This is a genomic window from Salmonella sp. 2020_1395, assembly GCF_043848115.1.
In the GTDB taxonomy this organism is placed as follows: domain Bacteria; phylum Pseudomonadota; class Gammaproteobacteria; order Enterobacterales; family Enterobacteriaceae; genus Salmonella; species Salmonella enterica.
In genome coordinates this window covers 340343-398013 of sequence record NZ_JBCMFH010000001.1, presented here as the reverse complement: position 1 = coordinate 398013, position 57671 = coordinate 340343, and the positions used below count along the sequence as shown (strand labels likewise).

Below are 57671 nucleotides of genomic sequence, written 5' to 3'. Positions count from 1 at the left end.
TGTACTTATATTGAATGTTTAAGAGGTATTTATGGAAATTATGCTGGCTGGCATTTGCCCTTGTAACGCGCGGGGAAAGCATGAAAAAAATATATCTCGTTGTTATCGTACTGTTTTTTATTTCTACAAAAGTTTATACACTACTTCATAACAACATCTTCTTTTGTCGAAACAGCCCGGAGTGTGATTTGTCTCATGTTCTCCCCGACTACCGGGAGCAGATTTCAGGCACACCGCTAAAATATACCTTGATTAGTACAGCTCCATTAGCACAGGTGGTAGTCAGACACTATGAATTATTATCGCAACACTGGTCGCCAGATGACATGGTAACCCCTGCGCAATGGCGACATAACGTTGATATTTATATCCCTGAAACGGCAAAAGAGCACCATGCTTTGGTGGTTGTAAACAACGGAATTAATTATGAAAAAGGCGTACAAATCTCCAGTAAACCCGGTGATTTCTCCCAGGAAACACTGGCAAGCATCGCCCGTGATACGAATACCATCGTAATATCAGTGAGTGATATACCTAACCAATATTTAACCTTTCAGGATGATAAAAAACCATTGAAAGAGGACGAGAGCGTTTCCCGAAGCTGGGCATTATTTATGGAAGCGCCGGAGCAACGTGAGTTAATGCCTTTAAATATTCCTATGGTCACTGCCATATCGCAAGCGATGAGATTAGCAAAAAAGGAGTTAACGCAATGGAATATAAATTCCTTTATCATTACAGGTATTTCAAAGCGTGGGTGGACCACCTGGTTGTCAGCTATTGCCGATCCTGATGTTGAAGCAATTGTTCCCTTCGCCATTGATCTACTTGATATTGATGCTTCACTTGAGCATATTTATCAATCATACGGTGGAAATTGGCCCATTACATTCTACCCCTACTACCAGCAAGGCATAGATGAGAAAATAAAATCCCCCACATTTACCCAGCTAAGGCAAATAATAGATCCGCTAAGATATCTCAACACTATTTATCAACCCCGCCTTGCAATACCGAAATATATTATTAATGCAAGTGGCGATGATTTTTTCGTACCAGACAATACTCGCTTTTATTATAGCAAACTTCCTGGCGTAAAATCATTACGTATAGTGCCTAATATGAACCACTACTCAATTAACCAGTTCGCTGAAGAAAGCCTCGTTCCATTTATTAATAGGTTTCAAAGTAAAAAAACATTACCACAGTTGATCGGCCTTATTCACCACCATCTTCTTACGGTCTATTTCTCAGAAGCGCCGGTAAAAGTCGTTCGCTGGACAGCCAACAATCCAAATGCGCGTGATTTCCGTTATGCCTGTGGCATCCGCTATCAGCCGCTTACAATAGATATTCCCGCCAACAATAAGATCAGTATTACGTTAAATGAACCGAAGACAGGTTGGGAAGCTACCTATATCGAAGCCACTTTTAATGATGGCTATGTCGCCACGAGTCAGGTTTATATTACGCCCGATGAAAAATACCCACAGACAGCGCCACCTTCCGTTAACGCCGCATGTCAAACGTTACCGGGGCGTGGATTAGGGGAAAACGATAGCCCCGATTGAATTTTCTAGTAATTGTCTGATTTTAAATAATTTTATCCATCACGCTTGCGATGGATAAAAATCCTCTGCGATAAATTTTTGTTATATTGATCACGTTCTAACCACAAGAGAGGTGATTTGAAAATAACCTTAAAATATTGTGGTCAGGCCGCTAGACCACAATAAGAGGATTAATCATGAAAAGAAAAACAATGGGATGGCTTATCGTTTTTCTTCTATTTATAGTTTACATGCTCAACTATATGGATCGTTCAGCATTGTCGATAACTGCCCCCTTGATCGAAAAGGAGTTAGGATTTAACGCCGCGGAGATGGGGATGATCTTCAGCGCGTTTTTTATCGGATACGCCCTGTTTAATTTTATTGGTGGCTGGGCCAGCGATAAAGTTGGGCCAAAAACGGTTTTTCTCATCGCAGCGTTACTATGGTCTGTATTTTGTGGCTTAACTGGTTTAGTCACCGGATTGTGGACAATGCTTATCGTGCGCGTTCTTTTCGGTATGGCTGAAGGGCCGGTCAGCGCTGCCGGAAATAAAATCATCAATAACTGGATTTCCCGAAAGGAGTCTGCCACGGCGATCGGAATTTTTAGCGCCGGTTCCCCGCTCGGCGGCGCGGTGTCCGGGCCGATTGTGGGCCTGTTGGCGTTATCCTTAGGCTGGCGCCCCGCATTTGGCATTATTTTCTTATTTGGCCTGGTCTGGGTACTACTGTGGTACTTTATCGTTAGCGATAAGCCAACAATGAGTAAACGCCTGGCGCCGGAAGAACGCATTGATTTTGAAAATCATGAGGACGTTATTTTATCTGATGATGGCCGGGCTACGCCTTCACTCGGCTATTACATGAAACAACCAATGGTATGGGCAACAACTCTGGCTTTTTTCAGCTACAACTATATTCTTTTTTTCTTCCTGACCTGGTTCCCAAGTTACCTGAACCATTCGTTACATCTCGATATTAAAGAAATTAGTATCGCCACGGTAATTCCCTGGGTCATCGGCGCCATTGGTATGGTGCTCGGCGGCGTCTGTTCTGATGTAATTTATCGGATTACCGGTAATGCTCTGCTCTCACGTCGACTTATTCTGGGCGTATGTCTGGCAGGCGCGGCGGTATGTGTTGCCGTTTCCGGTACTGTTAGCACTATCGGCAGCGCAATTACGCTCATGTCAGTTTCACTCTTCCTGCTCTATTTAACGGGCCCAATTTATTGGGCGGTTATTCAGGATGTTGTTCATAAAGATAAGGTAGGGAGCGTCGGCGGAGCCATGCATGGCCTGGCTAATATATCCGGCATTATCGGCCCGCTTGTCACCGGTTTTATCGTTCAATTTAGCGGTAAATATGACTATGCGTTCTATCTGGCTGGTGCTATCGCTATCGTTTCAAGCCTGTTGGTCTTCGTGTTTGTAAAAAGTAAAGGATTCAAAGCCAATGAAAGTCAAAGCTGTGTTCATTAATAAGCCTGGTGAAGTTGAAACCCGCTGGGTGGATTATCCCCATAAGAAAGAAAATGAAGTATTAATTAAGGTTGATGCTGCAGGCATTTGCGGATCGGATATCGGGGCTTTTCGTGGAACGAACCCACTGGTTACTTACCCAAGAATTATTGGGCATGAAGTGACCGGAATTGTTCTTCAGGAAGGTACCGGAATGCCGGGCAATATTAAAAAAGGCGACCGCGTGATTGTTGACCCCTATATTTATTGTGGTCACTGCTACCCTTGCTCTGTCGGCAGAACTAATTGTTGTGAAAATTTAAACGTCATTGGCGTGCATGTCGATGGCGCAATGCAGGAGGTGGTTACTCATCCCGCACATTTAATTCATAAAATACCAGATAATGTGCCTTCTGAAATGGCGCCGCTGGCAGAACCGCTGACCATCGCTCTGCACGCGCTGCATCGGGCAAACGTTAAGGCCGGGGAATATGTTGCCATCATCGGCGCGGGGGCCATTGGTCTTATGGCGGCATTAAGCGCGCGTCATTACAAGGCAACGCCTATTCTGATCGATATTGTGGAAGAAAGGTTACGCTATGCGCAAAAGCTTGGCGTTCCTTATGTACTGAACGCCGCTGACGATCAGGTTATCGACGCTATTAAAAATATCACCCACGGCACCATGGCGCAGGTCGTGATAGAAGCCTCCGGCGCAAATAGCGCTATTCGAAATACGCTTGATTTAGCATCGTTTGCTGGTCGTATTTCGTTTACCGGATGGCCAAAACAGGAAACGTCGCTGCCGACGAACCTGATCACCTACAAAGAACTGGATTTACGCGGTTCCCGCACCAGTGCCGGTGAATTTGATGAGGCATTACGTATGCTGTCTACGCTGGAGATTAATCCGCAAGATGTTGTCAGTAAGGTCGTCAATCTTGATGAGATCCCTGATGCAGTTAAAGAACTTGATCGCTATCCGGAGCGCTACTTAAAGATTAATGCTGTTTTCCATTGAGTTACGGCAAGCTCCACCGCATGGCATGACCGCCATGCGGTGTTATTCATCGACAAAATTAGCCGCCGACAATCTTTCTCACATAGCGTAAATGTTCCAGAGATCCCTCATAGGCGCTGTCAGCATCAGACTGGCGCATCGCATCCACTATCGCTTTATGTTGTTTGTTGAGATTAAGTAAAACATTTCTGTCTCCAGACTGCTCATCAAGCCCGGCATAAGGGATATTAATCCGTTGTTCCCATAACATACGGGACATATCGAACAACACCCGGTTACGGCTGGCCTCAGAGATCGCAAGGTGAAACTCTTTATCCAGCGAGTAAAAGCCGTGGACGTTATTATCGTTAATGGCTTGATCCATACGATGATAAATCGCCTCTATTTGATTGATGACGTCAACGTTATCGTTTTGTGCGGCTAAGCGCGCACAATGGCTATCGACCAGCTCGCGAGTAGAGAGAATTTCTTCGATGGTATAGTCGCTGGCAAGGTGTTTTTTATCTGAAACGATAACCCCATTACCGGACTGAATCACGATCCATCCGGAGATCTCCAGTACAATAAGGGCTTCTCGCAAGGAGGCGCGGCTCACGCCAAGCTGTTTTGCCAGTTCGCGTTCTGGCGGTAAAAAAGTTCCCGGTGGAAAAATATTATCATTGATCAGCTTAATGATGAGGTTGGCTATCTTCTGATAGAGCCTCTCCTGCCTGACCTCAGGTATAACCATGCGCCCTCCAATCCATATCCAGGGGATTTTGAATGGATTTAGCATACCATCCTGGCGCTGGTGATCGTGATAATTAATTACCGTGCATGATAAAGAGAAGCAACCGCCGGTAGTCTCCATTACCTTCGCCGAGACTACCGGAGAAACTAAACCGAGATGAGCGGTTTATCCTTTGACGTTGATTTTCTCGAACACGGGCGCTGTCGCGTTCTTAAACTGAGAAAGAGACCAGGTTTTATAGTTGATATCATTGTAGCCGCGCACCATCATCTCACCGTGCGTTAAGTCAGATAGCGTTGTCCAGACCGTATATTCTGAGACCGGTTTGCGGGTGGCGTTGCCTTCCCCTTCACTCCCCATATAATCAACCGTAATATTTTTCGGACGATCGAAACGGCTCATAATATGCGCAAGCGTATTCATTGCATCGTGGGCAGATGTCGCTTGCGGCGCATATGTGGTGTAATAAACGCCGCGTATAAAACGGGAAACCGACGTATCGGACGATGGCAAGTCTGCAATAGCAATCCCGCTATCAGGCTGCATCACTTTTATCCCGCCCAGTGTGCCTGAAGAGCGGTCCACATTGGTTAATTGCGTATAATTATTCAGATTTGTCAGATGCCAGGGGAATGCGGGACCATTTGTCATCACGCGAGTGGGATTGTCATAGACATGGAATTTGCCATTTTCCACTTCAACGACAATGCTTCCTCCTTTCTTGTCGTAAAACGCGTAATGAAATGGCGATTTCAGATCGCCAAACCGATGCAGTTCCGGTGACCAGAATTTGCCCTCTTTTATTGCCTGTTTTACCTCGCCGACAGTAGCAAAACGGGCCAGCGCCCATTCTCCCAACGAGGTGACAGGAATTGCCTGTTTATATTCACTCGCGGGCAATGGCGGCAACTGCGCATTCATGATCATGTTTTCACTAAATGACAATCCCGCGCTATTCATGCCTTCAAGTATGTCTCTGCTATCGCCATCAGTAATGGTGGAAGTAATGGCCAGTATCGGATACTTCGCCTGATAGCTTATCCCCTGGCTGCCATCCGGCGTTTTTTTATCAAACTGTGTTCCCGCCGGATAATACGTTAACCATGAGGGTAAATCCTGCATATATTCCAGCGTACGTCCATGAAAAATATCGCCTTGTTTATCCTGAATGGCAAGGGTTGTGCAGGCCTGTGCAGCCAGGGCGTATGAAAACAGCGCCGGAGCGATAAATAACATTGTTTTACTTTTGTTCATCATGCTCTCCTTGTTTGTAAAATGGATTGGATGAATATATTAAATTAAACCTATCAATGGTTATGCGGCACGTAATTAATTGTGATCTTATTTTACAAGCTAATAAATTTAACTGACGGGTTTAAAGGAGAGTTAAACACAGCGAACTAACATGAAAACGCGTTATCCGTGTGACCATTTAAAAAAATCCCATCATGTTATAAATAAAAAACACGGTTTCTTATCAACATTAAGAGATATCTTCACAACGCTATATTTACTCCACATCACCAATAACATTAAATTAATTTATGTTTTTGAGTAATGTGAGTAGCACACATGTAATCAGTTGTTACGAATTAGAAACATAATTGCTACTAAAACACGTTGAGAAAGACAAGAAATGCAACATATGATGCCCACACTAACTATAGTGGTTTGGGATAAACGTTATGCAAACACAAGATACATTTTATCAAGTTATGCGTAGACACGGCGTGACAAGGCGTAGCTTCCTCAAGTTTTGCAGCCTTACCGCAACGTCTTTAGGCCTGAGCAGTTCGATGATTCCTCAGATAGCTTATGCCCTGGAGAATAAACCGCGTACGCCAGTGATATGGCTGCATGGTCTTGAATGTACCTGCTGTACCGAATCTTTCATTCGCTCTGCGCACCCGTTGGCAAAAGATGCCATTTTGTCGCTCATTTCCCTGGATTATGACGACACCATTATGGCCGCCGCAGGGCAACAAGCCGAGCAGGCGTTGGCGGATGTGATGCGTGAGTACAAAGGAAATTATATCGTTGCCGTGGAAGGTAACGCGCCGCTGAATGAAGATGGGATGTTTTGCATATTGGCTGGCGAGCCGTTCCTGGAGAAGTTAAAACGCGTCAGCGCGGATGCTAAAGCGATTATCGCCTGGGGGTCCTGCGCATCATGGGGCTGCGTGCAGGCAGCCCGTCCCAACCCAACTAAAGCCACGCCGGTTCACAAATTAATTACCGATAAACCCATTATTAAAGTGCCAGGCTGCCCGCCTATACCTGAAGTGATGTCCGCCGTTATCACCTATATGCTGGCATTTGATCGCATCCCTCCCCTTGATCGTCTTGGACGACCAAAAATGTTTTATGGCCAGCGAATTCATGACAAATGCTACCGACGCGCGCATTTCGATGCCGGTCAGTTTGTGGAAGCGTGGGATGACGAAGGCGCCAGAAAAGGGTATTGCCTGTACAAGATGGGCTGTAAAGGCCCGACCACCTATAACGCCTGTTCAACCGTTCGCTGGAATGATGGCGTGTCTTTTCCTATCCAGTCGGGTCATGGATGCCTCGGATGTTCGGAAGATGGATTCTGGGATTACGGTTCTTTTTACAGCCGGGCAACGGGCATTCCGCAAACCGGCATTGAGGCGACCGCCGATAAAATCGGACTGGGCGTTGCCGGCGTTGCGGGCGCTGCCGCCATCGCTCACGCCACGGTGAGCGCCATAAAACACGCCCGTAATAAAAACAACACGTCATCAGAAAACGCTCCGGAAGAGAAAAAATAATTATGGCATATCCTTATCAGACTCAGGGTTTTACGCTGGACAATAGCGGACGGCGAATTGTGGTCGATCCGGTTACTCGCATCGAAGGGCATATGCGCTGCGAAGTGAATATCGACAGTAATAATGTCATTACTAACGCTGTGTCGACCGGCACCATGTGGCGCGGCCTGGAGGTTATCCTGAAAGGTCGCGATCCGCGAGACGCCTGGGCATTCGTTGAACGCATTTGCGGCGTCTGCACCGGTACACACGCTCTGACCTCAATCTGTGCCGTAGAAAATGCGCTGGGAATCGCGATTCCGGACAACGCAAACTGTATCCGTAATATGATGCAGGCTACGCTACACGTTCACGATCACCTGGTGCATTTTTATCATCTGCACGCGCTGGACTGGGTTGATGTGGTTGCGGCCCTGAAAGCCGACCCGCATCAGACCTCCGCCATCGCGCAAAGCCTTTCCGCATGGCCGCTATCCTCGCCGGGATATTTCCGCGATTTGCAAAATCGACTGAAGCGGTTTATCGAGTCCGGTCAACTTGGCCCTTTCCGTAATGGCTACTGGGGACACCCGTCGATGAAACTTCCGCCGGAAGCCAATTTGCTGGCGGTCGCCCACTATCTTGAAGCGCTCGATTTTCAAAAAGAGATCGTAAAAATTCACACCGTTTTCGGTGGTAAAAACCCGCACCCTAACTGGCTGGTGGGCGGCGTTCCTTGCGCCATCAACCTTGACGAAACGGGCGCGGTCGGCGCAGTGAATATGGAACGCCTGAACCTTGTCAGTTCCATCATCCAAAAAGCTCGCCAGTTCTGCGAACAGGTTTATCTTCCGGACGTCTTGCTGATTGCCAGTTATTACAAAGACTGGGCAAAAATCGGCGGCGGGTTATCGAGCATGAACCTGCTGGCTTATGGCGAGTTTCCGGATAACCCTAACGATTATTCCGCCAGTAATCTTCTGCTTCCGCGTGGGGCTATCATTAACGGTCGTTTCGACGAAATTCATCCTGTCGATTTAACCGCCCCCGATGAGATTCAGGAGTTTGTCACTCACTCCTGGTATACCTATGGTAACGGCAATAACGATAAGGGCCTGCATCCCTGGGATGGTCTGACCGAACCGCAACTGGTCATGGGCGAACACTATAAAGGCACAAAAACTTTTATCGAACAGGTGGATGAGTCCGCTAAATATTCATGGATTAAATCGCCGCGCTGGAAGGGACATGCGATGGAGGTAGGTCCGCTGGCGCGTTATCTGATTGGATATCATCAAAATAAACCGGAATTTAAAGAACCCGTGGATCAACTGCTTAGTGTATTAAAGCTGCCTAAAGAAGCGCTCTTTTCTACATTAGGACGTACTGCCGCGCGTGCGCTGGAATCCGTATGGGCAGGCAATACGCTGCAATATTTCTTCGATCGTCTGATGCGTAACCTCAAGTCCGGCGATACGGCGACGGCAAACGTCACGCTCTGGGAACCCGATACCTGGCCTACATCGGCAAAAGGCGTAGGTTTCAGCGAGGCGCCGCGCGGCGCGCTGGGGCACTGGATAAAAATTGAAAATCAGAAAATCGACAGCTATCAGTGTGTGGTACCGACAACCTGGAATGCCGGACCACGTGACGATAAAGGTCAAATTGGCGCGTACGAAGCGGCGTTAATGGGGACTAAACTCGCCGTTCCCGATCAACCATTGGAGATTTTACGTACTCTGCACAGCTTCGATCCCTGCCTGGCCTGCTCCACCCATGTTATTGATAATCATGGAGGGGAGCTGGTCAGGGTTCAGGTACGATGACGACGATTCGGAGGTCTCAATGCATCTCAAAGAAATAACCAGCCAGGGGTACTATATCTATGAAGCGCCGGTCCGTTTATGGCACTGGATCACGGCGTTATCCATTGTCGTCCTGGCTGTTACAGGATATTTCATTGGCCGCCCCCTGCCATCGATTCAAGGTGAAGCGACCTTTATGTTTTGGATGGGCTGGATACGACTGATCCATTTTACCACGGCGTATATTTTTACTGTCGCGCTGCTGTTTCGTATTTACTGGGCATGTGTCGGCAATGAGTACGCCAGGGAGATGTTTCTGGTTCCGTTCTGGCGCCGCGCCTGGCGCAAAGGCGTTATCAGCGAAATCCGCTGGTATTTTTTCCTCGAAAAAGAGGCCCATCGTTACTATGGACATAATCCGGTAGCGGGACTGGCGGTAATGTTCTATTTCTGGATGTCCGTACTGATGGTGTGTAGCGGCTTTGCGCTCTATGGCGAAGGGCTTGGAACAGACAGTTGGGCGTATCAATGGTTTGGCTGGATGATTCGCCTGACTGGCAACGATAGCCTCGCGCTACATTTCTGGCACCGGCTGGGCATGTGGTTCATTATCGCCTTCGTCATTGCGCATGTTTATACCGCTATCCGTGAAGACATTATGAGCCGACAAAGCGTGATTTCCGTCATGATAAGCGGCTGGCGCTGGTTCAGGTGATAACAATGGCAGAAGTAACGATCTTAGGGCTTGGCAACCTGCTTTGGGCAGATGAAGGGTTTGGCGTCAGAGCGGCGGAAAAGCTGTTTGAACAGTATGCCGATAACGAGAAAGTTGACGTTGTTGATGGCGGTACGCAGGGGCTGGCACTGCTGCCCTGGCTGCAACAGACCGAAAAACTGTTAATCATGGATGCTATCGATTTTGGTATGGCGCCAGGTTCGCTGGCGATGTTTCGTGATGAACAGGTTCCCGCCTATCTGACGGCGAAAAAACTCAGTTTACATCAGACCAGTTTTTCTGAAGTGCTGGCATTGCTGCAATTAACCGGCGGCCAGTTATCGGAGATTGTGCTGATTGGCGTGCAGCCGGAATGTCTGGATGACTATGGCGGGAGTCTTACGCCGCAGGTAAAGGCGCAACTGATGCCTGCGGTCTGTCTCGCGCAGGAAGTGCTGGCGCAATGGGGTATCACCGCCTCTTCAGCGGCCTTGCCCACTGAAAGACTCAATCATTACAGCCTGTGTATGGAACGCTACGAAGATGAACGGCCAGATGCGCAAAGCGCTTGCCGGGTCGGCGATATTCGGGTGCTACAGAGAGAGAAATCATAATGTGTATCGGCGTTCCTGTGCAGGTTATTTCACCCGGTCAGTGGTTCGCCAAATGCCGCGACCGACACGGCGAGCTTATCGACGTTGATATTCGGCTTGTGGCTCCCCCCTTAGCAGGCGCATGGCTGCTGACATTTGGCGGCGCAGCACGACGAGAAATGGACGAAACGGAAGCCGTTGAGGTACTGGCGGCGCTGGACTCGCTGGAACAGGCCATGCTCACGCAAAGCGATCCGCTGACCGGTTTTGCCGATTTATTGTCTCGCACGCCTGAATTACCGGAGCATTTAAAAAAATGACTATCTCACCCCAAAATTCTGTTTGTCCACTGGCGGATAAAGGCTTTCTGGTTACCGATGCACAAACGCTCCCGTCGTTGATTAATGCGCATCCGACTGTGCTGGTTTTGCTGCAAAGCGACCCCAACAAACATCCGGAAGTCGCCGACAGTTGGGTCATTATCCCGGAGATCCTCAAGCAATTTCCGGCGACGTCTTATACCGCGGCATTTGCGGATAGCGAACAGAGTGAACTGATCGCCCGGGAGTATCGCATTCTGAAATATCCGGCGCTGCTTTTCTTTCGCCAGCACCGTTTTGTCGGCAGTCTGGCGGGATTATATAGCTGGCAAGAATACTCTCAGCGGGTGGCCGCATTGCTGACCACACCGGGCTATCGTCAGGATATTCCCGTTATCACGCAATAGAATGAAAGGTAACACACGTGAATCATTCCAGAACTATTCCAGTCGTTAATATTGCCGGACCAGGCTCGCAGCCAGAAGAGGAAGACTTTAACTTTCTTCCTATCCCCGCCGGCATTAATCTCCCACTGACGCCGGTTTTACCGGAACAGGCGCTGCCCGCTGAGCTTCGTGTTGCCAGACACATCCTGACTACGCTTATTCGCGATATGAATAACCCGGTGGCAACGCTCCCCTTTCCCCTGAGCTATAAGCTGAATGCCACTGAGCAACAGAATAGCGGTTTGTTGGATCAACTGCTCGGCGAAGGTGAAATATCCGCCCGGGTACTATTACCCGATGGAAAAGAACAGCGTATTCAGGAGACGGTTTTTACGGGCGTCTGGCGTGTGCGTGAATATAACGCTGACCAGCAACGGGTTGCCGATGAAATTATCATTGGCCCGATCCCGGAGAGCATCTGGCAGACGCATCCGCAGCCGCCGATTACACCAGAATTGCCGCCACAACCGGCGGGATTGATGAATGGCGCCTTTATCGCGCATGAAATAGCCGAGCGCGTAAACCAGCCGGTAAAAGAGCCGCATATCATTAACTTAACGCTGTTGCCAGTAAACGATGCCGATCGCGAGTATCTGGATCATTTTTTAGGCGAAGGCTGTAGCGCTATTTTTTCACGCGGATATGGTAAATGCCGGATTGTAAGCACGCATTTTCCCGGCGTATGGCGGGTCAATTATTTCAATGATATGAACACATTACTGCAAGATATGATTGAGATAGCGGACATTCCTGATATCGCCGTTGCAGGCATCGACGATATCGAAGATGCCTACGCGGGGCTAAAAAATACGTTGGAATGGTTGAAAGAATACCCGGCCACAGAAAATGAGCCAGTGGTGCGCATGGAGTGCAAAGTATGTTGGTGGGTTTACGACCCTGCGCTGGGCGATGATGTATGGCAAATTCCACCCGGCGTGCCCTTCAGCCAGTTACCTGATTACTGGTGCTGTCCGGTTTGCGAAACCAGTAAGTCCGGGTTTATGGTGATCGATGAAGGTAATAATTCGTGCAAAGATTGACCGTCTATTCTCACCCGCTACGGATTATCTGGCAGGAGGCGCCGATCGGTCGTTTGTTACAGGGCGCAACGCCGGTATACGCGAAGACGCTTATTTCACGTTTGTTTACGTTGTGCGCTCAGGCACACAGCGCAGCGGCGGCTTTACTGTTGTTTCCTGAAGAGAAGCCAGATATGCAGGCCGCACAACAAGAGCTGGCGCGAGAAACGCTCCGTCGCGCGTTGACCGACTGGCTCCCCCTGTTTAGCCACCGACAGGCAACCGCTGAAGAATGGGCGTTGTTACGTCGCGGAGAGTTATCCCCGCTGGCAAGCACAATCTTTTTTGACGATGATCCTCAGACCTGGCTTGCCGGTGGCGTAAAGGGCTGGGAAGCCTGGTTTTTGCAAGAGCGTTCTGAAACCGCCCGCTGGCTGGCGGCAGTACAGAATATCATTACACCAACACTACCGATGGCGTCGTCCCCGGACCATACGTTAATAACCCCTGGTCCCCTGGATGTCTCGCCTCTGGCTATCGAATATCCGCTACTGTCAGCCTGTTGTCTTAGCGGAAAAACGACTGCGCTACGTCTGCTGGCCCGCTGCATTACGCTCGCCCGAAGTTTGAGCGCCCTTCCTACCCTGCGCTGGAATCGTTTTGATGATGGCGAATGGAAAATAGCGGTAGTGGAAACCGCGCGAGGATGGTTAGTTCATCAGGCCAGACTGACGACGTCAGGCAATATTCTTGATTACCGTATTATCTCGCCTACCACACGTCACGCCCAATCTGACGGCGTCATTGCTCGCGAACTGGCCACTATTCCACTCTCATTGTGGTCGCAACAGTTACAGGTAATTGATCCTTGTGTCGCCGTAAATATTGTTGAATGAAGGAGCTGGCCCATGCATGAATTAGCCCTGGCGCAAAATATTATCGAATTGCTGGAGGAACAGGCAGTAAATCACCAGTTCAGCAAGGTAAAGCAAGTCTGGCTGGAGATTGGCGTTATGGCCTGTGTTGAGGTGCCGGCGCTGCATTTTGGCCTGGATGTCGCCGCTCGTCATACCCTTGCTGACAATGCGCGTTTCCACATTACTATCGCACCGGCGCAAGGTTGGTGTCTGTCCTGTAATCAACCCTTTACCTCTCAAACATCCACACTCTGTTGTCCCTTTTGTCATTCAGGCAAAGTGCAGATAGATGACAGTAGCAGAATGCGCATTCGGGAGATCGAAGTCGAATAGTCAACGAATAGTCAATAAAAAAGGACGCCAGAAGCGTCCTGAAATAATAAAAGAATAAATTAACAATAATAAAGGTTAAGCAGTGACACAGTTTTGGGAAAAGGAGGGTATCCCTAAACTGTCTTAATCAGCAAGTTTTATCAAAACTCGTAGACTAAGCCGAGCGCCACGGTGTTGTCTGTATTAGGATTCGATGGGTTGCCATCTTTTAGCAGATTGATTTTGTAGTCAACATACGCGGACATATTTTTATTGAAGTAGTAATAGGAACCCACATCAATATATTTCACAAGGTCGAACGAACCCAGTCCATTAACATCATTGGCTCTGGATTGCAGGAACGCCAGTGACGGGCGTAAGCCATTATCAAATTGATATTGCCCTACCATTTCCCAGTTATCGGTTTTATGTGCAAAGCCGCCCAATGTATCGCCCATATAGGTCATATCATAAGTACGGGTATAGTTTGCCGCCAGGTAAATATTATTGGCATCATACTTCACGCCGCCAGTCCAGGCTTCAGCGCGGTCACCATTGTCGTATTTATCTTGCGTCATCTGATCAAGCGTGCGTTTGGAACTGGTATAGGCTGCCCCCAGGCTCACCCCCATGCCCAAATCATATGTCGCTGATGCCCCGAAACCATCGCCATTCTGGTACGCGATACTTTTTCTGGCATTATTACTTAAAGGATCACCTTCTTTCGACAGGCCGTCATTTTTACCCTGATACTGCAACGCAATATTCAGACCATCAACCAGACCAAAGAAATCATTATTGCGATAAGTCAGAACGCCATTCGCGCGTCCGGTCATAAAATTATCGGAAGCTTCATACGAATCATTACCAAATTCAGGCAGTACGTCAGTCCATGAACCAATGTCGTATAACACGCCATAGTTACGACCATAATCAACAGACCCCATATCGGCAAATGCCAAACCAGCAAAACCGAGACGCGTCCAGCTTTGCGGGGAACCGCTGGAGTCACCATCTTCCGGACGATTGGCGTTGACCTGATACTCCCACTGTCCAAAACCGGTTAGTTGATCGGTAATTTGAGTCTCGCCTTTAATACCCATACGGATATAAGATTGATCGCCATCCGTACTATGATTACTGGAAAAATAATGCAGGCCGTCGACCTTGCCATACAAATCCAGTTTATTGCCATCCTTGTTATAGATTTCTGCTGCGTTGGCGGCTCCAGCCATCATTACGGCTGCGGCTACCGCAGATAACACCACTACTTTTTTCATTTTATATGCCTTATTTGTCTTATTTTTGGACTTTCCGCAAAACCTGCTCGCGGAACTGTCCAGGACAATATCACTAACAATTACCGCGCGTTAAGTTTCAAAGTGTAATATTAGCTTGCTATGTATTAGTGATGTTAAAATGCAAGTTAAGCATAGCTACATCAATGATATGCCCTGTTTTCTGCTGTAATAACAAGGAGATTACCAGTAGAGAACTGGCTTGCGGTCGGGGATGCCAGGGCGAGAATGGCACTGAACACTCGGCTGACATTCGTTAAGACGGAATCATAATCAAGTCAGTTGAGACCACAGCCCTTCTTATTTTTGTGTATAATTTGTTACGTTTACATTTATTTTTAAATTAGCGTTATGAAAATATCAGTACTACTGAAATAGCACTTCTTCGCTTCGTGTATTTTTACTATGGTTAATTATCACATAGCGCAAACGGTCATTTGTGTATCACTATTCATAAGATTAACTATTTACCAGTGGTAATAAATATAAAAATAAGTCAAAGGACAACAACAATACTGAAACTCTAAATGTTGATATTTTGAGTCATGCCGTTACAAACAAATACGATATTCTTAATTGCACTACTCCCTTTTCGGGGTAATTTTATAGAAGGATGTTTTTTATTGTTCGTGAGCCATGCTCCTTTAGTATAAAGGTGAACGTAACAGGAAAGATAAAGCGTCTCAAAAACAGACCATATGGGTATAACTATTATGCAAAAAACGTCACTATTGTTTTCGGCCGCCGCGATAACGTTAACTCTGATGGCGTCATCGGCATCAGCGGCAACGCCAACCGCCGCACAAAATGAAGCTACGTCGACCGTTAAACAAGAAATTACAGAAGGTATTAACCGCTACCTTTATTCAATAGATAAGGCAGACCCAACGTTAGGCAAGCAGCTCTTTTATGTTTCACCGGAAACCAGTTTTATTCATCCACGCGGTCACGAACGCGGATGGTCGCAGATCGCTGAAAATTTTTATGGCACCACTATGGGTAAAACCTTCAGCAAACGCACATTAAAACTGGACGCTCCCCCTGCTATTCATGTGTATGGCAATGCCGCCGTTGCAGAGTTCGACTGGCATTTTACCGCGGTACGCCGTGATAATGGGCAGACTCAACACACTACAGGCCGCGAAAGCCAGGTGTGGGCGAAGATACCAAACACAGGATGGCGAATCGTTCATGTCCACTACTCCGGTCCAGCCAAAACCGGCGTTGGAGAAGGCTATTAAGCTTTGCTCTTCAGGTTATGGCGCAGATGAACATTCTGCGCCAGTTAAGTCGAGCTCAGGTCAGTTGATAGCGTTTATCCGGTATCCGTTTTGCCGGAATATCCCTTTCATCATTCATTTGCAGTAAATCGATTTCTATCGCATTGCATATCGCATCCAGCGGTAAATCATTATTTTCAGTACCGAACGGATCTTCCAACTCTTCTGCTAACGCATCCAGCGCGATAAACGTATAAGAAATCAGCACCGAAATAAACGGCGTCATATAGTGCAGATCAACCACCAGTGCAAATGGCAACATAATGCAGAAAAGATAAACCGTACGATGCAAAATTAACGTATAGGCAAAAGGCACCGGCGTGTTGGCGATGCGTTCACAGCCGGCCAACACTGACGACATATCATTTAAGCGGTTGTTGAGGCTATGAAATAAAATATCGGAAAGCTTTCCGCTGCGGCGGCGAATCGCCAGCCACTCTCCCATCAGCAATAAGATACGGTTAGCGGGGGAATGGGAAGCGACAACTTTCTGTAACGTGTCCTGGTCAAGATAGTTGCCCAAAACTTGCGCCTGAGGCTGTCGACGCAATGTCATGCGCAAACAGTGGGCAAAAGCGATTTGTAACCGAACAAAATCCTCGATACCGCGTTCATCAGGCAAGGTTGTTTTCACCTCTCGCAGTATTGAGCGTGAAGCGATCATCAACTGCCCCCACAAATGTCGCGCTTCGACGTAACGCGCATAACAGGCATTATTGCGAAACCCAAGAAAAATGGCGATAGCGACGCCCAGTATGCTAAACGGCGCAAGGGTAAACTTAATACCCAGCATTGTGTACCAGGGCAGCATGATAATAACGGCGATAGAAAGAAGAAAGTTAAGGAGCAGTCGTGAAAAGATTTTAGATAACACGGAACCATGCCAGACAAATATCAGGCGAATCCAGTGCTGTTGTGGTCTAACGATCATGATTATCTTCAGCAGGTAAAAAAGCACTGTCATTAAACGTGATCCAGATCAAGGTTGCAAGCTTCTGGTGATACACGGATCCCCTGCCCTGTAGAACATTTTTTTGCACAGTGCTGACAGGCGTTGAAAAAAAACAACCAAATGCATGTTGTAACTAAAAAGACACTTCAGCACATGAGATATATGACGGTCAACGGCTGCTATCAGTGGTATAGGGTGATTTATCGGGGAAAGCGTCAGCAACGACGCACTGCCCTACCGCTGATTCATTTGTATGACCAGCCAGTAATGGATAACGCTGACAATATACTGTTGCTGCGCTTCGCTCAGCGGTTCTCCCTGAGGTATCTGGTGCCACTTCGCCAGGCACCCGCGACAGCAGGTTGCCGTCGCATGTTGCGCGATAAATACCGGATGGCCCCGCATCGGCGTTTGCTTACCATCATTCGCCGGGTGAGCTGGCGCCAGTCGCTGGGCGATAAAATCGGCGGCGTGTTTATCAATTACCTCCGCGCCTTTATCCCAGCAATATTGTCTTTCTTTTATCCCGAGACGAAAACGCGAACGAAATGTCGATCGCGCCAGGCGGGCAAAGAGCGGTTCAAGCGCATTCATCAGTATACCGAACGTCCTAACGTTTGTGTTAATTGCTCAAGTGCGGCGATGCCTGCCAGAGAGTTTCCCGCAGGATCCAGCTCCGGACTCCAGACGGCAATCGCCATTTCATGCGGCACTATGGCGACAATACCGCCGCCCACGCCGGATTTAGCGGGCAATCCCACCCGCCAGGCAAACTCTCCGGCATTCTGATACATACCGCTGGTCGCCATTAGCGCATTAATCTGCCGGGCCTGCATGGGGGTAACTACCGGCTCGTCGAGATGAAACGCCTCGCCCTGATTCGCCAGAAAGACAAACGTCCTCGCCAGTTCCATGCAACTCATTTTCAACGCACAATAGTGGAAGTAATTTTGCAACACGGTAGGCACATCATGATGAAAATTACCGAATGATTTCATCAGCCAGGCAATAGCGGCGTTACGGGCGGAATGCTCAAATTCAGAGCGCGCGACCGTAACGTCATACGTAATATCCGATACGCCGCAAAGCGCGCGCACAACTTCCAGCATTCGCTGACGCGGCGCGCTAAGCCGCCCTTGCAACATGTCGCATACCACCAGCGCGCCCGCATTAATAAATGGATTACGCGGGATGCCTTGTTCCATCTCTAACTGAACCAACGAATTGAACGGCGAGCCGGAAGGATCTTTTCCGACGCGCTGCCAGATCTCCTCTTCCGGATAATGACGCATCGCCACCACCAGACTGAGCACTTTCGAAATAGACTGAATAGAGAAGCGTTCGTGCGCATCGCCCGCCTGATAATGCTGCCCGTCCACGGTACAAATCGCTATCCCCAGCTTTGAACCTTCGACGGACGCTAATGCCGGAATATAGTCAGCGACTTTGCCCTGGCCAATGAGGGGGCGAACGCGCTGTAAAATCGTCTCTAAAATTGCATTATCCATGGCCCTGGCCACAACATGCTCCTTGCTCGCAGGTCTGAAAAGGCCTGCGAGTATAGCAGAGGGTGCCACGCGACGTCAGGGCGATTAGACGCGGTTCTTCCAGACGGTCTGCACATTACAAAATTCGTGTAAACCAAAGTGCGAAAGCTCGCGACCGAAGCCGCTTTTCTTCACCCCGCCGAATGCCACACGCGCATCGCTGGCGCTGTACCCATTAATGAATACCCCGCCGCACTCAAGACGCGCCGCCATCTCCGCGGCCAGCGTATCGTCGGCGGTAAAGATCGTCGCCGACAGGCCAAACTCACTGTCATTCGCCAGCGCGAGGGCGTGCGCCGCATCTCTTGCAACGGTAATGGCGGCAACAGGCCCAAAAAGTTCCTGACGAAATGCCGTCATGTCAGGTGTGACATCCGCCAGAACGGTCGCGGCATAATAGTTGCCCTCCCCGGCGATTTTCTCCCCGCCCAACAGTAGCCGTGCGCCTTCGGCGACGGAAGCCTGCACCTGTTGATGGAGTTCATCACGCAAATCAAAGCGCGCCATCGGCCCCTGGTCATTCTCTTCAACCAGAGGATCCCCCATCTTTAATGCTGCGGCAGCCGCCACAAAACGATCGGTAAACGCCTGCGCAATGCCCTCTTCGACAATAAAACGTTTGGCGGCGGCGCAGACTTGTCCGGTGTTTTGATAGCGTCCGGCAACCGCGGCTTTTACCGCCAGTTCGAGATCGGCGTCATTGAGTACAATAAACGGATCCGAGCCACCCAGTTCCAGTACGCACTTTTTCAGCGCCGCCCCAGCCTGAGCGCCAATCGCCGCGCCGGCGCGCACGCTACCGGTCACCGTCACCGCCGCGATTCGCGGATCGTTAATCATCTGGCTCACGCCCTCATTATTGGCGTTCACCCATCCATAGACGCCAGCGGGAGTACCGGCTTCCGTCAAGATTCGGGCTATCATCTGCGCGCAACCCGTGACATTGGGCGCATGTTTTAACAAGTAGCTATTCCCCGCCAGCAGTATCGGCACTGCCCCGCGTAACACCTGCCATAAAGGAAAATTCCACGGCATTATCGCCAGGATGACGCCCAGCGGACGGTATTCAATCACCGCCTGCTGATTTTCTACCAGCGTAGGCTCAGGATTCAGCATTGCCGGGCCATGTTCCGCATACCAGTCGCATAACGCGGCGGATTTCGTCACTTCCGCACGCGCCTGCTTTATGGGTTTCCCCATTTCACGCGTAATACATTGCGCCATCTCTTCTGCATGAGCGCGAAGCGCCTGACCAATATCACGTAATGTTTGCGCCCGTTGCTCTACCGATGTCATTTTCCACTTTTTGAAACCGCTCGCCGCCAGACTCAGCGCATGTTCAATCTCTTGCGCGTTAGCCCAGGGCATTGCCGCCAGCGTCTGGCCGGTCGCAGGATTCACGGATAACGCCTGTGTTGCAGTCATCATGGTCATGTTCTTTCTCTCGTTATCAGGGAAGTTGTACCATCATGACGCCCTTTACCCTTTCTGAAAAATGAATAATATTAACCAGACTATTCACGAATTGAGAAAACCATGGACCTGACGCAACTGGAAATGTTTAACGCTGTCGCTCTGACGGGCAGCATTACGCAGGCGGCGGCAAAAGTGCACCGCGTTCCGTCCAACCTGACCACGCGTATCCGTCAGCTTGAAGCCGACCTCGGCGTCTCTCTGTTTATTCGCGAAAACCAGCGACTCAGGCTGTCACCAGCCGGGCATAACTTTTTACGTTACAGCCAGCAGATCCTGGCGCTGGTCGATGAAGCCCGCATGGTGGTTGCCGGAGAGGAACCGCAAGGACTGTTTTCACTCGGCGCGTTAGAAAGTACTGCCGCCGTACGTATCCCCGCGCTGCTGGCGGGTTATAACCAGCGTTACCCTAAAATTCAGTTCGCGTTAACGACCGGTCCTTCCGGCGCCATGCTGGATGGCGTGCTCGAGGGAAAGCTGAACGCCGCCTTTATTGATGGCCCGCTAATGCATCCGGGGCTGGAAGGTATACCGGCTTACCAGGAAGAGATGATGATCGTCGCGCCACACGGCCATTCCGTCGTTTCGCGGGCCAGCGAGGTGAATGGTTATAACATCTATGCTTTTCGCGCCAACTGTTCTTACCGACGGCATTTCGAAAGCTGGTTTCATGCCGATGGCGCGACCCCCGGTACGATTCACGAAATGGAGTCATATCATGGAATGTTGGCGTGCGTAATTGCCGGCGCAGGTATTGCGCTGATGCCAGCAAGTATGCTCAACAGTATGCCAGGACATCATCAGGTGGAAGCCTGGCCGTTGGCGGAGAAGTGGCGCTGGCTTAACACATGGCTAATGTGGCGGCGCGGGGCGATGACGCGTCAGCTTGAGGCCTTTATCGAGTTACTTAACGCCCAACTGGCGAGCGTCGACTGAAGACGAAACGGCCTGCGAAGTAAATGAGAAGCAGGTCACAAAATGATTGTCTTTTCGCCAGTAAACGTTTTAAGATCGCGGTCTCACCTTCTCGCAACTAACCCGAAATATTTTTATGACAATCAATCCAGTTTCCCGCAAGGTCGCGTGGCTACGGGTAGTTACGCTTGCTATTGCCGCTTTTATTTTCAATACCACAGAATTTGTGCCGGTTGGTTTGCTATCAGACATTGCTGAAAGCTTTCATATGCAAACCGCGCAGGTCGGCATCATGCTAACCATTTACGCCTGGGTAGTTGCCGTCATGTCGCTGCCTTTTATGCTTCTTACCAGTCAAATGGAGCGCCGTAAGCTACTCATTTGTCTGTTTGTTTTGTTTATTGCCAGCCATGTGCTCTCCTTTCTGGCATGGAACTTTACCGTGCTGGTCATTAGCCGTATTGGTATCGCTTTCGCCCACGCTATTTTCTGGTCGATAACCGCCTCGCTGGCGATCCGCCTGGCCCCTGCCGGGAAACGCGCGCAGGCATTAAGTCTGATAGCGACCGGCACCGCGTTGGCCATGGTGCTTGGGCTGCCCATAGGTCGCGTTGTTGGTCAGTATTTTGGCTGGCGCACCACCTTTTTTGCCATCGGCATGGGCGCATTAATTACGCTGCTATGTCTGATTAAGCTTCTACCGAAATTGCCGAGCGAGCATTCCGGCTCACTAAAAAGTTTACCTTTGCTATTCCGGCGCCCGGCGCTGATGAGCCTCTATGTACTGACCGTCGTTGTGGTGACTGCGCATTACACCGCTTATAGCTATATTGAACCGTTCGTTCAGAATGTCGCCGGGCTCAGTGCGAATTTTGCTACCGTCCTGTTACTGATCCTCGGCGGTGCCGGGATCATCGGCAGCCTCGTGTTTGGTAAACTGGGTAATCGCCATGCCTCGTCGCTCGTCAGTATCGCTATTGCCCTGCTGGTTGTCTGTTTGCTTCTGCTGCTGCCTGCGGCGGATAGCGAAGCGCATCTGGCCATACTGAGCATTTTCTGGGGCATCGCGATTATGGTGATAGGGCTCGGTATGCAGGTGAAAGTACTGGCGCTGGCCCCGGACGCGACCGATGTCGCAATGGCGCTATTTTCAGGCATCTTTAATATTGGTATTGGCGCTGGCGCGCTGGTAGGTAATCAGGTGAGTTTGCACTGGTCAATGTCGGCCATCGGCTATATTGGCGCCATACCCGCCTGTGCCGCGCTGGTATGGGCTGTGCTCATATTCCGCAAATGGCCAGTGACGCTGGAAGAACAACCGCATTAAGACATTCGTCTGCCGGGAACAGGTTTCCGGCAGACGACAATGCGCCTTAGTGGTACGTTTTAATAATTTCCAACACGCCGTTGATAATAAATTGCACGCCCATACACACCAGCAGGAATCCCATTAAGCGGGAGATCGCTTCAATCCCCCCTTTACCCACCAGCCGCATAATAGCGCCAGAACTGCGTAAGCATCCCCACAGGATCACCGCCACGGCAAGAAAAATAATCGGCGGCGCGACCATAATGACCCAGTCGGGAAACTCGCCGCCATGACGCACCGTGGAAGCGGAACTGATGATCATTGCGATGGTTCCCGGTCCTGCGGTGCTTGGCATAGCCAGTGGAACAAACGCAATATTGGCCGTCGGTTCGTCTGCCAGCTCCTCCGATTTGCTTTTCGCTTCCGGCGACTCATGCGCCTTCTGCTGCGGGAAAAGCATTCTGAAGCCGATAAACGCCACGATTAACCCCCCGGCGATCCGTAGCCCTGGAATCGAAATACCGAAGGTGTTCATGACTAACTGCCCGGCATAGTACGCCACCATCATAATAGCGAAGACATAAACCGAAGCCATATAGGACTGCCGGTTGCGTTCCGCACTATTCATATTGCCCGCAAGGCCAAGAAACAGCGCCACGGTGGTTAGCGGATTGGCTAACGGGAGCAGTACGACCAGCCCCAATCCAATCGCTTTAAACAAATCCATCATAATACTATCTCTTACCCATCAGCGTTTCATGAACCGGAAGTATAAAGTGAAATTGCCCAGGCACGCCATTTCGCCAGTGTGCAAGTTAATATCCTCTACAACCTATAACCTGTAATTATCAATTAGTTACAAGTTATCACAGCACAATACCCCGGACGCCTTTTAGCAAATCGTGGCATCGGCCAATTCATTTAGTTGACTTATACTTGCCTGGGCAATAGTATCTGACGAAATTAATTACTTGCCGGGGCAACCATTTTGAAAAGCACCAGTGATCTGTTCAATGAAATCATTCCGCTGGGTCGCTTGATCTACATGGTAAATCAAAAAAAAGATCGCCTGTTAAATAACTATTTATCTCCGCTGGATATCACCGCAACACAGTTTAAAGTGCTGTGCTCGATACGCTGCGCGGGATGTATTACCCCGGTTGAACTTAAAAAAGTGCTGTCTGTCGATCTCGGCGCATTGACGCGGATGCTCGACCGCCTGCTGTGCAAAGGCTGGATCGAAAGACTGCCGAATCCTAATGACAAACGCGGCGTACTGGTGAAGCTAACGCCGGACGGCGCGGCAATTTGTGAGCAATGTCATCAACGACCAGGGCAAGACCTGCATCAGGAATTAACAAAAAACTTAACGGCGGACGAAGTGGCAACGCTTGAGTATTTGCTCAAGAAAATTCTGCCGTAGACAAAAAAGAGGTATGACGATGTCCAGACGCAACACTGACGCTATTACTATTCATAGCATTTTGGACTGGATCGAGGATAACCTGGAGTCGCCGCTCTCACTGGAAAAAGTGTCTGAGCGTTCAGGATATTCCAAATGGCACCTGCAACGGATGTTTAAAAAAGAGACCGGTCATTCATTAGGTCAATACATCCGCAGCCGTAAGATGACGGAAATCGCGCAAAAATTAAAAGAGAGCAACGAGCCCATTCTCTATCTGGCGGAACGCTATGGCTTTGAGTCACAGCAAACATTGACCCGGACGTTCAAAAACTATTTTGATGTGCCGCCACACAAATACCGGATCACCAATATGCATGGCGAATCACGGTATATGCTGCCGCTGAACCATGGCAACTACTAGTTTGTTTATGCGCCACGCGAAGAGCACCATGAAAATGCTGTTTCCCGCTCTGCCGGGTCTGTTACTTATCGCCTCCGGATATGGCATTGCAGAACAAACTTTGTTACCTGTGGCGCAAAATAGCCGCGATGTGATGCTTCTGCCCTGTGTGGGCGATCCGCCAAATGACCTTCACCCCGTGAGCGTGAACAGCGATAAGTCAGATGAATTAGGCGTGCCCTATTATAACGACCAACACCTTTAACCTCTTTGCCCCGTTTTGCGGGGCATTTTTTTAGTACTGTCTGGCGATGACAAGTCCGCCGCTATTACCTCGCGGCATGGTCTGAAATTAGCGTTTGTCTTCTTAGTAACATAATGCCTCATCCCCTGACGCGCGCAGTACGGCGCACACGAAATCCAAACACATTGATATAGAGTCCAGCCATAATCAGTACTGCGCCCGCAAGCTGCATCCCGGTCAACGTTTCCCCGAGTAACACCGCGGCACTCGCCAGCCCGACTACCGGCACCAGCAATGATAACGGCGCCACGCGCCAGGTCTCATACCGCCCCAGTAACGCGCCCCAGATGCCGTAGCCAAGTATAGTGGCGACAAAAGCCAGATAAAGCAGCGACAATATCGTCGTCATATCGATGGTAATAAGGCTTTGCGTAATGTGATCCGCCCCCTCCAGTAGCAGCGATGACAGCAGGAACGGCAGGATCGGGATCAGCGCGCTCCAGACCACCAGCGACATCACCGCCGGGCGCGGACTATGTTGCATAATTTTTTTATTAAAGATATTGCCGCAGGCCCAGCTAAATGCCGCCGCCAGAGTCAGCATAAATCCCGACATCGCTATATGCTGTCCGTTGAGACTGGCTTCAATCAATACCAGTACACCTATAATCGCCAGGGCGATCCCCGCTAACTGCTTACGTTGTAACCGCTCACTAAAAACAAACGCCCCCAAAGCCATGGTAAAAAAGGCCTGCGCCTGTAATACCAACGACGCCAGTCCTGCGGGCATACCAAACTTTATCGCGCAAAAGAGAAAGGCGAACTGCCCAAAGCTTATCGTCAGGCCATAGCCCAGCAACAGCGTAAGCGGGACTTTAGGCCGGGCGACAAAGAAAATTGCCGGAAACGCCACCAGTAAAAATCGTAATCCTGCCAGCAATAATGGCGGCATATGGTGCAGGCCTACTTTGATGACAACAAAATTGAGCCCCCATACGACAACCACCAGTAACGCCAAAAAACCGTCTTTACGCGACATCATCGGCCCCTGTCATTATTAAAATTTTGTAAAAAGGTAAGTTATCGGAAATCAGTGCGCCATAACAGGACTTTTCTTTTTACCGTGAGCATGGCATTGAACAACACACGATGGGCAAAATCCTGCGTTATGGTATGTTAAGACTACGCTATAGCGTATAGACATCATGCTTTTGCGGGCACGGTAGATTAAAACGTCCCGATACGTAACCTCCATTTCAGGCAGGAAAAATGAATCCAGGATTGAGACGTTCGACGTTGGCTCTACTCGCCTCATCGCTGTTATTGACAATTGGACGCGGCGCCACGCTCCCCTTTATGACCATCTATCTTAACCGTCAGTACGGTTTAGGCGTGGATCTGATTGGCTACGCGCTGACCAGCGCGTTAACGATTGGCGTCGTCTTTAGTCTTGGCTTTGGGATTCTGGCGGACAAGTTTGATAAAAAGCGCTACATGTTACTCGCGATTATCGCCTTCGCCTGCGGATTTATCGCCATCCCAATGGTGCATAATGTCGTACTGGTTGTCCTGCTTTTTGCGCTTATTAACTGCGCCTATTCGGTTTTTTCTACCGTCCTGAAGGCCTGGTTCGCCGATAATCTCACCGCGACAACAAAAACACGGATTTTTTCGCTCAACTATACCGTACTCAATATCGGCTGGACGGTTGGCCCGCCGCTTGGCACGCTGCTGGTGATGCAAAGCATCAATTTACCCTTCTGGCTTGCCGCCATCTGTTCCGCATTTCCGCTGGTCTTTATTCAGGTATGGGTGACACGATCGGTTGCCCCCAGCGAGGGGAAAAACGCCGCTATCTGGTCTCCCTCCGTTCTGCTGCGCGACAAAGCATTATTGTGGTTTACGCTTTCGGCATTTCTGGCCTCCTTTGTGGGGGGCGCCTTTGCGTCCTGTATTTCACAGTACGTTATGGTCGTTGCCGATAGCGGCTTCGCGGAAAAAGTGGTAGCCGTCGTCCTGCCGGTTAATGCGGTTATTGTGGTCAGTTTGCAATACGCCGTGGGCCGTCGACTTACCGCCGTCAATATTCGACCAATGATGACGACCGGCACCGTCTTTTTTATCGCCGGGCTCATCGGATTTATTTTTTCAGGCGACAATCTGTTTTTTTGGGGACTTTCAGCGGCAGTATTCACGATTGGCGAAATTATTTATGCCCCCGGCGAATATATGTTAATTGACAACATTGCGCCTGCCGGGATGAAAGCCAGCTATTTTTCAGCGCAATCGCTGGGCTGGCTGGGTGCGGCGGTAAACCCGCTGGCCAGCGGCGTCATCCTGACGACGCTTCCCGCCTGGTCGCTTTTCGTTGTCCTGATAATCGCCATTGTGTTCGCCTGGGCACTGATGTTAAAAGGAATGCGGATTACCCCTACGCAACAGGCTATCACCTGTTAATTATCTGCAGCCAGTGATGTGCGCAGTTTCTGGCGCACCGGGTTAACCCTATATATTGCAGGCTAATTATCTGCTGTCACTGCGGTAATTCAGGAATATTCCTGGGCGCTGACGAAAATATTCTAATGCTTTACCCTTCCAGTAAAATAAATACGCAATTCAGACTTTGCTTAAGTATAAATTAGTACTATAGTCTGTACGAGGTTTTTTAAAAAAGAGGATGCACGCTAAAATAAGGAGAAACGAGATGTTAGGCAGTATTAACCTTTTTATCGTTGTATTAGGAATTATTTTATTTTCCGGATTTCTGGCCGCCTGGTTCAGTCACAAATGGGATGATTAATGAACGGAGATAATCCCTCGCAGAGCCGGCCCCTTGCTGCATCGTTGCGCAAGGGGCCGCTTTTGTCTGGATGGCAGGCAAAAAAAACCGCCGGTTCACCAGCGGTAAATGCTTGCATGGATAGATTTGTGTTTTGCTTATACGCTACCGGGCAAATTCTTGCGAGGATAACGGATCGCTAACGACTGTAGCACCGTCAATATCAATGAAGCTTAAACGATACGCAACCAGACCTGAATAAGACATTATGGGACCTTTTGTCCCCCAGGCGCTTTTACAAGACCCATGGTATCAGGCCAACCGCATGCCCCGTATGGCTGACCTGGAGATTGTCGGTTAGCGCGCGTTATTTTTGCAGTCGGTTCACGCGAACAAGCGGTTCCTTCGCTTTCTTGTCCAGACTACCGTTAATGTTGATCATTTGATCCGGCTGAACTTCCCGCCCATCAAATACGGCGGAAGGAATTATCACGTTAATCTCGCCGGATTTATCACGAAATACATAGCGATCGTCGCCTTTATGATCAATAAGGTTGCCGCGCAGCGAAACGGTCGCGCCATCATGCAGGGTTTTTGCCTGTTCGATGGTCATTTTTTCTGCATCATCCGTACCGCGATAACCATCCTCAATAGCATGAGGCGGCGGCGGTGCCACGTCTTTTTTTAATCCCCCTTGATCATCCGCTAGCGCGTAAGGCATTATCAGAAAACTTAAAAATGCAGCCACCTGTAGTTTCATGCTCTCTCCTTAATAACGTCTATTTGACGTATTAAGTCTGGCCGCTATTTTTAGTTTTTACAAACATGAATTTACCCGCAGAATATTAAGCAATAAAATCAACCCATCCGGATTAATATGCAACCGATATCAGCGCCGGTGAGCGCGAAAGCGTAACGGCGTAATAGAGAACTTGCCACATAGCTGAAGTCATATGCATCAACGTTTTGATAGCAATTCAGAATAATCGTCTTTATTTTTTGAGGATAATGGCCTTACGCATAATCAATGACAGTCATCGCCGCAGGAAAATAGTCATTCACTGACAATGTCATAAAATAAATATGCCATACTTGAGAAGAACGAACATATTTCATTTGTCTCTGTAACGGAAAAATAAACGATGAGATTAGAACAGCACGATATTGTCACCCTTGATGAAGCCGAATCCGTCGATAGCCTGACAAAAAAACTTGGTGATTTACTGGTTAACCAGAAACTCCGTCTGACCACTGCAGAATCCTGCACTGGCGGGAAACTGGCTTCAGCATTGTGCGCAGCAGAAGATACGCCCTCATTTTACGGTGTGGGTTATGTCACCTTTACTGATGAAGCCAAAGCAAAAATCTTACGCGTACAACGCCACAGTCTTGCCGAACATACCGCCGTCAGCGAAGCGGTCGTTACTGAAATGGCACAGGGCGCTAAGGATCAGGCTGAGGTCAATATCAGCATAGCGATCAGCGGCTATGGCGGTCCGGAAGGCGGCGAAGATGGCACGCCGGCGGGCACAGTTTGGTTTGCCTGGAATATTAACAATACAACTTTTACAAGCCGACAACATTTCAACGGAGATTGTCAGGAAGTATTGGAAAAATGCGTACGCTTCGCCCTCGCTGAATTGCTTTTTCTGTTAACGAAGAAAGCATAAACAATAATTTCATCTGACCGGTCAGAATAACTCCCGGTCAGAATAAAAAAATGCGAGCCTATGGCCCGCATCGTATGCGCAATATTTCAGAATATATTTATGAAATATCAGCAGTAAAATTAATTGCCGGATTTCCGTCCGCCACTGTGGCTATTCTGGCCACCTTTTTTACCCGCTTCAGATGCACGCTGTGGGTCGTTTTTAAAGTTCCCACCGCTATGCTGGCCGCCTTTACGACCTGCTTCTGAGGCTTTCTCTTTATCTTCTGCAAAATTACCGGAACCGCCGCGATGTTCTGCCATAATATAATCCTCATGATGATGTTGCGTTTTAAATATGATATGTCTTCTCATATCATGTGATACAGTTCTAAATCTAGTCGCCCTGTGCGCAGTGTCAAATTCATTTCTGCATTATTTACATAATGCCAATGCATGGCGGAAAATATATTTTTTGAAAACATCAACAGCGAAGCGGTAATAAATCTTTGGCAATCAAGCCACCACGGGAAAATAAGTAGAAAAATCCGAATGCACGCCCTCTTTATATTCAGACAATTTAACCCCATAAATTTAACTGGCTGTCATCAGAAGTGCAGGATTCATTTTCAGGCGGTTGTTCGACAGTGCCGAACAACCGTATCAGCTTAGCGATCGAGCCCACGATATTGCAACATGGGGTCAATATGCGGTTCATGTCCCCGCCAGGCTGAATAAAGCGTTTCTAAATCAGTACTATTCCCCCGGGAAAGGATAGCATCACGAAAACGCTGCCCGTTTTCACGCGTCAGGCCGCCCTGCTCTACAAACCATTGATAACCGTCATCCGCTAACATTTGCGTCCACAGGTAGGCGTAGTATCCCGCTGCGTAGCCGCCGCCGAAGATATGGGCAAAATAACTGCTGCGATAGCGGGGCGGCACTGCCGGTAAATCAAGATGCTCGGCGGCCAGCGCCTGCTGCTCGAACTCAGCGACAGACTGCTCTGCTACGCTCTCCTCCAGCATATGCCAGCGCATATCCAGCAATGCGGCGCCGAGCAATTCAGTCATATCGTAACCTTTATTAAATAAACTCGCCTTGCGCATTCTTTCCTGTAAATCAGCGGGCATTTTTTCACCGCTGTCGACATGACGCGCGTAGCGTTCGAACACGCGTGGATGGCTCGCCCAATGCTCATTAATCTGGGAGGGAAACTCGACAAAGTCGCGGGGCGTATTGGTACCTGAAAGCGTGGCATAGCGCTGAACGGCAAACAAACCATGTAACGTATGACCAAACTCATGGAAGAGCGTAATAACGTCGTCCCAAAGCAGTAATGCAGGCTGCCCATCAACCGGTTTCTGATAGTTACATACATTGTATATAACGGGCCGGGTTTCATTGAGTGTGGATTGCTCGACAAAATTCCCCATCCACGCGCCGCCGCTTTTCGAGTCCCGCGCGAAGAAGTCGCCATAAAATAACGCCATGCCGACACCATCGGAGTCGAAAATCTCCCACACCCGAACATCAGGGTGATACACCGGAATGTCAAAACGCTCGACGAAGGTGATGCCGAATAGCTGGTTGGCGGTCCAGAAAACCCCCTCTTGCAACACCGTATTTAAGGCAAAATAGGGCTTCAGTTGCGCTTCATCTAACGCATATTTTTCCCGCCGTACCTGTTCGGCATAGAACATCCAGTCCCAGGCCTGAACGGTGTAGCCGCCCTGCTCACCATCAATGACGTTCTGAATTTCCGCCTGTTCATTGAGTACACGCTGACGCGCTGGCGGCACAATGCCACGCATAAAGCTCAGTGCGGCTTGCGGCGTTTTCGCCATCTGATCGGCCATTTTCCATGCGGCATAATTGGGGAAACCCAGCAGTTTTGCCTGACAGCGACGAATCTCTACCAGACGCTGAACGATAGCGCGGGTATCGTGGACATCTCCTTTTTCCGCCCGAGTCCATGACGCTGCGAATAAATTTTCGCGGGTCTGGCGATCGCGCAGTGTAGCAAGCGCAGGCTGTTGCGTCGTATTAAGGAGCGGAATGAACCAGCGCTCCTCCAGGCCTTTTTCACGCGCCGCTTCAGCAGCGACGGTCATTTCTTCCGGGCTTAATCCTGCCAGGCAATGCGCGTCATCGACCGCCAGCCCGCCCGCTTTACTTGCCGCCAGCAGACGCTGATTAAACTGACTCATTAAGGTCGCGGATTCAGTATTCAATACCTTCAGTCGCGCTTTATCCTCTTCGGCAAGCTGCGCGCCTGCCAACACAAAACGCTGATGGATAACATCGACCAACCGTAGCGACTCATCATCCAGCCCCAGTGAGTGACGCTGTTGCCAGACGGCATCCACGCGAGCGAATAACGCGCTATTCAGATAAATATCGTTGGAGAGCGCCGCCAGCTCGGCAGAAAAGGCCTCATCCAACCGCTGGAGTTCATCGTTAGTGTGCGCGGCCGTCATCGCGAAAAAAACGCTGGTGACGCGTGACAGAAGCGCCCCGCTTTGCTCCAGCGCCAGAAGCGTATTCGTAAAATCAGGGGCCGCCGGATGATTGACGATGGCCTCGATTTCCACGCGTTTTTGCCGCACGCCCTCATCAAAAGCAGGACGATAATGGCAATCTTTGATCCGATCAAAACGCGGTGCCTGATAAGGCAACATACTCTGGTCTAACAAAGGATTCGTCGACATTTTTCACTCCTGAAAATAGGTTGATCATAAGAGTAAGCTTCCCCCTATGCTGACCGCAACCGTGTTAACCAGGATTACCCTTTCATAAACGCCGCGTGCTATGGTAATACAACACAAAAAGCGTTGAGGAACTGTGTGATGATCGTTTTAGTAACTGGAGCAACCGCAGGGTTTGGCGAGTGCATTGCACGCCGTTTTGTTGAGAATGGACATAAAGTCATTGCCACGGGACGTCGTCATGAACGCCTGCAAGCGTTAAAAGATGAGCTTGGCGAGAACGTATTGACCGCCCAACTGGACGTGCGCAACCGCGCGGCCATCGAAGAGATGATGGCCTCTCTGCCTGCGCAGTGGCGCGATATTGATGTGCTGGTCAATAACGCCGGTCTGGCGCTGGGTCTTGAACCGGCGCATAAAGCCAGCGTAGAAGACTGGGAAACTATGATCGATACTAATAATAAAGGCTTAATTTATATGACCCGCGCCGTGCTGCCAGGAATGGTCGAACGTAATCGCGGTCATATCATTAACATCGGTTCAACCGCCGGCAGTTGGCCTTATGCTGGTGGCAACGTCTATGGCGCGACGAAAGCCTTTGTGCGCCAGTTTAGCCTGAATTTGCGCACGGATTTACACGGCACGGCGGTTCGCGTGACCGACATTGAACCGGGTCTGGTTGGCGGTACCGAGTTTTCCAGCGTCCGTTTCAAAGGCGACGATGAGAAAGCGGGTAAAACCTACGAAAATACCACCGCGCTCACGCCAGAAGACATTACCGAAGCGGTATGGTGGGTGGCCACACTCCCCGCGCATGTGAATATTAATACCGTTGAAATGATGCCTGTTACCCAATCCTTCGCAGGGCTCAGCGTCCACCGTAGCTAAGGGGTTATACCCGGTCTGCGGGCCGGGTAATCCCTGGCAAACGTATCTGCAACCAAGAACATGATCGGTATAGACCACCACGGAAAAGTGGTAGAGTATCCGGGTCAACCGCCTAAAAAGTAAGAATGAATGACCGTCGAAACGCAGCTTAACCCTACACAGCCTGTCAACCAGCAAATTTACCGTATTCTTCGGCGTGATATCGTGCATTGCCTGATCCCGCCTGGCACGCCGCTATCAGAAAAAGAGGTCTCAACCCGTTTTAACGTTTCGCGTCAACCGGTGCGCGAGGCTTTTATAAAGCTGGCGGAAAATGGGTTGATTCAGATCCGCCCTCAGCGCGGTAGTTATGTGAATAAGATTTCGCTTTCTCAGGTACAGAATGGCTGCTTTGTTCGGCAGGCGATCGAATGCGCGGTAGTCCGCCGTGCGGCGGCGATGATCACCGACAACCAGTGCTATCAACTGGCGCAAAACCTGCACCTGCAACATATTGCCATCGAGCGCAAACAGATTGATGATTTTTTCCAGCTTGATGACGATTTCCACCAAAAGCTGGCGCAGATCGCCGATTGCCAGTTAGCGTGGGATACCATTGAAAATATCAAAGCGACAATCGACCGGGTTCGCTATATGAGTCTGGATCATGTTTCTCCGCCGGAGATGTTGTTGCGCCAGCACCATGATATTTTCTCCGCGCTGGAAAATCGTGACGGCAATGCGGTTGAGAGCGCAATGACCCAGCATTTGCAGGAAATTAGCGAATCCGTTCAGCTTATCCGTCAGGAAAACAGCGGCTGGTTTAGCGAAGAGTAACCCCCTTTAACGTCGGGGTGAGACGCCTTCTCCGCTTTCTCACCCTGCACATTCCCGCCTAAAAAGCCGTGAGCTTGATCAAAAACAAAAAAAATTCGCAACGATAAGCGTATTTATATGTCGCCCGTCATGCGGGGAAACCTGCGGGCTTTGGCTGTAAGTTTGAAAGGAGAAAACACCATGATGACATACGATCGTAACCGTAACGCAATCACTACCGGTAGCCGGGTCATGATAAGCGGCACGGGTCATACCGGGATTATCAAAGCCATTGAGAGCGAAGGTCTGGATGCAGGTCAAATTCGCCGCGGCAAAACGGTGATTGTCGAAGGTTGTGAAGGTAAATTCGCGCCAGTCGAACTGATTCGTCTTGGCATGAACTGATACTACTGGCCGCTAAGAACCGCTCCGGCCTTCCCGGTAGCATAATGCTACCGGGTCTCTGTTGCGCTACTTCAACCGCTCGGCATATTTCGCCACGCTCGCTTTCGCGCCATATGTCAGTAAACTGTCATAGGCTTCTTGCACTTTTTGCGTAAACCGCGCCGCCTGCGGCAAATCGTTGCCGAAAATTTCTGCCATTCCCAGCAGCGCCTTAACACGACTGGCGCCTTCTTCACTGTTTGCCACGGCGCGCTGAATAACCGGCAATAGCGGATCGCTGACGTCGATCGCCTTGCCCTGCTCATCCACGCCGCCAACGTAACGCATCCACCCCGCTACGCCCAGCGCCAGCAAATCAAAATCGCTATGATTAGCAAGATGCCAGCGAACGGAGTCCAGCATACGCTGCGGAAGTTTCTGGCTGCCATCCATCGCAATCTGCCAGGTACGATGACGCAGCGCCGGATTACGGTAACGCGCAATCAACTGATCGGCATAACGCTGTAAATCTACCCCCTGGACTTTCAGCGTTGGCGCCTGCTCGCGTAACATTAACGCCTGCGCGGTCAGACGATAGTTGTCGTCAGCCATGCAGTCATTAATATGCTGATAGCCGGCAAGATACCCCAGATAAGCCAGGAATGAATGACTGCCGTTAAGCATTCGCAGTTTCATCTCTTCAAACGGAACCACGTCGGCGACCAACGTCGCGCCCGCATTTTCCCACTGCGGACGCCCCGCCACAAACGTATCTTCTATCACCCACTGACGAAACGGTTCGCAGGCGACGCCCGCCGGATCGCGCACGCCGGTCAGTTGTTCGATTTTATCCAGCGTCTCCGGCGTGACCGCAGGGACAATCCGATCAACCATGGTTGACGGAAATGTCACGTTTTGCTCGATCCATATCGCCAGTTCCGCATCCACCTCCCGGGCGTAAGCCGTCACAACCTGACGCGTCACATGCCCATTTTCCGGCATGTTATCGCAGGACATCACGGTAAATGCCGGTAAGCCTGCGGCTTTACGACGCGCTAACGCTTCGACAATAATACCCGGTGCCGTTAGCGGTTGATGCGGATTTTGCAGGTCGGCGGCAATCATGGGATGTTCCAGCAGAAGTTGGCCCGTGGCTGGCGAATGACAATACCCTTTCTCGGTAATGGTCAGAGACACAATCGCTATCTGCGGTTCGCACATCGCCGCCAGCACACGTTCCAGACCATCAACCTGGACATGCAACGCCGCTTTGACGACGCCCACCACACGCGCCGTCCAGGCATCCGCCGACATCTCCGCCACGGTATAGAGGTTATCCTGCTGCTTTAGATCGGCAATCTGCTGTTCGCCGCCAATAAGATTAACCTCATAATAGCCCCAGTCGCTATGCTGCTCCGCAGCCAGAATATCTGTGTAAACCCCCTGATGCGCGCGATGAAACGCGCCAAAACCGAGATGGACCATCCGCGCCGCCAGCGCCGCGCGATCGTAATCAGGAAGCGTCGCCTTTGCCGATAAAAGCCTGTTTTGCATTTTATAACCTCTATATTCTGAAAGCGGAGCAGTCGCAGAGTAACGCCTGCCCTGGTGCATTTGGATTTACACTGATTAAACAAAAGTGACCGGACAGCATGGCCGAAACCGCATTAGCGTTCCGGCCATACCGTCGACACGATTTAACTCGTCTGGGTTGCGGAGTGGCGTAACTTCTCTGCCGCTGTCGCTTCCGCCGCATCCTCAGGCAGACTCAGGTCGCGATCTCTGACCTCCGGCATCAACAGCGCAGAAATCAGACCAATACACGAGTAGAGCACCAGCATAATTAAGATGGGCAGCCAGGAATCGGTCATGTTACAAAAGATCCCTGCGAGGACGGGGCCAAAACCGACCGCCACCAGCCCCCCTGCCTCTTTTGAAATCGCCATCCGGGTGAAGCGATTACGCGATCCGAAAATTTCCGCCATGGTGATGTTTTCCAGCGCAAATAATCCCAGCACGGCAAAGTTATGAATAACAATGAGCGCCGCCATAATTACGCCAGGGCTATACGTTTTATCTACCACAATAGACAGCATCGGCCAGGCGAGAATAATCGCGGAGATATTCAATATTATATACGGCAGCCGACGACCGTATTTATCGGACAACCACCCCAAGAGTGGGATAGTGATAAAACCAATTACGGAACTTATCATTAACGCATCGGTTGGGATAGATTTGTTAAATAATAACGTCTGAACTAAATATCCGGCAAGGAAGGTTTGAATAAGCCCAGAATTCCCCGCCTGCCCAAAACGTAAACCGGTGGCCAGCCAGAAAGATTTGCTGGTAAACATCGCGCCCAATGTATTTTCTGACGCAGGCGTTAACGCTGGCGATTTTTCGCCTTCGCTTACTTTTTCGAATACCGGACTTTCTTTCAAATTCATTCGCAGCCAGATCGCGAATATCATGACAACGACGCTCGCCAGGAAAGGAATACGCCATCCCCAGGCGATCAGTTGTTCGCGTTCAAGCGCAAAGAACATCACCGCCCAGATCGCCGTCGCGCTCAACGTACCGCAGTTGGTGCCCATCGCGACCAGCGAGGAAATGATGCCACGCTTTCCTTTCGGCGCATACTCGGCCAGCATGGTACCCGCGCCGGAAATTTCCGCCCCGGCGCCCAGCCCCTGTATAATTCGCAATGTCACCAGTAATACTGGCGCAAAAATGCCGATTTGCGCATACGTCGGCAGTACGCCAATCAGCGTGGTGCAGATCCCCATCATGGTGATAGTAATAAACAATACTTTTTTTCGTCCGATGCGGTCGCCCATTTTACCAAAAACAAAGGCGCCGATAATTCTGGCTATATAACCTGCACCATAGGTGCCCATTGCCAGAATAAGCGCCATCGCGGCAGACTGTTCCGGGAAAAATATCTCATGGAAGACCAGAGCCGCGCCTAGTGAATATAACTGAAAATCCATAAATTCAAGCGCGGTGCCTAACCAGCCAGATACGGCAGCGCGCACTAAATCCTGAGTCGATCGTTCATGCTTTATTTGTGTCATATAGGCAATCTCTAAGAGGTAAGATGCGTACCACTTACTCGCAATTATTTATATTATTTCGCAAACGTGAGTAAGACTTTGCAGCATTGACGCTGGTCTTTCTCGAAAAGCTCAATCGCGTCGGTGACATATTGATAATCAAATGTATGCGTTATCAGCTTATCCGGATCAATAAGCCCTTTATTCAGCCAGTCAATCACGACCGGAAATTTATTAGCATTAAGACGCGATGAATAAATAGCCAGCTCTTTTCCGGTAATACCCTGCTGTACAATCTCACACGGGTCACTGGAAAATCCCATCAGGACAATGCGTGCCGCAGGCGATGCAAGTGTAATCGCCTCTTGCAGGATCGCGGGATGACAGGCGGCATCGACAATCAAGGTCGGCTTTAGCGCCTTCTGCTGTAGAAATTCCGCCAGTGAATGTTGACCATTATTGAGGGTCCAGTCAGCGCCGCTCTGCTTCGCCATCGCTAAACGCTCTTCAATGCGATCAACGGCTATGACCGTTTTAACCTGATAAACCCCCTTCAGCGCCTGTACGGTCGTCAGTCCCATCGGGCCAGCGCCATAGATAAGCGCCACGTCCTGCTCGGTTGGATTCACCTGCCCCGTCACATTTGCCGCAATGGTAAACGGCTCAACCATGACGGCATGATGATCTGCGATGTTGTCCGGTATGCGATGAGCATTACGGGCCGGCGCCACCGCATACTCGCTGAAACCGCCGTCACGATGCACGCCCAGCACCACCAGCGAGGTACACACATTGGGTTTACCGACTGAACAAGGGTAACAATGCCCGCAACTGATCACCGGATCGACGGATACCCGTTCTCCTATCCGGTCGCGATTGACGTTGTCGCCTACCGCGTCGATGACACCGAAAAATTCATGGCCTATGACACGGGGATATTTTGCAAAGGGATTATGTCCCCGATAAATATGACTGTCGGAACCGCAGATACCCGCCAGTTTCACTTTAATACGAACTTCGCCCGGCGCAGGCTGCGGAAGCGCGCGCGTTTCGATAGTTAATGTATTCGGTTTTTCGATTACGATGCTTTTCATTTTTCGCTCCTTACCAGTTCCACAGTGTGCCGTCTTCCAGGCGGGCCACCGGCAAATAGGCTGGATCGTACGGATATTTCGCCGCCAGTTTTTCATCGAACTCAATGCCCAGTCCTGGCTTGTCGCCCGGATGCATATAGCCGCCCTCGAACGTCCAGTTATGCGGGAAAACCTCCAGCATCTGTTCGGAGTAGCCCATATACTCCTGTACGCCAAAGTTAGGCACCCACAGGTCGAAATGTAATGCAGCGGCCATACAAACCGGCGACAGATCGGACGGCCCATGCGAACCGGTACGCACCTGGTAGAGCGAGGCAAAATCGGCAATGCGGCGCATCCCGGTAATACCACCGGCATGGGTAAGCGTGGTGCGGATATAGTCAATCAATTGCTCTTCAATGAGCTGTTTGCAATCCCAGATACTGTTAAAGACTTCGCCTACGGCAATCGGCGTGACCGTATGCTGGCGGATGAGGCGGAAGCACGCCTGATTTTCAGCCGGCGTCGGGTCTTCCATCCAGAACAAACGATAGTCTTCAATACTTTTGCCAAAGCGGGCAGCCTCAATAGGCGTCAGTCGGTGATGCATATCGTGCAGAAGATGTTCATTAAACCCGAACGTATTACGCACGGCGTCAAACAGCTTTGGCGTAAAATCGAGATACTTTTCCGTTGACCACAATTGTTCTTCCGGCCACTGGCCTTTTGTCGCGGGCTCATAGGCCAGCCCCTTGCCTTTCGCCATGCCGTAGGTGGTTTTCATCCCCGGAACGCCGCACTGCACGCGGATTGCTTTGAACCCTTGCTCTTTATGACGCGCGTAGTCTTCCAGCACATCGTCGATAGTGTGGCCTGTGGTATGGCAATACACCATGACGCCTTCACGCGAAGCGCCGCCGAGTAACTGATACAACGGCATATTGGCGGCTTTGGCTTTAATATCCCATAGCGCCATATCAACCGCGGAAATGGCGGACATGGTGACAGGGCCACGGCGCCAGTACGCGCCTTTGTAGAAGAACTGCCAGATATCTTCGATGCGGCGAGCATCCCGCCCGATGAGCTGTGGGCACAGGTGATCGGTAAGGTACGAGGCCACCGGGAGCTCGCGTCCGTTCAGGGTGGCATCCCCCAGACCGGTGATCCCGTCTTCCGTGGTTATCTTTAAGGTGACGAAGTTACGCCCTGGACACGTAACAAAAACTTCAGCCCCTACAATCTTCATGTTTATTCCTTACATCGCATTATGGGATGCAGGAAATTTACCCAACTGAGCTACTACCATACAAGTATATTGATGTAAAAAGCGCTGCCAGATCACAAAATGTTCTGGTCGCGCGGCAATGTTACGTACGTCCCCATCCGACGACGATAATCAGCATTCCACACAGCGCGATCAGCGCGCCGCACCAGTCATAAACCGTGAGCCGGACGCCATCGACAACACGTAACCACAGGAGCGCAGTACAGACATATACCCCACCGTAAGCCGCATAAACCCGCCCACTTGCCGCCGGATGCAAGGTCAAAAGCCAGACGAATAACGCAAGTGACGCGGCGGCGGGCAGAAGCCACCACACGCTGGCGCCGCGCTTAAGCCATAGCCAGGGAAGAAAACATCCAATGATTTCACAGAGGGCGGTGACAAAGAAAAGCAGAGTCGTCTTTAGCATGAGATTCATTTGGTTACGAAATGATAAGTGATAATACAACAGAATATCGTTACGGTTATCCGGCCATTCTTGTGTATATGCCAGGCATAAGGATTGGTGTAGAATTTACAGGTGGTTTACCGCTTTTTCCCCTCTAATGAAAGGATGTTGTGATGAACAATACGCTGAGCAAACGCCTGTGCCTGACGGCAATGCTTACGTTGGCGGCCGTTGTATATACTACTTCCGCATTCGCTGAAACCAGTAAACTGGTGATTGAATCGGGAGATAGCGCACAAAGTCGTCAGGAAGCGGCGATGGAAAAGGAACAATGGAACGACACTCGCAGTCTGCGCCAGAAAGTGAATACCCGCGCAGAAAAAGAGTGGGACAAAGCCGATGCCGCCTTTGATAACCGCGATAAATGCGAGCAAAGCGCCAACATCAACGCCTATTGGGAGCCCAATACGCTGCGGTGTCTGGATCGTCGTACAGGTCGCGTTATTACGCCCTGATGCAGGATAACTAAAAGGAAGTGTAAGGATACAGTATGACAAGTGACTACAAGGTCAGACTGCGCCCGCTTGAGCGTGAAGATTTACGATTTGTCCACCAGCTTGATAATAATGCCAGCGTTATGCGTTACTGGTTTGAAGAGCCGTATGAGGCTTTTGTCGAACTGTCGGATCTCTACGACAAACACATCCACGACCAAAGCGAACGGCGCTTTGTCGTCGAATGCGACGGTGAAAACGCCGGGCTGGTAGAACTGGTGGAAATTAACCATGTGCATCGGCGGGCGGAATTTCAGATTATTATTTCGCCGGAGTACCAGGGAAAAGGCCTGGCGTCACGCGCGGCCAAACTGGCGATGGATTACGGATTTACCGTACTCAATCTCTATAAATTGTATTTGATCGTCGATAAAGAGAATGAAAAAGCGATTCACATCTACCGTAAACTCGGCTTTAGAGTAGAAGGCGAGCTGATTCATGAGTTCTTCATTAACGGCGAATACCGTAACACCATCCGCATGTGTATCTTCCAGCAGCAGTATCTGGATGAACATAAAACGTCCGGTTCTACGCTCCTGAAACCCACCGCGCAGTAAACGTGGCGCGGCAGTCACGGAGAGTCGCACCGCGCCCGGTTTAGTAGTAATCGATACGATTTTTAATGGTGTAATGGTGGGATACTGCCGGCTTAACGCTCTCATCGACGATAACAAGCCGGCAGTCAACAGGGTTCGCATACGCATCATATTCGCAGCTCTGTGTGACGTTGCCGACCTGTCGATCATCCACCCGGCTGACTGCCGTGTAATCCAGCTTTTTACGCGGGTCCGCGGAGGGTTTTGCCGTCACAGAGAGCGTATTCTGCGAGTTTATGGTTGTCTTACCTAGCGGATAACCTTCGCTATCATAGCGATACTCGACTTTCATCTCTTTGCCCGTCGCCGATACCACAAAACCGTTGTCGTCCGTTTCCCAGGTCACGCCCGCCGAAGGCAACGCCGCCAGCTGGCACTTCCCCTGTAACTGCACCTTTTTTTCCAGCGTCTGAGCATCCCGGTAATAATTGGCATCCAGCACGAGCGCCAGCCCCGTATTATTCTCCAGATCGTGTAACTCAAGCGTATCAAAGCAGCCTTCCTGTGAAAGCGTACCGGTGACCTGCTTCGCCACTTCGCCATTCTCACTCATCAATGTCTGGCTGAAATCCTTTACCGGACCACGTAATGGATCAAAATCAAATTCGTTCGAAAAACTGGCCATTTCCGGCGTAAAAGACTCAAGGGATTTCGGGTTATCACAACCTGCCAGTATCATGCACAATAACGTCAGTAAAAGGGGTTTCTTCACACGTATCACCAGGATGAAAAGATATTTATCATCATATTAGCAAATACAGTTATTTACACGAAAAATGCTAAGCTTAGAACATCGTCATTAATCACAGGAGTTCATGATGAAAATCGCAACTGCAATAGCCGCTCTGGCGTTAGTTAGCGCCCCCTCGCTGGTGATGGCGGCACCGGGATCGTGCGAGAGAGTAAAAAGCGATATCGAACAACGTATCATCAATAACGGCGTGCCGGCGGATAATTTTACGCTCACTATCGTTCCTAACGACCAGGCCGATCAGCCGGACTCACAGGTGGTGGGCCATTGCGCGAACGACACGCATAAAATTCTTTATACCCGCACCAGCAGCGGCAATGCGCCAGCCAATACCTCTCCCGCTCAGGACGGTTCATCCGCCGAACCGCAATAACCTCCTCCTGCCCTCCGGGTCCGGAGGGTAACGCTCTTTGACATGGATTAATAACCCTTACTCCCAAAGGGGTAAACTCATTACATCATTAGCATGTTAATAATTTCGTTATAGTTATCAATATATAGCGAAATAATAACGACAATGGAGTGAGTGATGCCCGGAGAAAAGCAACAAACAGGCGTTAGCCGCAGGACGTTAGTGAAATCAGCGGCGCTTGGCTCACTGGCGCTGGCTGCCGGAGGCGTATCTTTACCGTTTGGGATGCGTACCGCGGCCGCGGCGGTGCAGCAGGCTATGCGCAACGAAGAAGATAAAATCGTCTGGGGCGCCTGTTCGGTCAACTGCGGCAGTCGCTGCGCCCTGCGTCTGCATGTAAAAGATAATGAAGTCTGGTGGGTTGAAACTGATAACACTGGCGACGATGTCTACGGCAATCATCAGGTTCGCGCCTGTCTGCGGGGCCGTTCAATCCGTCGGCGCATTAACCATCCGGATCGCCTTAACTATCCCATGAAACGCGTTGGCCGCCGCGGCGAAGGCAAATTTGAACGCATTAGCTGGCAGGAAGCGCTGGACACCATTAGCGCCAGCCTGAAAAAGACCGTAGAGACCTACGGCAATGAAGCCGTTTATATCCACTATTCATCCGGCATCGTAGGCGGCAACATAACCCGCTCGTCGCCTGCCGCCTCGCCGGTGAAGCGTTTGATGAACTGCTACGGCGGTTCGTTGAATCAATACGGCTCATACAGTACCGCGCAAATTTCTTGCGCCATGCCCTACACCTATGGTTCCAACGACGGCAACAGCACATCTGATATCGAAAACAGTAAACTGGTGGTCATGTTCGGCAATAATCCGGCTGAAACACGCATGAGCGGCGGCGGCATTACCTGGTTTCTGGAGCAAGCGCGTGAACGCTCAAATGCGCGCATGATCGTAATAGATCCGCGCTATACCGATACCGCTGCCGGACGTGAAGACGAGTGGATACCGATTCGCCCCGGCACCGATGCCGCGCTGGTGGCGGGAATTGCCTGGGTATTGATTAACGAAAATCTCGTTGACCAGCCTTTTCTCGATAACTATTGCATCGGCTACGATGAAAAGACCCTTCCGGCTGACGCGCCCCCCAATGGCCATTATAAGGCTTATATTTTGGGCCAGGGCGAGGACGGTATCGCCAAAACGCCGCAGTGGGCATCGCATATTACCGGCATCCCCGCCGATCGGATTATCAAACTGGCGCGCGAGATAGGCAGCGTCAAGCCGGCCTACATCTGTCAGGGTTGGGGCCCGCAGCGTCAGGCGAACGGCGAACAAACCGCTCGCGCCATCGCCATGTTACCGATTCTGACCGGCAACGTCGGCATTCATGGCGGTAATAGCGGCGCACGCGAATCCACTTACACCATTACCATTGAACGTCTGCCGGTCCTGGAGAATCCCGTTAAAACCGCCATCTCCTGCTTTAGCTGGACGGACGCCATTGCGCGCGGCCCGGAAATGACCGCCCTGCGCGACGGCGTACGCGGCAAAGATAAGCTGGATGTCCCGATCAAATTTCTATGGAACTACGCTGGCAACACCCTGATTAATCAGCATTCGGATATTAATAAAACCCATGAAATTCTTCAGGATGAAGCAAAATGCGAAATGATTGTGGTCATCGACAATTTTATGACCTCTTCCGCGAAGTACGCCGATATTTTACTGCCGGATCTCATGACCGTCGAACAGGAAGATATCATCCCCAATGATTACGCCGGCAATATGGGATATCTGATTTTTATCCAACCGGCGACGACGCCTAAGTTTGAACGCAAGCCCATCTACTGGGTACTCAGCGAAATCGCCAGACGCCTCGGCGACGATGTGTATCAGCGGTTTACCGAAGGCCGTACCCAGGCGCAATGGCTGCAATATCTGTACGCCAAAATGCAGGCAAGAGATCCGGCATTGCCCGCGTATGACGATCTGAAAAAAATGGGCATCTATAAACGCAAAGATCCCAACGGCCACTTTGTCGCCTATAAAAAATTTCGTGAAGATCCGCAGGCCAATCCGTTAAAAACGCCGTCCGGTAAAATCGAAATCTACTCGAGCAAACTCGCTCACATCGCCAGTACCTGGGAGCTGGCGGAAGGCGACGTGATAAGCCCACTGCCGATTTATACCCCTACTTTTGAAGGATGGGACGATCCGAAGCGGAGCACCTTCCCGCTACAGCTGTTTGGCTTTCACTATAAATCCCGTACCCATTCAAGCTACGGCAATATTGATGTTCTGCAGGCCGCCTGTCGCCAGGAGGTGTGGATAAATCCGCTCGATGCGCAAAAACGCGGTATCGCGAATGGCGATAAGGTTCGCGTCTTTAACGATCGTGGAGAGGTGCGTCTACCCGCCAAAGTCACGCCGCGTATTCTGCCGGGCGTCAGCGCGATGGGTCAGGGCGCATGGCATAATGCGGATATGGCTGGCGATAAAATTGACCACGGCGCCTGCATCAATACGCTCACGACGCTGCGTCCTTCCCCCCTGGCAAAAGGGAATCCTCAACATACAAATCTGGTGGAAATCGAAAAAATCTAAGCCGCCTGCTCCGGGACGTTTTTACGCGCCCGGAGCTCCCCGTTTTGCGAACACAACGACATTTAAAACTCTTTTTTGGATGAGCATAGTGAGCTGTTATGAAAATCACCAACCCTGAGGCATTAATGGCGGCCAGTATCAGCCGACGAAGCCTGGTGAAAACCTCCGCTATCGGTAGCCTTGCGCTTGCCAGTAGCGCTTTCACCCTTCCGTTCTCCCGCATCGCCCACGCCGCAGCAGACCTCGCATCTGGCAATGTGGCAGAAAAAGCGGTCTGGAGTTCATGTACCGTTAACTGCGGCAGCCGCTGCCTGCTGCGCCTGCACGTAAAAGATGACACCGTATATTGGGTTGAATCAGATACCACGGGCAACGATGAATATGGCAACCATCAGGTACGCGCCTGCCTGCGCGGTCGTTCTATTCGTCGCCGGATGAATCATCCCGATCGCCTGAAATATCCGATGAAACGCGTTGGTAAACGAGGAGAAGGCAAATTCGAACGTATCAGTTGGGATGAAGCGTTGGATACTATCGGCGATAACCTGAAACGTATCCTCAAGGACTACGGCAACGAAGCGGTACATGTCCTTTACGGTACCGGCGTGGACGGCGGCAATATTACCAATTCTAACGTACCGTATCGCCTGATGAACGCCTGCGGCGGCTATCTCAGCCGTTACGGTAGCTACAGCACCGCCCAAATCAGCGCGGCCATGAGCTATATGTTCGGCGGCAACGACGGCAATAGTCCGGATGATATCGCCAATACAAAACTGGTGGTGATGTTTGGCAATAACCCCGCGGAAACACGTATGAGCGGCGGCGGCGTGACATACTATGTCGAACAAGCGCGCGAGCGCTCCAACGCCCGGATGATCGTCATTGACCCGCGTTATAACGACACTGCCGCCGGCCGCGAAGACGAGTGGCTGCCGATTCGCCCTGGTACCGATGGCGCGCTGGCGGCGGCAATCGCCTGGGTGCTGATTACCGAAGATCTTATTGATAAACCGTTTCTGGATAAATACTGCATCGGCTACGACGAAACCACTCTGCCCGCCTCGGCCCCGCGTAACGCGCACTATAAAGCCTATATTTTGGGTCAGGGCGACGACGGTATTGCTAAAACGCCGCAATGGGCCGCGCAGATTACCAGTATTCCGGCGGAAAAAATCATTCAACTGGCGCGGGAAATCGGCTCGGCGAAACCGGCTTACATTTGCCAGGGCTGGGGACCGCAACGCCACTCTAACGGGGAGCAGACCGCACGCGCAATCGCCATGCTGTCTGTACTCACCGGTAACGTCGGCATAAATGGCGGTAATTCCGGCGTGCGCGAAGGCACCTGGGATCTGGGCGTCGAATGGTTTTCTATGCTGGAGAACCCGGTAAAAACCCAGATTTCGGTCTTTACCTGGACCGACGCTATCGATCATGGCGCGGAAATGACCGCCACACGCGACGGCGTGCGGGGAAAAGACAAGCTCGACGTGCCGATCAAATTTTTGTGGTGCTACGCCAGTAATACGCTGATCAATCAGCATGGCGACATCGCCCACACCCACGAGGTGCTTCAGGACGACAGTAAATGTGAAATGATCGTCGGCATCGAGCACTTTATGACCGCGTCGGCAAAATATTGCGACATTCTGCTGCCTGATTTAATGCCGACCGAGCAGGAAGATCTGATTTCCCACGAATCCGCAGGCAATATGGGCTATGTCATTCTTGGTCAGCCCGCCACCTCGCCGAAATTTGAAAGAAAGCCCATTTACTGGACGCTCAGTGAAGTGGCTAAACGGCTTGGTCCGGACGTATACCAGACCTTCACAGAAGGCCGCACGCAGCATGAGTGGGTCAAATACCTGCACGCAAAAACCAAAGCGCGTAACCCGGAAATGCCGGATTACGAAGAGATGAAACAGACAGGCATTTTCAAGAAAAAATGCCCGGAGGAACACTACGTCGCTTTCCGCGCCTTCCGCGAAGACCCTGCCGCCAACCCACTGAAAACGCCGTCCGGTAAAATCGAAATCTATTCCGAGCGTCTGGCAACCCTCGCCAACACGTGGGAGCTGAAGAAAGATGAGATTATCCATCCTTTACCCGCCTATACGCCAGGCTTTGACGGTTGGGACGATCCGCTTCGTCAGCGCTACCCGCTACAGCTAACCGGCTTCCACTATAAAGCGCGTACCCACTCCAGCTACGGCAATATCGACGTCCTGCAACAGGCGTGTCCGCAGGAGATCTGGATCAACCCGATTGATGCGCAAGCGCGCGGCATTCAGCACGGCGACACCGTGCGGGTCTTTAACCAGAACGGAGAGATGCTCATTCCGGCAAAAGTCACGCCGCGCATATTGCCTGGCGTCACCGCTATCGGCCAAGGCGCCTGGTTAAATGCCGACATGTTTGGCGACAAAGTCGATCGCGGCGGCTCCATTAACATTCTGACGTCGCACCGGCCTTCCCCACTGGCGAAAGGTAATCCGTCACACAGTAATCTTGTTCAGGTTGAAAAGGCGTAAGGAGTAACCGATGACAACCCAGTATGGATTTTTTATTGATTCCAGTCGTTGCACCGGTTGCAAAACCTGCGAACTGGCCTGCAAGGACTACAAAGATTTGACCCCGGATGTCAGCTTCCGCCGCATTTATGAGTATGCAGGTGGCGACTGGCAGGAAGATAACGGCGTCTGGCACCAGAACGTCTTTGCCTATTACCTCTCCATTTCGTGCAACCACTGCGAAGACCCGGCCTGTACCAAAGTCTGCCCGAGCGGCGCGATGCACAAGCGCGATGACGGTTTTGTGGTGGTGAACGAAGAGGTCTGTATCGGCTGCCGCTACTGCCACATGGCCTGCCCGTACGGCGCGCCGCAGTACAACGCCGCCAAAGGTCATATGACCAAGTGCGACGGCTGTTATGACCGGGTGGCGGAAGGCAAGAAACCGATCTGCGTCGAATCCTGTCCGCTGCGGGCGCTGGATTTCGGCCCGATAGACGAACTGCGCAAAAAACACGGTGAGCTGGCTGCCGTCGCGCCGTTGCCGCGCGCGCATTTCACGAAGCCGAATATTGTGATTAAACCCAACGCCAACAGCCGCCCGACCGGGGACACCACCGGTTATCTGGCCAATCCGAAGGAGGTATAAGATGGGAAGTGGATGGCATGAATGGCCGCTGATGATCTTCACGGTCTTTGGTCAGTGCGTGGTCGGCGCGTTAATCGTTAGCGGACTGGGCTGGCTGACGGCAAAAGACGATACCATCGCCCGTCAGCGCATCGTGCGTAGCATGTTTTTTCTGTGGCTGGTGATGGGACTGGGATTCCTCGCGTCGATTATGCATCTCGGCTCGCCGATGCGCGCGTTTAACTCGCTTAACCGCGTAGGCGCTTCCGCACTGAGTAATGAAATCGCCGCAGGATCGGTGTTCTTTGCCGTAGGCGGCATCTGGTGGCTGGTGGCGGTACTCGGTAAAATGCCCCCGGTGCTGGGTAAAGTGTGGCTGCTGGTCAGTATGGCGCTCGGCGTTGCATTCATCTGGGCAATGACGCTCGTTTATCAGATAGATACCGTGCCAACCTGGTATAATGGCTACACCACGCTGGCCTTTTTCCTCACGGCATTCCTGTGCGGCCCGGTGTTTGCGGCGCTACTGCTACGCATCGCGCGCGTCCCATTTTGCAGCGTGACGTTTGCCAGTATTAGCGGCCTGGCGTTGGTGGTGTGCGTGGCGGTCATCGTACTACAAGGGCTGTCTCTCTCAACCATTCACAGTTCCGTGCAACAGGCCAGCCATCTCGCACCGGATTACGGTATGCTACAGGTCTGGCGCATTGTCTTGCTTGCTGCCGGATTAGGCTGCTGGCTATGTCCGCTAATCCGTCGCCGCGAACCGCATACCGTTGGTTTGCTGCTCGGTGTCGTGCTGGTGCTGGCAGGCGAAATTATTGGCCGCGGACTTTTTTATGGCCTGCATATGACCGTAGGTATGGCCGTCGCAGGTTAATTTATGCGTGCGGGGCGACCCGCACCTTTCGGGATTGTTTGAATGACCACTTTTTTACAACGTGATGATTTTTCAGTAACGGCGCGTGTTCTTGGCGCGTTGTTTTATTATTCGCCGGAAAGCCACGAAACCGCTCCTCTGGTTCAGGCGCTATTAACCGACGACTGGCAGGCGCAGTGGCCGCTTGATGCCGAGGCGCTTGCGCCTGTGGCGGCTATGTTTAAGACCCACAGCGAAGAGTCGTTGCCACAGGCCTGGCAGCGTCTGTTTATCGGCCCTTACGCTCTGCCGTCTCCGCCGTGGGGTTCCGTCTGGCTGGATCGTGAGAGCGTATTATTTGGCGATTCTACGCTGGCGCTACGTCAGTGGATGCGCGAAAACGGGATTCAGTTTGAAATGCAGCAAAACGAGCCAGAAGATCATTTTGGGTCGCTGTTGCTGCTGGCGGCCTGGCTTGCCGAGAATGGCCGTCATCATGAATGCGAACAACTCCTGGCCTGGCATCTGTTTCCGTGGTCGTCCCGCTTTCTGGACGTATTTATCGATCATGCCGGGCATCCGTTTTATCAGGCGTTGGGGCAACTGGCGCGTCTGACGCTGGCGCAATGGCAAGCTCAACTCATTATTCCCGTCGCTGTAAAACCGTTATTCCGTTAATCCCCATAAAAGGCAGGATTTTACCTGCCTTTTCTCCCATTGCGGCCTATTTTTATCTACAAAAAGTGACAACGTCACACCACGCTTCTATTTTTAAGATAATTCTTTATCGTGAATGTTCACCCTAAGCCGCATAAGGGCAAACCATAATTGTTAATAGATGTTTAACAGTGTTAAACATCACGCTCCGCTGGAATCCTTCCCAACCTGTTGCTATAGCTCAAAGTACCCTGCCGGAACATGGCATAACAACACGCGACTCTTAACGTCGCCATAACACATGCAAACAGGGAGACACACCGCAATGCACACCCTCACCCTAAAACGCGTACTTGGGTTCACTATCGTCATTTTGCTGTTACTGGCGCTGTTTATCTGGGGAATCGGTCTGGAGACGCTGAAAGCGCGTCAGGTCGATCTGCTGTATCTCGGACAACGGCATTTGATGCTGGTCTTTACGTCCATGTTTTTTGCTTTACTGGTCGGTATCCCGAGCGGGATTTTACTCAGCCGACCTGCGGCAAAAGGATTTGCTGAATATGTCATGCAAATCTTTAATGTTGGTAATACCTTGCCGCCGCTGGCCGTCCTGGCCTTAGCGATGGTGATTATCGGGATCGGCGATACGCCCGCCATTGTCGCGCTATTTCTGGCCTCCCTTCTGCCTATCGTCCGCAATACCTATGCGGGCCTCTGTTCCGTTCCCGCCTCACTGATTGAAGCGGCGAACGGGATTGGGATGACAAAATGGCAGCGGCTTCGCCAGGTAGAGCTACCTAATGCGTGGCCAGTGATGCTGTCCGGTATTCGCATCGCGACCGCCATCAATGTCGGCACCGCGCCGCTGGCCTTTCTGATCGGCGCCAGCAGCTACGGCGAGCTGATTTTTCCGGGGATTTATCTCAACGATTTTCCGACGTTGATTCTCGGCGCAACGGCCACGGCGTTATTCGCGCTGATTCTTGACACTCTGCTTGCCTGGTTTGGGCGACGCCTTAGCCCTCATACCGTCTGAACGCATAAATAACAATAAGGAGCGTTAAATGAGATTCAAAAAACACCTGTTAGAATGGCTTGCCGCAACGCTGTTGTTCAGTAGCCAGACGCAGGCCGCGCCGCTGGTTCTCGCTACCAAAAGCTTTACCGAGCAGCATATTCTTTCCGCTATGACCGTTCAGTATTTGCAGAAAAAAGGCTTTCAGGTTCAGCCGCAAACCAATATCGCCGCGGTGATTTCACGTAATGCGATGGTGAATAAACAAATTGATATTACCTGGGAATACACCGGTACATCGCTGATTATTTTCAACCGTATCGATAAGCGCATGAGTCCACAGGAAACCTACGACACGGTAAAACGCCTGGATGCGAAGCTGGGCCTGGTATGGCTCAAACCGGCTGACATGAACAATACTTACGCGTTCGCGATGCAGCGCAAACGCGCCGAGTCGGAAAATATCACCACCATCTCGCAAATGGTGGCAAAAATCGAACAGGTCCGGCAGAACGATCCTGACCACAACTGGATGCTCGGCCTCGATCTGGAATTTGCCGGGCGCAGCGACGGAATGAAGCCCCTTCAGCAAGCCTACCAGATGCAGCTTGATCGCCCGCAAATACGACAGATGGACCCAGGGCTGGTCTATAACGCCGTTCGGGATGGGCTGGTTGACGCCGGGCTGGTCTATACCACCGACGGACGGGTGAAAGGGTTTGATCTGAAAGTGCTGGAAGATGATAAAGGCTTCTTTCCAAGTTACGCTGTCACGCCCGTGGTGCGTAAAGAGGTGCTGGAAGCCAATCCTGGCCTTGATGACGCCTTAAACACCCTTTCCGGCCTGCTCAATAACGATGTGATATCGACCCTAAACGCTCAGGTCGATATCGAGCATCGCACGCCGCAACAGGTAGCCCATCAATTTTTGCAGGACAAAGGTCTGCTGTAAGGAGCGCCTATGGATACGATACATTATATGCTGGATAACGCAGGCTATCTCGCCAGCCTTACCTTTCAGCATCTCTGGCTGGTCGCGCTGGCCGTCGGTCTGGCGATTATCATCGGTGTACCGTTAGGCGTTTTGATTGTACGCCACAAATGGCTGGCAACGCCGGTATTGGGCGCCGCCACGCTACTTCTTACCATTCCGTCTATCGCGCTGTTTGGATTAATGATCCCGCTCTTTTCGCTGATCGGACATGGTATTGGCGTTCTGCCCGCCGTGACGGCCGTTTTTCTCTACTCTTTACTGCCGATTGTCCGTAATACCCATACTGCGCTTGATAGTTTGCCGCCCGGTCTGCGTGAAGCGGGACGCGGCATCGGTATGACTTTCTGGCAACGGCTGCGCTGGGTCGAAATCCCAATGGCCCTACCGGTTATTTTCGGGGGTATCCGCACCGCGGTAGTGATGAATATCGGCGTAATGGCGATTGCCGCGGTGATCGGCGCCGGCGGTCTGGGACTGCTACTGTTAAACGGCATTAGCAGCAGCGATATTCGCATGTTAATTGCCGGCGCGCTGATGATCTGTCTACTGGCGATTGTGCTTGACTGGCTGTTGCATCGTCTGCAAGTCGTACTGACACCTAAGGGGATACGATAATGATAAAACTGGAAAATCTCACCAAACAATTTGTACAGAAAAAGGGTCAGCCGCTAAAAGCCGTCGACAACGTCAACCTGAACGTGCCGGAAGGCGAAATGTGCGTCTTACTCGGTCCCTCCGGCTGCGGCAAAACCACCACGTTAAAGATGATCAACCGGCTGATCGCGCCCAGCAGCGGTAATATTCTTATCAACGGCGAGAATACCAACGATATGGATACGGTAACGCTACGCCGCAATATTGGGTATGTTATCCAACAAATCGGCCTGTTTCCTAATATGACGATTGAAGAAAATATTACCGTTGTGCCGCGCATGTTGGGTTGGGACAAAGCACGCTGCAAGCAACGCGCCGAAGAGTTGATGGACATGGTGGCGCTGGATGCCAGAAAATTTCTGCATCGCTATCCAAAGGAGATGTCCGGGGGACAGCAGCAGCGCATTGGCGTGATCCGCGCTCTGGCCGCCGATCCGCCGGTACTGCTGATGGATGAGCCCTTCGGCGCGGTGGACCCCATTAACCGCGAAGTGATCCAGAACCAGTTTCTGGATATGCAGCGTAAGCTAAAAAAGACTGTGATGCTGGTCAGCCATGATATCGACGAAGCGCTAAAACTCGGCGACCGTATCGCCGTGTTCCGTCAGGGGCGAATTGTACAGTGCGCCAGTCCTGATGAACTGCTGGCCAAACCGGCTAACGAGTTTGTCGGGTCGTTTGTCGGTCAGGACAGAACGTTAAAGCGTTTGCTGCTGGTCTCCGCAGGCGATGTGACCGACCAACAGCCAACCATTACCGCGCGGCCTTCCACGCCGTTAAGCGAGGCGTTCGGCATTATGGATGATCACGATATTCGCGCCATTACCGTCATTGACAACGACGGTAAGCCACTGGGATTTGTGAAGCGCCGGGAGGCGCGGAACGCCAGCGGAATCTGCGCCGATATCACCCATCCTTTCCGTATTACGGGCAAAGCGGAAGATAATCTGCGTATTGTGCTGTCCAGATTGTACGAAAGTAATACCAGCTGGATGCCGATCGTTGATGAAGACGGGCGCTATAACGGTGAAATCTCTCAGGATTACATCGCCGACTATCTCAGCTCAGGCCGCACGCGTCGGGCGCTAAATATTCACGAAAACAGCTAACGCCACCGCCGGATGGCCTCTCGCTATCCGGCAATATCATTATTGTACGCAATATTATATCGCACATAGTGCTTTTGCGTCTGACGCCATTTCCCCGCAGAATAGGCTATCCTGAAACTCCCTGTTTACCCGCTCATGCATCGTTTACACGCTTACCCGGATCTGCGCGCGATGTTTCGTCGCCTGCTGATCGCTACGCTCATTGGTATTCTCGCGGCGCTGGCTGTCGCCGCCTTCCGTCATGCGATGCAATTGCTGGAGTGGATTTTCCTGAGTAATGACACCGGCAGTCTGGTGAATGCGGCTGAGGGGCTTTCGCCCTGGCGACGGCTGATTACGCCGGCGCTTGGCGGCCTGGCCGCTGGTCTGTTGCTGTGGGGGTGGCAAAAAATGAACCAACAGCGCCCCCATGCGCCCACTGACTATATGGAAGCATTGCAAACCGACGGGCAATTTGACGTTGGCGCCAGTCTGGTGAAATCGCTGGCCTCGCTGCTGGTCGTGGTCAGCGGCAGCGCAATTGGTCGCGAAGGCGCAATGATCCTCCTCGCCGCGCTGGCGGCATCCAGCTTTGCCCGACGCTTCACGCCGCGTGAGGAATGGAAATTATGGATCGCCAGCGGCGCCGCTGCGGGCATGGCGGGCGCTTACCATGCGCCACTGGCGGGCAGCCTGTTTATCGCGGAGATCCTGTTCGGTACCTTAATGCTGGCTTCCCTCGGCCCGGTTGTCGTTTCCGCCGTCGTCGCCCTGCTAACCACCCATGTATTAAACGGTAGCGATTCACTACTCTATACCGTACATCTGACCGTTGATCTCCACGCGCGGGAGTACGTCATGATAGTCAGTACCGGCCTGGTCGCCGGTCTGTGCGGCCCATTGCTGATGTGGCTGATGACGGCCAGTCATAATAGTTTCTTACGTTTAAAACTGTCCCCGCCCTGGCAACTGGCGTTGGGCGGGCTTATTGTCGGATTACTGTCGTTACTCACGCCCACGGTATGGGGAAACGGCTATAGCGTCGTACAATCATTTCTGCTCTCCCCGCCGCTATTCTCGCTGATTGGCGGAATTTTTGTGTGCAAAATCCTGGCGGTGCTCGCCAGCAGCGGGTCTGGCGCGCCGGGCGGCGTCTTTACGCCAACATTATTTGTCGGATTATCCATTGGAATGTTTCTGGGTCGGATATGGGGATTCTGGCTGCCAGGCTCGGATGAAATAGCGATTTTATTGGGGCTGGCGGGTATGGCGACGCTACTGGCGGCGACAACCCATGCGCCGATAATGTCCACCCTGATGATTTGTGAAATGACCGGCGAGTATCAGTTACTCCCCGGTCTGCTGATTGCCTGTGTAGTCGCGTCAGTGCTCTCGCGAACGTTACGCCATGATTCTATCTACCGCCAGCACGCTGCCGAGCATTGATAAACGAATATACTGCCCCAGCTCACGCTGCTCGGCGCGCGGCAGGTACGGTAACTCGCCAATCAACGGCGCTGGCAGTTTTTTCCCAAGCACATCAATAATTTCAGCATAATGCGCCAGGCCAGGATTGATACGATTCGCCACCCAGCCAATTAATGGCAGTCCATCGTTAGCGACAGCTTGCGCAGTCAGTAGCGCATGATTAATGCACCCCTCCTGAATCCCTACCACCATCAATACCGGTAACTGTTCCTGTACCACCCATTCGGACAATGGACGTAAATCATTCATCAAACTACGCCAGCCGCCAGTACCCTCCACAACCACGTGGTCCACTTTATCGCTCAGGCTCGCCAGACCGTTGGACAGCAAGGTGTAATTTATAGGACAGCTATGCGCGACGCTGCTTTCTTCTTCGCTTAACGCGATCGGATTAATCGCCTCATACGGCAACTCCAGCGAAGAGACGCTTTGCAATACCAGCGCGTCTTTGTTGCGCATCCCTTCTGCAGTCTCTTTGCTCCCTTTAGCGACAGGTTTATACCCTGCAACGCTCTTACCACCCGACGCTAACGCTTGTAGTAATGCGCGGGAAACCACCGTCTTCCCAACAGAAGTGTCTGTACCTGTAATAAAGAAACGCTTCAGCATCACTAACTCCACCGTTATGCTTCGAAAATATAAGCCAGGAAAATAATACAGTGGAGAAAGTCTAAGATATGGCAAGGGCAATCAGCTTGAGTTAGCGCAAATTTTTGTACAACAGTTAAAAAATGTTAACCCTGTAATAGACGAATCAACAAAGAGCCGTTATACATCGCGTCTTTTACCAACGCCGCCCCGGCCATCGTGCCCTGGTTGGTAAACTGCGTGCTTTCCACTACCGTATTCCTACTGTAGGCGGGCAGCGCCTGCTGACGGATACTGTCAGCAATGGCCGGAAAAAGGATATCAGCCGCTTTACTTAGCGGCGAACCAATAAGAATTTTTTGCGGATTAAATAAATTCACCATGATAGCCAGAATGCGTCCGACATGCGCGCCAACGCCGCTAATAATATCTTTTGCTAATAGATCTCCCTGCATCGCCGCCTGACACAGTGAATCTACCGTTAACGGCTGGCCGTGCAACATTGAACTCATCGATTGATTAAGCCGAAGCTGCGTAAGTTCCAGCACGCTATCGACGCTGGCGATGGTCTCCAGACAGCCATGATTACCGCAATAACAGCGCTTACCATAAGGATCGACCTGGGTATGCCCAATCTCTACCAGACTGCTACTACCCGCATGAAGCAAATGACCGTCGGTGATAACGCCCGCCCCCACATTATGATCAATCACCACCTGGATAACGTCGCGCGCGCCGCGTGAGGCGCCAAAAAGCGCCTCTGCCATCGTCCAGGCGCTAATATCATGCTGAATGTAAACCGGTACGCCGGTGTGCCGCTCCAGCGCATCTCCCAAAGGCATCTCTTTGACATCTTCGTAATACGGCATCCGGTGCACAACGCCGTTTTCGGTATCGATAATGCCCGGTAACGTAATGGCAATAGAGGTCAGACGCTCCAGTTTCTGCTGATGGCGGGTAAAAAACCGATCAACGTGCGTAATAATTCGCTCAAGCAACGGCGTGGCTTCGGTTAACGGCAGCGCCAGACACTCTTCTACCACCAGTTTGCTGCTAAGATCGCGTAGCGCAAGGAAAATTTCGCCACGGCTAATACGAATAGATAAATAGTGCCAGGCTTCCGTTTCCACCATCAGCCCGACGGCGGGACGTCCACGACTGCCCGCCTCTTTAATTTCAAGTTCCTGAACCAAATGCGCTTCCAGCATTTCGCGAACAATTTTCGTAATACTGGCAGGCGCCAACTGCGCCAGACGAGACAGGTCAATTCGCGATACCGGTCCGAGCTGATCAATCAGGCGATACACTGCGCCAGCATTGGTCTGCTTAATTTGATCGATATGCCCAGGCTGACTATCAGCAACCACCGCTCACTCCCTTTATTTTCGCGCTCCGAAATAATCTGTGTGCTATGGTGAAACACTTCAATACTCGCCGTCAACTTTTTGCTTAGCCGTGTGATTAACTGCACATTTTCACCCTTTTTAAGCGTAATTAATCCCGTCGGGCAGCCAGTAATAGCAGTTGGCAAAACCGCTGTACGGCATGACTCTGTTCATGATGCTTTGGCCATACCAGCCACATTTCAGATACGGCGTCCTCTTCCGCCAGGGGAACCCAGCGCATCTCGCTCATCTGTACACGCTTAAAGGATGCCGGCAGAATCGAGACACCCAGTCCCGCCGCTACCAGACCGATAATGGTCATTGCCTCGCCAACCTCCTGCGTGATGGTCGGCGACAGGTTATAGCGCCGCATCAGGCCGAGAATATCGTCGTAGAGGCCCGTCCCGACATGCGGATCGAAAAAGACGAAAGGTTCTTCCGCCAGTTCTGTCAGACTGACGACCGGCTTTTGCGCCAGCCGATGTTCGCGCGGGATCATGGCCATAAGCGGCTCATGCAAAATCACCTCGCGATTAAGTGTGTCGGGCAGCGGCGTATTCCGCAGCAAGCCAATATCCAGTACGCCTTCGTTGAGCGGCGCGATTTGCTCACGCGTATTCATTTCACGCGTTTGCATATGCACTCCCGGATAGGACTGGCGGAACAACGAAAAGGTATGCGATACCGCCCGAATAAAAGGCGCTGAAGACGTAAAGCCAATACGGATTTCGCCCGCTTCGCCCTGATGCAGCCGCTCGGCGCGAGCGGCGGCGTCGTTTACCAGACTCAGGATGTGTCGGCTATCCACCAGAAACTGTCGCCCGGCGGCGGTTAACGCTACGCTGCGGTTGGTCCGCGCCAGTAATCGCGCGCCGACCTGCTGCTCCAGAATTTGTATCTGCTGACTCAGCGGCGGCTGCGAGATATTGAGGCGCGCGGCGGCGCGACCAAAATGCAGCTCTTCTGCTACCGCCACAAAGTAACGTAAATGACGTAATTCGATATTCATATTTTTAACGTCTTATTTGAGACAATTAATATATTAGACAGAATATTTTGCTTTTTCTATGCTTTACATGTCGGTTATACCCGTCTCCTGTTGACGGAGATGTAAAGCAAGGATTTAACGTGAGTCGTACAACTATTCTCGATGACGCCACGGCGAGCGATATCGATGAACAATGCCATTCTCAGCCGGTTCAATTTATTAAACGCGGTACAGCGCCTTTCATGCGCGTCACGCTGGCCCTTTTTTCCGCGGGCCTGGCGACTTTCGCGCTCCTTTATTGCATTCAGCCTATACTACCGGTACTTTCCCAGGAGTTTGGCGTCTCCCCCGCCAGCAGCAGCGTTTCACTTTCTATTTCTACCGCCATGCTGGCTATCGGCTTACTTTTTACCGGCCCGCTTTCTGATGCGATAGGCCGTAAACCGGTGATGGTCACCG

Annotated in this window: 59 protein-coding genes (1 of these 59 cut by a window edge); 38 read left to right on the top strand and 21 right to left on the bottom strand. The window is 51.1% G+C overall.

The window, feature by feature from the left end; all coding sequences use genetic code 11:
- Positions 1-14: 14 nt before the first annotated feature.
- The 3 genes from ACH0WD_RS02090 to ACH0WD_RS02080 all read left to right on the top strand — a co-directional run bounded on the left by ACH0WD_RS02090 (position 15) and on the right by ACH0WD_RS02080 (position 4034).
- A complete protein-coding gene (locus ACH0WD_RS02090; protein ID WP_000476924.1) occupies positions 15-1571 on the top strand; it encodes a PhoPQ-activated pathogenicity-related family protein in 1557 nt (518 codons plus the stop codon).
- Positions 1572-1747: 176 nt separating this feature from the next.
- Positions 1748-3034 (top strand): MFS transporter, encoded by a 1287-nt coding sequence (locus ACH0WD_RS02085; protein WP_000824240.1) that lies wholly within the window; start codon positions 1748-1750, stop codon positions 3032-3034.
- Positions 3009-4034 (top strand): zinc-binding alcohol dehydrogenase family protein, encoded by a 1026-nt coding sequence (locus tag ACH0WD_RS02080; RefSeq protein WP_000864936.1) that lies wholly within the window; start codon positions 3009-3011, stop codon positions 4032-4034. The genes ACH0WD_RS02085 and ACH0WD_RS02080 overlap by 26 nt, the downstream gene beginning before the upstream one ends.
- 58 nt (positions 4035-4092) lie before the next feature.
- Here ACH0WD_RS02080 and ACH0WD_RS02075 read toward each other — a convergent pair whose 3' ends face one another.
- Both ACH0WD_RS02075 and ACH0WD_RS02070 read right to left on the bottom strand, forming a co-directional pair.
- Positions 4093-4884, bottom strand: coding sequence for a FadR/GntR family transcriptional regulator (locus tag ACH0WD_RS02075; protein ID WP_001518759.1), 792 nt, complete (start codon positions 4882-4884; stop codon positions 4093-4095).
- A gap of 45 nt (positions 4885-4929) precedes the next feature.
- A complete protein-coding gene (locus tag ACH0WD_RS02070) occupies positions 4930-6021 on the bottom strand; it encodes a choloylglycine hydrolase family protein (protein ID WP_000981373.1) in 1092 nt (363 codons plus the stop codon).
- A 428-nt stretch (positions 6022-6449) separates the two neighbouring features.
- On the opposite strand from ACH0WD_RS02070, the gene ACH0WD_RS02065 reads away from it, so the two are divergent.
- From ACH0WD_RS02065 to hypA, 9 genes are read left to right on the top strand one after another with little or no spacing between them, the layout of a single operon-like run.
- Positions 6450-7553: a hydrogenase small subunit gene (locus ACH0WD_RS02065; RefSeq protein ID WP_001194448.1), complete on the top strand. Its 1104-nt coding sequence runs from the start codon at positions 6450-6452 to the stop codon at positions 7551-7553.
- 2 nt (positions 7554-7555) lie between these two features.
- On the top strand, positions 7556-9358 hold the full coding sequence (locus ACH0WD_RS02060; RefSeq protein ID WP_172480764.1) for a nickel-dependent hydrogenase large subunit: 1803 nt from the start codon (positions 7556-7558) through the stop codon (positions 9356-9358).
- Complete coding sequence (gene cybH / locus ACH0WD_RS02055) at positions 9309-10052, top strand: Ni/Fe-hydrogenase, b-type cytochrome subunit (RefSeq protein ID WP_000924456.1); 744 nt, start codon at positions 9309-9311, stop codon at positions 10050-10052. Before ACH0WD_RS02060 ends, cybH begins: the two co-directional genes overlap by 50 nt.
- A 5-nt stretch (positions 10053-10057) precedes the next feature.
- Positions 10058-10666 carry a HyaD/HybD family hydrogenase maturation endopeptidase gene (gene hybD, locus ACH0WD_RS02050; protein ID WP_000852663.1) on the top strand — a complete coding sequence of 203 codons (609 nt, stop codon included), beginning with the start codon at positions 10058-10060 and terminating at the stop codon, positions 10664-10666.
- Positions 10666-10965: a HypC/HybG/HupF family hydrogenase formation chaperone gene (gene hypC / locus ACH0WD_RS02045; protein WP_000334910.1), complete on the top strand. Its 300-nt coding sequence runs from the start codon at positions 10666-10668 to the stop codon at positions 10963-10965. Before hybD ends, hypC begins: the two co-directional genes overlap by 1 nt.
- The gene (locus ACH0WD_RS02040) at positions 10962-11372 is read left to right on the top strand and encodes a hydrogenase (RefSeq protein ID WP_000155990.1); all 411 of its coding nucleotides are present in this window, start codon (positions 10962-10964) and stop codon (positions 11370-11372) included. Before hypC ends, ACH0WD_RS02040 begins: the two co-directional genes overlap by 4 nt.
- 17 nt (positions 11373-11389) lie before the next feature.
- Positions 11390-12451, top strand: a complete 1062-nt coding sequence (locus ACH0WD_RS02035; RefSeq protein ID WP_001016753.1) for a hydrogenase expression/formation C-terminal domain-containing protein — start codon at positions 11390-11392, stop codon at positions 12449-12451.
- Complete coding sequence (locus ACH0WD_RS02030) at positions 12439-13326, top strand: hypothetical protein (protein WP_001189398.1); 888 nt, start codon at positions 12439-12441, stop codon at positions 13324-13326. The genes ACH0WD_RS02035 and ACH0WD_RS02030 overlap by 13 nt, the downstream gene beginning before the upstream one ends.
- A 12-nt stretch (positions 13327-13338) precedes the next feature.
- Entirely contained in the window at positions 13339-13680 is a 342-nt protein-coding gene (hypA, locus tag ACH0WD_RS02025; protein WP_000544772.1) for a hydrogenase maturation nickel metallochaperone HypA, read from the top strand.
- A 140-nt stretch (positions 13681-13820) separates the two neighbouring features.
- Here hypA and ompC read toward each other — a convergent pair whose 3' ends face one another.
- Positions 13821-14939, bottom strand: coding sequence for a porin OmpC (gene ompC, locus ACH0WD_RS02020; protein ID WP_000758336.1), 1119 nt, complete (start codon positions 14937-14939; stop codon positions 13821-13823).
- Positions 14940-15655: 716 nt separating this feature from the next.
- Between ompC and ACH0WD_RS02015 the strand changes: the two genes are divergently transcribed.
- On the top strand, positions 15656-16198 hold the full coding sequence (locus tag ACH0WD_RS02015) for a DUF4440 domain-containing protein (RefSeq protein ID WP_000513122.1): 543 nt from the start codon (positions 15656-15658) through the stop codon (positions 16196-16198).
- Positions 16199-16253: 55 nt separating this feature from the next.
- On the opposite strand, the gene ACH0WD_RS02010 is transcribed toward ACH0WD_RS02015, so the two are convergent.
- The 4 genes from ACH0WD_RS02010 to sad all read right to left on the bottom strand — a co-directional run bounded on the left by ACH0WD_RS02010 (position 16254) and on the right by sad (position 20170).
- The gene (locus tag ACH0WD_RS02010) at positions 16254-17168 is read right to left on the bottom strand and encodes a bestrophin family protein (RefSeq protein ID WP_001747629.1); all 915 of its coding nucleotides are present in this window, start codon (positions 17166-17168) and stop codon (positions 16254-16256) included.
- 255 nt (positions 17169-17423) lie between these two features.
- Positions 17424-17783 carry a DUF4186 domain-containing protein gene (locus tag ACH0WD_RS02005; protein WP_000992449.1) on the bottom strand — a complete coding sequence of 120 codons (360 nt, stop codon included), beginning with the start codon at positions 17781-17783 and terminating at the stop codon, positions 17424-17426.
- Complete coding sequence (gene glsB / locus ACH0WD_RS02000; RefSeq protein WP_000090082.1) at positions 17783-18709, bottom strand: glutaminase B; 927 nt, start codon at positions 18707-18709, stop codon at positions 17783-17785. The genes ACH0WD_RS02005 and glsB overlap by 1 nt, the downstream gene beginning before the upstream one ends.
- A 72-nt stretch (positions 18710-18781) precedes the next feature.
- Positions 18782-20170, bottom strand: coding sequence for a succinate-semialdehyde dehydrogenase (gene sad / locus ACH0WD_RS01995; protein ID WP_006685100.1), 1389 nt, complete (start codon positions 20168-20170; stop codon positions 18782-18784).
- A gap of 102 nt (positions 20171-20272) precedes the next feature.
- Between sad and ACH0WD_RS01990 the strand changes: the two genes are divergently transcribed.
- Together ACH0WD_RS01990 and ACH0WD_RS01985 are read left to right on the top strand one after the other, a co-directional pair.
- Entirely contained in the window at positions 20273-21145 is an 873-nt protein-coding gene (locus tag ACH0WD_RS01990; protein ID WP_000366539.1) for a LysR family transcriptional regulator, read from the top strand.
- Positions 21146-21260: 115 nt separating this feature from the next.
- A complete protein-coding gene (locus tag ACH0WD_RS01985; RefSeq protein WP_000154617.1) occupies positions 21261-22451 on the top strand; it encodes a sugar transporter in 1191 nt (396 codons plus the stop codon).
- A 46-nt stretch (positions 22452-22497) separates the two neighbouring features.
- Here ACH0WD_RS01985 and ACH0WD_RS01980 read toward each other — a convergent pair whose 3' ends face one another.
- Positions 22498-23163, bottom strand: a complete 666-nt coding sequence (locus tag ACH0WD_RS01980; RefSeq protein ID WP_000968968.1) for a MarC family NAAT transporter — start codon at positions 23161-23163, stop codon at positions 22498-22500.
- Positions 23164-23421: 258 nt separating this feature from the next.
- Here ACH0WD_RS01980 and marR point away from each other — a divergent pair, with 258 nt between their 5' ends.
- From marR to marB, 3 genes are read left to right on the top strand one after another with little or no spacing between them, the layout of a single operon-like run.
- The gene (gene marR / locus ACH0WD_RS01975; protein ID WP_000843434.1) at positions 23422-23856 is read left to right on the top strand and encodes a multiple antibiotic resistance transcriptional regulator MarR; all 435 of its coding nucleotides are present in this window, start codon (positions 23422-23424) and stop codon (positions 23854-23856) included.
- A 19-nt stretch (positions 23857-23875) separates the two neighbouring features.
- Entirely contained in the window at positions 23876-24259 is a 384-nt protein-coding gene (gene marA, locus ACH0WD_RS01970; RefSeq protein ID WP_000091194.1) for an MDR efflux pump AcrAB transcriptional activator MarA, read from the top strand.
- A 28-nt stretch (positions 24260-24287) separates the two neighbouring features.
- Positions 24288-24503, top strand: a complete 216-nt coding sequence (gene marB / locus ACH0WD_RS01965; protein WP_000783049.1) for a multiple antibiotic resistance protein MarB — start codon at positions 24288-24290, stop codon at positions 24501-24503.
- Between the two features lie 118 nt (positions 24504-24621).
- On the opposite strand, the gene eamA is transcribed toward marB, so the two are convergent.
- A complete protein-coding gene (eamA, locus tag ACH0WD_RS01960; protein WP_000987750.1) occupies positions 24622-25524 on the bottom strand; it encodes an O-acetylserine/cysteine exporter in 903 nt (300 codons plus the stop codon).
- Positions 25525-25751: 227 nt separating this feature from the next.
- Between eamA and ydeE the strand changes: the two genes are divergently transcribed.
- A complete protein-coding gene (gene ydeE, locus ACH0WD_RS01955) occupies positions 25752-26939 on the top strand; it encodes an efflux MFS transporter YdeE (RefSeq protein ID WP_001068057.1) in 1188 nt (395 codons plus the stop codon).
- Positions 26940-27186: 247 nt separating this feature from the next.
- The gene (gene mgtS / locus ACH0WD_RS01950) at positions 27187-27282 is read left to right on the top strand and encodes a protein MgtS (protein WP_000901531.1); all 96 of its coding nucleotides are present in this window, start codon (positions 27187-27189) and stop codon (positions 27280-27282) included.
- Between the two features lie 346 nt (positions 27283-27628).
- On the opposite strand, the gene ACH0WD_RS01945 is transcribed toward mgtS, so the two are convergent.
- Positions 27629-28021 (bottom strand): YdeI family stress tolerance OB fold protein, encoded by a 393-nt coding sequence (locus ACH0WD_RS01945; RefSeq protein WP_000776348.1) that lies wholly within the window; start codon positions 28019-28021, stop codon positions 27629-27631.
- Positions 28022-28403: 382 nt separating this feature from the next.
- Here ACH0WD_RS01945 and ACH0WD_RS01940 point away from each other — a divergent pair, with 382 nt between their 5' ends.
- Positions 28404-28931, top strand: a complete 528-nt coding sequence (locus ACH0WD_RS01940) for a 2-oxo-tetronate isomerase (RefSeq protein ID WP_001235357.1) — start codon at positions 28404-28406, stop codon at positions 28929-28931.
- Between the two features lie 119 nt (positions 28932-29050).
- Here the strand turns inward: ACH0WD_RS01940 and ACH0WD_RS01935 are convergent, their stop codons facing one another.
- Together ACH0WD_RS01935 and dcp are read right to left on the bottom strand one after the other, a co-directional pair.
- Positions 29051-29233: a general stress protein gene (locus ACH0WD_RS01935; RefSeq protein WP_000807642.1), complete on the bottom strand. Its 183-nt coding sequence runs from the start codon at positions 29231-29233 to the stop codon at positions 29051-29053.
- Between the two features lie 344 nt (positions 29234-29577).
- On the bottom strand, positions 29578-31620 hold the full coding sequence (dcp, locus tag ACH0WD_RS01930; RefSeq protein ID WP_000106272.1) for a peptidyl-dipeptidase Dcp: 2043 nt from the start codon (positions 31618-31620) through the stop codon (positions 29578-29580).
- A 138-nt stretch (positions 31621-31758) separates the two neighbouring features.
- Between dcp and ydfG the strand changes: the two genes are divergently transcribed.
- The 3 genes from ydfG (at position 31759) to ydfZ (ending at position 33705) form a co-directional block, all read left to right on the top strand.
- A complete protein-coding gene (gene ydfG / locus ACH0WD_RS01925) occupies positions 31759-32505 on the top strand; it encodes a bifunctional NADP-dependent 3-hydroxy acid dehydrogenase/3-hydroxypropionate dehydrogenase YdfG (RefSeq protein ID WP_000636564.1) in 747 nt (248 codons plus the stop codon).
- Positions 32506-32634: 129 nt separating this feature from the next.
- The gene (locus ACH0WD_RS01920) at positions 32635-33321 is read left to right on the top strand and encodes a GntR family transcriptional regulator (protein WP_000215563.1); all 687 of its coding nucleotides are present in this window, start codon (positions 32635-32637) and stop codon (positions 33319-33321) included.
- Between the two features lie 180 nt (positions 33322-33501).
- A complete protein-coding gene (ydfZ, locus tag ACH0WD_RS01915; RefSeq protein WP_000989267.1) occupies positions 33502-33705 on the top strand; it encodes a putative selenium delivery protein YdfZ in 204 nt (67 codons plus the stop codon).
- 66 nt (positions 33706-33771) lie between these two features.
- Here ydfZ and ACH0WD_RS01910 read toward each other — a convergent pair whose 3' ends face one another.
- The 5 genes from ACH0WD_RS01910 to ACH0WD_RS01890 form a co-directional block, all read right to left on the bottom strand.
- Positions 33772-35238 (bottom strand): mannitol dehydrogenase family protein, encoded by a 1467-nt coding sequence (locus ACH0WD_RS01910; RefSeq protein WP_001181241.1) that lies wholly within the window; start codon positions 35236-35238, stop codon positions 33772-33774.
- A gap of 143 nt (positions 35239-35381) precedes the next feature.
- Entirely contained in the window at positions 35382-36761 is a 1380-nt protein-coding gene (locus ACH0WD_RS01905) for an MFS transporter (RefSeq protein ID WP_000192118.1), read from the bottom strand.
- 53 nt (positions 36762-36814) lie between these two features.
- A complete protein-coding gene (locus ACH0WD_RS01900) occupies positions 36815-37834 on the bottom strand; it encodes a Zn-dependent oxidoreductase (protein WP_000836492.1) in 1020 nt (339 codons plus the stop codon).
- A 10-nt stretch (positions 37835-37844) separates the two neighbouring features.
- Positions 37845-39059 carry a starvation-sensing protein RspA gene (gene rspA, locus ACH0WD_RS01895; protein WP_000706270.1) on the bottom strand — a complete coding sequence of 405 codons (1215 nt, stop codon included), beginning with the start codon at positions 39057-39059 and terminating at the stop codon, positions 37845-37847.
- Between the two features lie 121 nt (positions 39060-39180).
- Positions 39181-39507, bottom strand: a complete 327-nt coding sequence (locus ACH0WD_RS01890) for a YnfA family protein (protein ID WP_000921389.1) — start codon at positions 39505-39507, stop codon at positions 39181-39183.
- 152 nt (positions 39508-39659) lie between these two features.
- Here ACH0WD_RS01890 and ACH0WD_RS01885 point away from each other — a divergent pair, with 152 nt between their 5' ends.
- Both ACH0WD_RS01885 and speG read left to right on the top strand, forming a co-directional pair.
- Complete coding sequence (locus tag ACH0WD_RS01885; protein ID WP_001066440.1) at positions 39660-40001, top strand: DUF1283 family protein; 342 nt, start codon at positions 39660-39662, stop codon at positions 39999-40001.
- A 35-nt stretch (positions 40002-40036) separates the two neighbouring features.
- Positions 40037-40597 (top strand): spermidine N1-acetyltransferase, encoded by a 561-nt coding sequence (gene speG, locus ACH0WD_RS01880; protein WP_000199997.1) that lies wholly within the window; start codon positions 40037-40039, stop codon positions 40595-40597.
- 40 nt (positions 40598-40637) lie between these two features.
- Here speG and ACH0WD_RS01875 read toward each other — a convergent pair whose 3' ends face one another.
- Positions 40638-41348 (bottom strand): YnfC family lipoprotein, encoded by a 711-nt coding sequence (locus tag ACH0WD_RS01875; protein WP_000743122.1) that lies wholly within the window; start codon positions 41346-41348, stop codon positions 40638-40640.
- Positions 41349-41451: 103 nt separating this feature from the next.
- Between ACH0WD_RS01875 and ACH0WD_RS01870 the strand changes: the two genes are divergently transcribed.
- The 11 genes from ACH0WD_RS01870 (at position 41452) to clcB (ending at position 54209) form a co-directional block, all read left to right on the top strand.
- On the top strand, positions 41452-41760 hold the full coding sequence (locus ACH0WD_RS01870; RefSeq protein ID WP_000975516.1) for a DUF1161 domain-containing protein: 309 nt from the start codon (positions 41452-41454) through the stop codon (positions 41758-41760).
- Positions 41761-41916: 156 nt separating this feature from the next.
- Positions 41917-44355 (top strand): selenate/tellurate reductase subunit YnfE, encoded by a 2439-nt coding sequence (ynfE, locus tag ACH0WD_RS01865; RefSeq protein ID WP_001117604.1) that lies wholly within the window; start codon positions 41917-41919, stop codon positions 44353-44355.
- Positions 44356-44453: 98 nt separating this feature from the next.
- A complete protein-coding gene (gene ynfF / locus ACH0WD_RS01860) occupies positions 44454-46889 on the top strand; it encodes a selenate/tellurate reductase subunit YnfF (protein WP_000705276.1) in 2436 nt (811 codons plus the stop codon).
- A gap of 10 nt (positions 46890-46899) precedes the next feature.
- Positions 46900-47517, top strand: coding sequence for a dimethylsulfoxide reductase iron-sulfur subunit DmsB (gene dmsB, locus ACH0WD_RS01855; protein WP_000213069.1), 618 nt, complete (start codon positions 46900-46902; stop codon positions 47515-47517).
- Position 47518: 1 nt separating this feature from the next.
- On the top strand, positions 47519-48376 hold the full coding sequence (locus ACH0WD_RS01850) for a dimethyl sulfoxide reductase anchor subunit family protein (protein ID WP_000534703.1): 858 nt from the start codon (positions 47519-47521) through the stop codon (positions 48374-48376).
- 42 nt (positions 48377-48418) lie between these two features.
- Positions 48419-49033: a Tat proofreading chaperone DmsD gene (gene dmsD, locus ACH0WD_RS01845; RefSeq protein WP_000206573.1), complete on the top strand. Its 615-nt coding sequence runs from the start codon at positions 48419-48421 to the stop codon at positions 49031-49033.
- Positions 49034-49337: 304 nt separating this feature from the next.
- Positions 49338-50048, top strand: coding sequence for an osmoprotectant ABC transporter permease OsmY (osmY, locus tag ACH0WD_RS01840; protein ID WP_000557304.1), 711 nt, complete (start codon positions 49338-49340; stop codon positions 50046-50048).
- A 28-nt stretch (positions 50049-50076) separates the two neighbouring features.
- On the top strand, positions 50077-50979 hold the full coding sequence (gene osmX / locus ACH0WD_RS01835; protein ID WP_001211185.1) for an osmoprotectant ABC transporter substrate-binding protein OsmX: 903 nt from the start codon (positions 50077-50079) through the stop codon (positions 50977-50979).
- Positions 50980-50988: 9 nt separating this feature from the next.
- Positions 50989-51636, top strand: a complete 648-nt coding sequence (osmW, locus tag ACH0WD_RS01830; protein WP_000379678.1) for an osmoprotectant ABC transporter permease OsmW — start codon at positions 50989-50991, stop codon at positions 51634-51636.
- Positions 51636-52784: an osmoprotectant ABC transporter ATP-binding protein OsmV gene (gene osmV, locus ACH0WD_RS01825; RefSeq protein ID WP_000593092.1), complete on the top strand. Its 1149-nt coding sequence runs from the start codon at positions 51636-51638 to the stop codon at positions 52782-52784. The genes osmW and osmV overlap by 1 nt, the downstream gene beginning before the upstream one ends.
- 135 nt (positions 52785-52919) lie before the next feature.
- The gene (gene clcB / locus ACH0WD_RS01820; RefSeq protein ID WP_000554911.1) at positions 52920-54209 is read left to right on the top strand and encodes a voltage-gated ClC-type chloride channel ClcB; all 1290 of its coding nucleotides are present in this window, start codon (positions 52920-52922) and stop codon (positions 54207-54209) included.
- Here the strand turns inward: clcB and bioD are convergent.
- From bioD to ACH0WD_RS01805, 3 genes are all read right to left on the bottom strand, one after another.
- On the bottom strand, positions 54165-54860 hold the full coding sequence (gene bioD, locus ACH0WD_RS01815; protein WP_000919206.1) for a dethiobiotin synthase: 696 nt from the start codon (positions 54858-54860) through the stop codon (positions 54165-54167). The two genes, clcB and bioD, sit on opposite strands and share 45 nt — an antisense overlap.
- Before the next feature lie 125 nt (positions 54861-54985).
- Positions 54986-56206, bottom strand: coding sequence for a sugar metabolism global transcriptional regulator Mlc (gene mlc / locus ACH0WD_RS01810; protein WP_000225092.1), 1221 nt, complete (start codon positions 56204-56206; stop codon positions 54986-54988).
- A gap of 127 nt (positions 56207-56333) precedes the next feature.
- Positions 56334-57233 (bottom strand): LysR family transcriptional regulator, encoded by a 900-nt coding sequence (locus ACH0WD_RS01805; RefSeq protein WP_001019577.1) that lies wholly within the window; start codon positions 57231-57233, stop codon positions 56334-56336.
- Between the two features lie 119 nt (positions 57234-57352).
- Between ACH0WD_RS01805 and ACH0WD_RS01800 the strand changes: the two genes are divergently transcribed.
- Positions 57353-57671 carry the 5' end (the start) of an MFS transporter gene (locus ACH0WD_RS01800; RefSeq protein ID WP_000091785.1) on the top strand. 935 nt of this gene lie beyond the right edge of the window, so only the first 319 of its 1254 coding nucleotides appear in the window; the start codon lies at positions 57353-57355; its stop codon lies beyond the right edge, outside the window.

Bases quoted from the DNA above. Each gene is read 5' to 3' on its own strand.
- osmX (WP_001211185.1), top strand. From the start codon at position 50,077: ATGAGATTCAAAAAACACCTGTTAGAATGGCTTGCCGCAACGCTGTTG.
- mgtS (WP_000901531.1), top strand. From the start codon at position 27,187: ATGTTAGGCAGTATTAACCTTTTTATCGTTGTATTAGGAATTATTTTA.
- ACH0WD_RS02005 (WP_000992449.1), bottom strand. From the start codon at position 17,783: ATGAATGCGCTTGAACCGCTCTTTGCCCGCCTGGCGCGATCGACATTT.
- ACH0WD_RS01980 (WP_000968968.1), bottom strand. From the start codon at position 23,163: ATGATGGATTTGTTTAAAGCGATTGGATTGGGGCTGGTCGTACTGCTC.
- ACH0WD_RS01905 (WP_000192118.1), bottom strand. From the start codon at position 36,761: ATGACACAAATAAAGCATGAACGATCGACTCAGGATTTAGTGCGCGCT.
- osmY (WP_000557304.1), top strand. From the start codon at position 49,338: ATGCACACCCTCACCCTAAAACGCGTACTTGGGTTCACTATCGTCATT.
- dcp (WP_000106272.1), bottom strand. From the start codon at position 31,620: ATGTCGACGAATCCTTTGTTAGACCAGAGTATGTTGCCTTATCAGGCA.
- ACH0WD_RS01850 (WP_000534703.1), top strand. From the start codon at position 47,519: ATGGGAAGTGGATGGCATGAATGGCCGCTGATGATCTTCACGGTCTTT.
- ynfF (WP_000705276.1), top strand. From the start codon at position 44,454: ATGAAAATCACCAACCCTGAGGCATTAATGGCGGCCAGTATCAGCCGA.
- ACH0WD_RS01940 (WP_001235357.1), top strand. From the start codon at position 28,404: ATGAGATTAGAACAGCACGATATTGTCACCCTTGATGAAGCCGAATCC.
- rspA (WP_000706270.1), bottom strand. From the start codon at position 39,059: ATGAAGATTGTAGGGGCTGAAGTTTTTGTTACGTGTCCAGGGCGTAAC.
- ACH0WD_RS02010 (WP_001747629.1), bottom strand. From the start codon at position 17,168: ATGATCGTTAGACCACAACAGCACTGGATTCGCCTGATATTTGTCTGG.
- ACH0WD_RS01900 (WP_000836492.1), bottom strand. From the start codon at position 37,834: ATGAAAAGCATCGTAATCGAAAAACCGAATACATTAACTATCGAAACG.
- ynfE (WP_001117604.1), top strand. From the start codon at position 41,917: ATGCCCGGAGAAAAGCAACAAACAGGCGTTAGCCGCAGGACGTTAGTG.
- ACH0WD_RS01935 (WP_000807642.1), bottom strand. From the start codon at position 29,233: ATGGCAGAACATCGCGGCGGTTCCGGTAATTTTGCAGAAGATAAAGAG.
- ydfZ (WP_000989267.1), top strand. From the start codon at position 33,502: ATGATGACATACGATCGTAACCGTAACGCAATCACTACCGGTAGCCGG.
- ACH0WD_RS02080 (WP_000864936.1), top strand. From the start codon at position 3,009: ATGAAAGTCAAAGCTGTGTTCATTAATAAGCCTGGTGAAGTTGAAACC.
- speG (WP_000199997.1), top strand. From the start codon at position 40,037: ATGACAAGTGACTACAAGGTCAGACTGCGCCCGCTTGAGCGTGAAGAT.
- ACH0WD_RS02015 (WP_000513122.1), top strand. From the start codon at position 15,656: ATGGGTATAACTATTATGCAAAAAACGTCACTATTGTTTTCGGCCGCC.
- marB (WP_000783049.1), top strand. From the start codon at position 24,288: ATGAAAATGCTGTTTCCCGCTCTGCCGGGTCTGTTACTTATCGCCTCC.
- eamA (WP_000987750.1), bottom strand. From the start codon at position 25,524: ATGATGTCGCGTAAAGACGGTTTTTTGGCGTTACTGGTGGTTGTCGTA.
- ACH0WD_RS01945 (WP_000776348.1), bottom strand. From the start codon at position 28,021: ATGAAACTACAGGTGGCTGCATTTTTAAGTTTTCTGATAATGCCTTAC.
- bioD (WP_000919206.1), bottom strand. From the start codon at position 54,860: ATGCTGAAGCGTTTCTTTATTACAGGTACAGACACTTCTGTTGGGAAG.
- ACH0WD_RS01990 (WP_000366539.1), top strand. From the start codon at position 20,273: ATGGACCTGACGCAACTGGAAATGTTTAACGCTGTCGCTCTGACGGGC.
- ompC (WP_000758336.1), bottom strand. From the start codon at position 14,939: ATGAAAAAAGTAGTGGTGTTATCTGCGGTAGCCGCAGCCGTAATGATG.
- dmsD (WP_000206573.1), top strand. From the start codon at position 48,419: ATGACCACTTTTTTACAACGTGATGATTTTTCAGTAACGGCGCGTGTT.
- ACH0WD_RS01920 (WP_000215563.1), top strand. From the start codon at position 32,635: ATGACCGTCGAAACGCAGCTTAACCCTACACAGCCTGTCAACCAGCAA.
- ACH0WD_RS02070 (WP_000981373.1), bottom strand. From the start codon at position 6,021: ATGATGAACAAAAGTAAAACAATGTTATTTATCGCTCCGGCGCTGTTT.
- osmW (WP_000379678.1), top strand. From the start codon at position 50,989: ATGGATACGATACATTATATGCTGGATAACGCAGGCTATCTCGCCAGC.
- ACH0WD_RS01890 (WP_000921389.1), bottom strand. From the start codon at position 39,507: ATGCTAAAGACGACTCTGCTTTTCTTTGTCACCGCCCTCTGTGAAATC.
- ACH0WD_RS01870 (WP_000975516.1), top strand. From the start codon at position 41,452: ATGATGAAAATCGCAACTGCAATAGCCGCTCTGGCGTTAGTTAGCGCC.
- ydfG (WP_000636564.1), top strand. From the start codon at position 31,759: ATGATCGTTTTAGTAACTGGAGCAACCGCAGGGTTTGGCGAGTGCATT.
- hypC (WP_000334910.1), top strand. From the start codon at position 10,666: ATGTGTATCGGCGTTCCTGTGCAGGTTATTTCACCCGGTCAGTGGTTC.
- ACH0WD_RS02060 (WP_172480764.1), top strand. From the start codon at position 7,556: ATGGCATATCCTTATCAGACTCAGGGTTTTACGCTGGACAATAGCGGA.
- hybD (WP_000852663.1), top strand. From the start codon at position 10,058: ATGGCAGAAGTAACGATCTTAGGGCTTGGCAACCTGCTTTGGGCAGAT.
- ydeE (WP_001068057.1), top strand. From the start codon at position 25,752: ATGAATCCAGGATTGAGACGTTCGACGTTGGCTCTACTCGCCTCATCG.
- sad (WP_006685100.1), bottom strand. From the start codon at position 20,170: ATGACCATGATGACTGCAACACAGGCGTTATCCGTGAATCCTGCGACC.
- hypA (WP_000544772.1), top strand. From the start codon at position 13,339: ATGCATGAATTAGCCCTGGCGCAAAATATTATCGAATTGCTGGAGGAA.
- ACH0WD_RS02040 (WP_000155990.1), top strand. From the start codon at position 10,962: ATGACTATCTCACCCCAAAATTCTGTTTGTCCACTGGCGGATAAAGGC.
- cybH (WP_000924456.1), top strand. From the start codon at position 9,309: ATGTTATTGATAATCATGGAGGGGAGCTGGTCAGGGTTCAGGTACGAT.
- dmsB (WP_000213069.1), top strand. From the start codon at position 46,900: ATGACAACCCAGTATGGATTTTTTATTGATTCCAGTCGTTGCACCGGT.
- ACH0WD_RS01985 (WP_000154617.1), top strand. From the start codon at position 21,261: ATGACAATCAATCCAGTTTCCCGCAAGGTCGCGTGGCTACGGGTAGTT.
- ACH0WD_RS02085 (WP_000824240.1), top strand. From the start codon at position 1,748: ATGAAAAGAAAAACAATGGGATGGCTTATCGTTTTTCTTCTATTTATA.
- ACH0WD_RS01910 (WP_001181241.1), bottom strand. From the start codon at position 35,238: ATGCAAAACAGGCTTTTATCGGCAAAGGCGACGCTTCCTGATTACGAT.
- osmV (WP_000593092.1), top strand. From the start codon at position 51,636: ATGATAAAACTGGAAAATCTCACCAAACAATTTGTACAGAAAAAGGGT.
- marA (WP_000091194.1), top strand. From the start codon at position 23,876: ATGTCCAGACGCAACACTGACGCTATTACTATTCATAGCATTTTGGAC.
- ACH0WD_RS01805 (WP_001019577.1), bottom strand. From the start codon at position 57,233: ATGAATATCGAATTACGTCATTTACGTTACTTTGTGGCGGTAGCAGAA.
- clcB (WP_000554911.1), top strand. From the start codon at position 52,920: ATGCATCGTTTACACGCTTACCCGGATCTGCGCGCGATGTTTCGTCGC.
- ACH0WD_RS02075 (WP_001518759.1), bottom strand. From the start codon at position 4,884: ATGGAGACTACCGGCGGTTGCTTCTCTTTATCATGCACGGTAATTAAT.
- ACH0WD_RS02065 (WP_001194448.1), top strand. From the start codon at position 6,450: ATGCAAACACAAGATACATTTTATCAAGTTATGCGTAGACACGGCGTG.
- ACH0WD_RS01885 (WP_001066440.1), top strand. From the start codon at position 39,660: ATGAACAATACGCTGAGCAAACGCCTGTGCCTGACGGCAATGCTTACG.
- ACH0WD_RS02090 (WP_000476924.1), top strand. From the start codon at position 15: ATGTTTAAGAGGTATTTATGGAAATTATGCTGGCTGGCATTTGCCCTT.